This is a genomic window from Bradyrhizobium sp. BTAi1, assembly GCF_000015165.1.
Lineage (GTDB): Bacteria > Pseudomonadota > Alphaproteobacteria > Rhizobiales > Xanthobacteraceae > Bradyrhizobium > Bradyrhizobium denitrificans.
In genome coordinates this window covers 2017053-2073528 of the sequence record NC_009485.1, presented here as the reverse complement: position 1 = coordinate 2073528, position 56476 = coordinate 2017053, and the positions used below count along the sequence as shown (strand labels likewise).

The window sequence follows — 56476 nt, the reverse complement described above, 5'->3', positions numbered from 1 at the left end:
GTCATCGCCGGTCAGCAGCGGCTCGCCGCTCAGATTGGCGCTGGTGCAGACCAGCGCCCGCGCCGTCGCGCCATGCAGAGCGCGGAGCTCGTGGAAGATCAGATGGTGCAGCGGTGCGACCGGCAGCATGACGCCGACCTTGGCGAGCCCCGGTGCGACGGAGGGCGCAATGCCGCCGCGCGATGTCACCAGCACGATCGGCCGTGCGATTTGCTCCAGCAGCGCGCGTTCAGCCGGATCGATGTCGGCGATCTCGATGGCCGCAGCCACCGAGGCCAGCATCACCGCGAACGGCCGGCCGTCGCGCCGCTTGCGCGCGCGCAGACGCCGGACGGCCTGCTCATCATGGGCGTCACAGAGCAACTGATAGCCGCCGAGCCCCTTGATGGCGACGATCTGGCCGGCAGCCAGCGCTGCCGCGATGTCGTCGACGCCATGGCTCAGACGCGGCCCGCAGCGCGGGCATGAAATCGCCTCGGCATGGAAGCGGCGCCCGCCCGGAGTCTCGTAATCCGCACGGCACGCCTCGCACAGCGGAAACCGCTTCATCGCCGTGGTCGCGCGATCGTAGGGCAGACGCTCCGCAATCGTGAAGCGCGGACCGCAATGGGTGCAGTTGACGAAGGGATAGCGATGGAAGCGGCTCTCGGGATCGAACAGTTCGGCGAGGCACTGATCGCACGTGGCGGCGTCCGGCACGATCCGCGTCGTCACCCGGCCGCCGACGCTTTCCGAGATGCGGAAGTCGCGGCTGGCCTGGGCCGCAACGGGTTCGACCGCGATGTCATCGATGCGCGCCAATGGCGGGGCCTGCCGCGGCAGCGCCTCGACGAAGCGCGCCACCTCCTCGCCTTCGACCTCGATCACGACGCCCTGCGCGTCATTGGCGACGAAGCCCCCAAGATGATGGCGCCGGGCCAGACCATGGACATAGGGGCGAAAGCCCACGCCCTGCACGGCCCCGCGGACGCGGAGCCGGAGACGCCTGGGCTGCAGCGCCAATGTCGGCCCGGACGTGCTCATCCCTGAACGGTCCCGAGCGTGCCGGCCCGCATCCGGTCTGTCTGCTTCCTGATCCAGGCGTAGAACGCCGAGACGCCCTCTCCGGTCTTGGCCGAGATCGTCAGCACCTCGATCCTGGGATTGACCCGTCGGGCATATTCGATGGTCTGTGCCAGGTCGAAATCGAGCACCGGCGCCAGGTCGATCTTGTTGATCAGCATCAGCGCCGAGGCGGCGAACATGTCCGGGTATTTGAGCGGTTTGTCCTCGCCCTCAGTGGTCGAGAATACGACGATCTTGCAGGCTTCGCCGAGATCGAAGGCGGCCGGGCAGACGAGATTTCCGACATTCTCGATGAACAGGAGCCCGCCGCGCATTGACGGCAAGCGGCGATAGGCTTCGCCGACCATCGCCGCATCGAGATGACAACCCTTGCCGGTATTGATCTGGATCGCTGGCACGCCGGTGGCGCGAATGCGCTCGGCATCATTCGACGTCTGCTGATCGCCCTCGATCACCGCGACGGGACGGCTCGGCTTCAAATCGGAGACGGCGCGGACCAGCAGTGAGGTCTTGCCCGCGCCAGGGCTGGAGACGACGTTGAACGCCAGCACGTCATGCGCGGCGAAGCGCGCGCGGTTTTCCGCCGCGAGGCGGTCGTTCTTGCCGAGAATGTCGCGCTCGATCTGGATGATGCGGCCGCTGGACAGGCCGGCAATCTCCTGACCGGCGGGGTTTGCCGAACAATCGATGCGGTCGGCAGGGCCATGATCATGATGGTGGTCATGATCATGGTCATGGTCATGCGCGTGATGATGATCGTGATCATCGTGGTCATGACCATGATGATGATGACCGTGATGGTGATGATGACCAGCATGATCATGGCCATGATCGTGATGATGGTCACCGTCGTGATCATGATGATGATCACCCGCTTCGATCGAGGATTTGCCGTCGCCGCACCCACAGACAGTACACATCACTCGACCTCCAGCTCCTTGACCCGCATATCCTCGCCGCCCGTCACCTGCAGCTGATGGCTGCCGCAGGCGGGGCAAGGATCGTAACGTTGGCTGATCTCGACGCTCCGCGAGCAGGACAGACACCAGGCCGTGCCGCGTTGCTCGATGATCTCCAGCGCCGCGCCGCGCGCGATGGTATTGGCCGTCACCGCCTCGAAGCAGAAACGGAGCGCATCGGGAGCGACATGGCTGAGCGTACCGATCTCGAGCCAGACGGTCTTGACCCTGGAAAACGCGCCCTTGCGGGCTTCCTGCTCAACGATATCGACGATGCCCTCGCACAGCGCCATTTCATGCATCAGCCATCTCCCGTACCGCGAGACTGTAGCCGACGCAGGGATCGAAGGAACTGATCATCGCCTCGATCGCGGCACGATCGGCGGAGCCGCAAAGCCGAGCCCCAGTCAGGCTGCCGGCAACCGGGCCGCGGGGATGAAAATTCCATTCGGTCGGCGCGAGAAATTCGAACCGGCGGACACGGCCTTCCGCATCCAGCTCGATCGCGTGATGCAGCCGGCCGCGCGCGCATTCGACGGCCGCCGCACCGCGCCCTGGGCCGAGCGCATAGCTTGCAACGACGTCCTGGTCGGCCGCTTCATCTTCGGCCTCGCCGGCTTCGATCCAGCACAGCAGCTCGGCGAGTTCGGCCAACTTTGCCAAGAGCCGCTCGACGGACCCCGCGGATGAATGCCGATGACGCGATGCTTGCCGCGCCCAGACTCCGGTTTCCGGAACACGCCCGGCAAGTTCGGGCGCCTCGGCGAAGGCGGCCTGCGGATCGATCAGTCGAGCCACGACGGTGTCATCGTCGGCGGCCGACAGGACACCGTGCTCGGCCGGCATCTGCTTCCATCCTCCATCGGCTTCGGCCCTGCGGGCCGCATCCATGATCGACGCAAGCGGAGTTCCCCGCACCACGGGTTCCGCAACCGATCCTAAACCCAGGGCGGCCAGGGCCATCTTGATCTGCGACAAGGTTGCGCTGCGAGATTGCCGCGCGTTTCCGGCGCCCGCGGACACCTGGAGCGAGGCCACCGCCTGCAGCAGAAACTGCAGCTGCGCCAGGGCGCTGCGATCGCAAGCGAGACGGCTGACCAGAACGCCACGCAGCAACTCGGCGAACCGCTCCATGATCACGGCGGTGATGCGCCGATGCCGCGTCAGCGGCGGCGCCTGATGGCCACGTGCAGCTTCGAGCGCAGACAAAAGGGCGACCTGATGCGCGATGGCGCATAATGAGAACAGCCGCGGTAACGCCGCCAGCAGCGTCTCGGCCGGCTTGCCGGCAAACAGCCGACCGAGCGGCGGCCGCGAGCGCGGTTCGATCGTGACACCGACGATCATCTGAGCTGCAACCGACAGCGTGACATCGATGTGGTTGCGAAACGCCAGGGTCATGCGCGGCGCTCCGACAAGGTGCCGCGCAAGAAGGAGCGGCGGTCGATCGCGCTCGCGGCGGCAGATCTCGGCAATTCCTCCGCGTCGGGCGCCGTCAGCAGCGTCGCCAGCGCGGCCTCGGCCGCGGCGCGCGCCGCCGCCATGTCCTCGAACTGGAACATCGGCGAGAACAGCGAGCAACTGGCGATGCGTCCAAAGCCTTCGACATCGCCGATGGTGAACTCGAACGTCCCAGCCGGCAGCTCAATCGCGACGGAGGCTCCAGGTGCGCCATGCCGGGCCGGCGTGACCACGTTCATGAACCACGGCGTGATGACGATGCCGATCGTCATTCCTGCGAAACTGTCGAAGCCCACGGCCTCGACAGTCAGCGCATCGTGATAGATCGGCAGCTCGCGCATCGCGCGTCCGCCGATCTCGCGATAGATGCTGGCGAGATGCTCGCCCCACGCGGCCGGTGCGAGCTCCATCGTGCCCTGCCCTGCCAGGACGGCGCTCATGACTCGACCACCATAAACTTGGCCTTCGGCGCATCGCAGTTCGGGCAGCGCCAGTCGTCCGGCAACATCGCGAACGGCGTGCCCGGCGCAATCTGCGCAACCCCATCGCCCTCCGCCGGATCGTAGCGGGTCCAGCAGATGCCGCATTCCAGCAGCACATCATCGGCGAGATCGCTGCGGACGCCGAAATTCTCGAAGCCACTCATGTGAAATAGGCCTCGATGATCTGCTGCAGGCGTTCGGCGGAATCCTCGAAATCCTCACTGGCTGCAAGCGCGACCACCGGCACGCCGCCGACTTCCAGCGTGTCGAGAATGATCGTGTCCATGGCGTTGAAGAACTGCACCGACCACACATTACGGATCCCCGTCGCGAGCACCCGGCAGGTGCCATAGCCGCGCGAGACCAGCTGGATCGGCCCGTTGCCAAGCGTCTGCTGCAGAAAGACCATGTCGGCAGGACTCATCGGCAGCAGCGTGAAGTTGATGGTCTGCGATCGCTGGCCGGGCTGCCAGGCGCGCGCGCGCTCGCGAATCTCGGCCAGCACCGGCAGCGCGTTCATCGTGTCCTCCGGCGCGGGCCCGATGACGATGTCGTCGGCCGTCAGATCGACGGCCGCGCGCGCAACGATCTCGGGAACCGAGCCAATCTCGATGTAGTCGTGACTCTCATCCGCCTCCAGCCGCACCCGCCAGATGCCCGCCAGCACCGACTCCTGGATCTGCGCGAGCCGCCCGTCGGGCAACGCGACGACGCCGGCGACCTCACCTTCGCCGAGCACGTCCTCGATCAGGCGGCGCTCAAGATCATTGAGCCCGTCGAGCCGGAACAGCTGCGTTTGCGCATCAGCGGTCTGCGCGGCGATCGCCGCCGCCATGGTCGACAGCAATTCGACGGCGCGCGGGCAGCTGCGCGCCAGCGCCTCCGAATCCATGGAAGCGAGCTTGGCCAGCGCGCCCGAGGCGGTCAGGCCCTTGTATTGTGCATCAAGCGCTTCCTCACCGATCGGAAACACGCTGACGGGCTGCTCCGCGCCTTCCGGCGCAATCCAGAATCCGGGCTTCATCGGCCAGCTCCCGAGGTCTGGTGCGCTGGCACGATGCTGGCAACCACGGTCGCAGCCGCACCGACCGGCCGATCGATCAGGCGCGATATGCGATCGACATAAACCGACCAGTCCTGGATCTTGGCGATCAGGCCGATTGGTTCGGTGCCACGACACAAGATCAGGCTGGGCTGCACACGCACGCCAAAGCGCGCGCCGAGCTCGGCCTCAGCCTCGCGCGCGATCAACGCGCCCCGCAGCCGGCCCTGAAACGCGGTGATCAGCTCCGGCAGCACGATGGCGACATCGAGCGCCTCTGGAAAGCGCGCGGGATCGCCCGCTGACAGCAGCACCGCCACGGCACCAGCGCTATCCACGTCGGCGAGAAACGCATCGACTGTGCTGACATCGACCTCCGGCAAGCCGCCCTGCCTCCGCGCCGCTGCGCGCTGCTGAACATCCATCGACGTCTCTCCCCTGACCAGTTGTCGTTCCGTCTGACGCTTGATGGTTAGCAATCGATGTGCCAGTTCAAGAAGGCGATGACCACGCGCAATATACTGAAATTACGCGACTATTTTTGACGCTCGATATCGCATTGCAACAATAGTGAAGCAGCTTTCCAGGCCGGTCTGGAAACTTACATTTCGATTGGAAATTAGATTGTCAGATTTCGAACAGCTGCCCCGCGGCGATAACGGCGATGCGTCAGCGCAGATGGTCGGGCAGCTGCGGCTCGCGGCCGATCAGATCGGCAAAGAAGTCGTCGCAATTCTCGCCGTTCATCGCGGCATGCAGTCCGCGCAGCGCGTCGGCAATGAGCCGCGCCTCCTCGTCGTCGAGCAGACGGACGGCGTTGTCGAGATAGACGAGGACCTTGGCGCCGACCGGCGGATCCGACAGCAGCAGCACCGAGACGCGGCGTTCCTCACCGTCGAAGCTGCACAGCGCCGTGACGCCATCGGTCTCTACGATCGTCATCGGCAGGCCCAGGCACATGGCAGACTCCTTCACAGCCGCACGGCAATCACTCTGCCGGACGGGCGCGCATCTCGTAGCTCTGGTGATCGATGTCATTGGCGAGCAGCCGCGCATCGGCCGCGACCGGCTCGCTTCGCAGCGCGGCTGGCGCGCCCCATTCTGCCAGGAGCGCGCAGGCCAGTTCGATCGCCGGCCCGATCTGCGCGCGCACCGGCGCCGTCAATGGGCCGCCCCAATCCTCGAGATCGAGCGGCTGGCAGCCGATCAAGGCGAGCCGGCGCGGATAGCGGCCGAGCAGATCGGCTGCGCTCAGGACCTCCTGGAACCCGGTCTGGTGCAGGCTCATCTTCTTGGCACCGGTGAAGCGCGGCACCTCGTCGTCGCGGACGAGCTTGAGCTCGCCCGGCGCAAGTCCATAGTCGATCGCGTCGAACACGATCAGGCCGTCCGCCTCCTCGACATAGTTGACCAGATAGAGTCCCTGGGTGCCGCCATCGAGGATCGTGACGTTGTCGGGCACGGCGTAGCGGCGGTGGAATTCCTCCACCACCCGCACGCCGAAGCCTTCATCCGCCCACAGGATATTGCCGATGCCGAGCACCAGGATGCGATCGAGCTTCGCGTGGTCCGTCATCTCGGCCCCCTCCTCACTCGCGGAACTGCCGCTCGCCCGAGATCATCGACGAGATGATGCTCTGACGGGACATGATGTCCTCGCGGATCGCGGCGTAGACATGCACGGTCACGAACATCACCAGCGCCCACATGCCGAGGTGATGATAGGTGTGCACGTCCTGGCTGTTCGGCCAGATCGCAAACACCCATCCGAACAGTTTGTGCTGCCAGCTGTCGATGCCGGTGCCCTCCGAATAAAGCGCAAAGCCGGTGACGATCATGAAGGCGACGAACAGCGTGAAGCCGGTGAACATCGCCGTCTGCGCCAGCGGATTGTGACCGACATACATCTTCGGCTCGCGCTCCAGGAACGCATACCAGCGGATCTCGTGCAGCACCTCCTTCCAGAACTGCTTGCGATGCACCGGAATGTAGAAGATCTGCCGGGAATGGTGGTTGCCGACAAAGGCCCAGAGGATGCGGGCGAGGAAGAACACCGCCAGCACCTGCCCGGCCGCGAAATGCGCAAACCGGATATAGCCCATCACGAAGCTTGCCGACGCCTCGCCCTCGACACTCGGCAGCGGCGTCCCGATCAGATAGCCGGTGACCATCAGCACGATGATCGCAAACGCGTTCACCCAATGGCAGATGCGCACGGGCGCTTCGTAGACATAGACCGTAGGCCGGCCGACCGCATGCTCGCCGGCTGCGTCGGCCGCGATCGCGGCAAGGTTGGGCTCGGCCTCGGCGGGACGAGCAACTGCATCCATCATGGTGCGTCTCCCACTACCTGACCTTGACGGTCGCCATTTCCTGGCCGTCCGGGCTCATCACGTGGGTGGAGCACGCAAGGCACGGATCGAACGAATGAATCGTCCGCAGGATCTCCAGCGGCTTCTCCGGATCCGCCATCGGCGTATCCATCAGCGACGCCTCGAAGGCGCCGATATTGCCCTTGGGGTCACGCGGCGAGCCGTTCCAGGTGGTCGGCACAACGCACTGGTAGTTGTCGATCCTGGTCTCCTTGATCTTGATCCAGTGCGCCAGCGCGCCGCGCGGCGCCTCGGTGAAGCCATAGCCCTTGGCCTCCTTGGGCCAGCTCTCCGGCTTCCACTTCTCGATGTTCGCGGTCGAGGAATCGCCGGCCTTGATGCGCGCCACCAGCTTGTCCTGGAAGTAGCGCATCTGGGTCGCGGCCCAGTCGCATTCGAGCGCACGCGCGGCGGTGCGACCGAGCGTCGAGAACAGCGCCGTCACCGGCAGGTTCAGCGCCTTCAGGAGCTTGTCGGTCGGCTCCTTGAACTCCGGCCTGTTCTGCGCATAGCCGATGATGTAGCGCGCCAGGGGGCCGACCTCGACCGCGTTGCCGCGCCAGCGCGGCGCCTTGATCCAGGAGTACTTGCCGCCCTCGTCGAGCTCCTTGATGTCGGTCTTGGTGCCCTTGGCATTGGGGCCGAGCTGATAGTTCGGCTCGGTGACGCCGTCCCAGGGATGCAGCCCCTTGCTCTCGTCGGGATATTTGTACCAGGAGTGGGTGACGAACTCCTGGATCTGCTCGGGGTCGCCGTGATCGATCGGCAGGATCTCGTTGAGATTGCCGTTGAGGATCACGCCGCGCGGCAGCTTGAGGTTCTTGGCCGAATAGTCGTTGGCGTTCTCCGGAATGTCGCCATAGGACATCACGCTCTTGCCCGAGAGGCCACCGCCATAGAGCCAGTCCTTGTAGAACGAGCCGATGGCGACGACGTCGGGCAGATAGACCTTCTGCACGAACTCGATCGAGCGGTCGATGATGGAGGAAACGAGATTCAGCCGCTCCATATTGATGGCGCCGACCGCACCGGTCCCGTCGACATTGATGGCGCAGGGCACGCCGCCGACCAGCCAGTTCGGATGCGGATTCTTGCCGCCATAGATGGTGTGGATCTTGACGATCTCCTTCTGGAAGTCGAGCGCCTCCAGATAATGCGCGACCGCCATCAGGTTCGCTTCGGGCGGCAGCTTGTAGGCCGCGTGGCCCCAATAGGCGTTCTTGAACGGACCGAGCTGGCCGGACTCGACGAACTTCGTCAGCCGGATCTGCAGGTCCTTGAAATAGCCCGGCGACGACAGCGGCCAGTCCGAGATCGACTGCGCCAGCGCAGAGGTTGCCTTCGGATCGGCCTTGAGCGCCGAGACGACGTCGACCCAATCCAGCGCATGCAGGTGATAGAAGTGCACGAGATGGTCGTGCACCTGCAGGCAGAGCTGCATGATGTTGCGGATCGAATTGGCGTTGTCGGGGATCATGATCACCAGTGCATTCTCGACCGCGCGCACCGAGGTCAGCGCGTGGGTGCCGGTGCAGACGCCGCAGATCCGCTCGGTGAAGGCCCAGGCGTCGCGCGGATCGCGGCCGCGCAGGATAGTCTCGATGCCGCGCCACATCGTGCCGGTCGACACTGCGTTGCGGATGACATTGTTGGAGTCGACATTCACCTCGACGCGCAGATGTCCCTCGATGCGCGTGAGCGGATCGACGACGACGCGCTTGCCGGAATTGTCGAGATTGAAGCCGTTGGGAGTCTGGATGCCCATCGTTGCCTGCCTTGACTGGATTTAATGGTCTTGCTTGGCGTCGTCGCGCTTGGTCGCGAGTCGTTTGACGGCCGTCACTGCGGCATGCGCCGCGACCGCAGCTCCGACCGTGCCCGCCGCGACCATGCCGATCTGGTCGGCATTTCGCTCGATGCCGAACTGCTTGATGGTGGTGAGCCGGTCGTAGAACGAACCCTTGTCCCAGAAGCCGTCCTCGGAGCAGCCGATGCAGCCGTGCCCCGACTGGATCGGGAACGACACGCCGCCATTCCAGCGCACCGTCGAGCAGGCGTTGTAGGTGGTCGGGCCTTTGCAGCCCATCTTGTAGAGGCAGTAGCCCTTGCGCGCAGCTTCGTCGTCCCACTCCTCGACGAACTGGCCGGCATCGAAATGCGGCCGGCGATAGCATTTGTCGTGGATGCGCTGCGAGTAGAACATTTTCGGCCGGCCCTGGCGGTCGAGCTCGGGCAATTTGCCGAAGGTGGTGATGAAGGTGACGACGCCGGTCATCACCTCGGCAATCGGCGGACAGCCCGGCACCTTGATGATCGGCTTGTTGGTTATGACCTTGTCGATCGGGGTGGCCTGCGTCGGATTGGGCTTGGCGGCCTGCACGCAGCCCCAGGACGCACAGGCGCCCCAGGCGATGATGGCCATCGCATCCTCGGCCATCACCTTCAGCTTCTCGACGAACGGCTTGCCGCCGTCGATGCAGAACATGCCACCTTCGTTGAGCGGCGGATTGCCTTCGACGGCGAGGATGTACTGGCCCTTGTACTTGGCGCGCGTCTCCTCGAGGATCTCCTCGGCCTGCTGTCCGGCCGCCGCCATGATCGTGTCGTCATAGTCGAGCGAGATCATCGACAGCACGACGTCCTTCACCAGGGGATGCGCCGAGCGGATGAAGCTCTCCGAGCAGCAGGTACATTCCAGCCCGTGCATCCAGATGACCGGCGTGCGCGGCTTGGTCTCCAGCGCATTGGCGATGCGGCTGGCAGCGACCGGCCCGAGCCCGAGGCTCGTCGCGGTGAGACTGCAGAATTTATGGAAGCTGCGCCGCGTGATGCCTTGGCGCCGGATGACGCTGTAAAAGGTTTCTGTCGTCGCGCCCATGAGTCCTCCCCCTGCTATCGCGTTGGCGATCATCCGATCGCGATCTGGCAAAGAGGGACAGCAAGATGCGGGCCAGCATCATTGCTGAATTTGAATCATAATGATTCCAGATACTTGGATTCAGAGAGCCGACGCCGCAGGCGGTTCAGCGCCTGATCGCGGGTGACAATCGGAAATCAAGCGCTTTGCACCCGACAAGCTTGTTTCCGCCAAGACGCAACGCACTCAATGCGCTGTGCAGACCATGCAGGGATCGAACGATCGGACCACGTGTTGGATGCTGACGGCCCGCGCGCCGGCGTCACCGACCTCAGTTCCGACCAGCGACTGTTCAAGCGGCCCGGCAACCCCATCGGAATCGCGCGGCGAGAAGTTCCAGCTCGTCGGCGCGATGATCTGATAGCGCTCAATGCGACCACCGCCGACCGCGAGCCAATGACCAAGGCTGCCACGCGCCGCCTCGACGAGCCCGACGAAGCGGCCGTCCGTCATTTCACCGCTGGTCTCGCAGAACGGCTCGCTGAGGCGCAGCGCCTTGATCCAGCCTTCGATCGACAGCGCGAGTCGCGCCGTCTCGATCAGCCGCGCGATCACGCGGTTGCGGACGTTGCTGCCATCGGATGCAAGCAGCGCGGTGATCAGCGGCTGACCATCGACCGCCTGTCGCGCAATTGCGCCGACCTCGACCGGCTCGCCGGCGAGCCGCGGCGCTTTGCACCAGCTATAGGCGTCAGCCTTGTCGGCGTCCGGCACGGAGCGGCTCGCCGCCGGATCGCGCGATGTCTCACGCATCCAGGCATGCGAGACATCTTCCGTGATCAGGTCCGAGGGCAAGGCTGAGATCGTTCCATCGCTGGCGCGCAGGCCGGCGCGGAAGTTGGCGCCATCGGCATCGTGATAGGCACCGAAGCTCATCAGCAGCCCCGGCCCCTTGCCAAGATCCGCGAGCGCAAGCGCATCGGCCAGTCGCAGGAAGTGTGCGAAATCGCCCGCGCGTCCGTCGCGCCAGCGATCGAGCTCGGACGGCGTCGACAACGCCAGTACATTCTCAAGCGTATCGGCAAACACCACACGTTCGAGAAAGCCGCGAAACGAGCCGGCAATCGCATTCAGCCGGATACGCTCACCAAGCTCGATCGCGCGCGTGGTGCCCCCCGGCTGGAACGCCAGGCTGTGCGGCCATTTACCGGCGATCAAGCCCATGATTTCCAGGAGTCGCGCGCGCGCGGGCAAGGCTTCACGCGCCGCCGATCCCTTGGTCGCGGTGAAGCGCTCCGCCGCCGCGCCGTGCCAGGGGTGCGCGGCATAGGCCTCGCGCGCGAAGTCCGGCATGAAGAAGATGTAGAAGTGCGTCAGATGGTCGGCGGCGTTCTCGGCCGCATGGGCGATGTTGGTCGCGAGCACGCCGTTCTGCGCCGGCACGACGCCCATGGCCTGACGCAGCGCGCTGGCCGCCGCAATCGACTGCGACACCGAGCAGATGCCGCAGATGCGCGGCGCGATCACCAGCGCATCGAGCGGCGGTCGCCCCTCCAGGATCTGCTCGAAGCCGCGATAGAGCGGCGCGGTCACCTCGGCGCGTGCGACACGGCCGCTCTCGATATCCAGGCGGACCTCGAGATCGCCCTCGACGCGGTTGAACGGGCCGACCGTGATCCGGGTCATGAACTGCGCTTGTCGCCCGAGCGGCTCGGCGGCACCACGACGTGATCAGCCGTGGCATTGACGCGCACGCGGCGCGGAGTCGCCGATTTCGACAGGGCCGCGAGCGCGACGAACCACGCCTTGGGCATGTCGGTCGGAAGCCCGACGGGAATGCCGGCGAGCTTCGCGGTCTGCAGATAGTTCTGCGCGCTTTCGAAGCCAGGCGAGGTGCAGGCGATGCAGGCATAGCCGCCCTTGGTGCAGGAGCCGCCACCGTTCCAGGACCGCTGATTGCAGTCGCCGACAGCCTGCGTCGCGCGGCAGCCGAGATGCTCCATCAAACAGCCCCGCTCCGACATGGCTTCCGCGCTCGCCTTGAACTCATAGAACTCGTTGCGCGAGCAGCCATGATGAGCGAGGTGGTTGGCGATGAAGGCGGGACGCCCGACGGCGTCGAGGCCGTCGGCGGTGAGATCGCCAGTCGTGAGCGCAAGCAGGCTTTCCATGATCCAGCCGGGGTGTGGCGCGCAGCCGGCGACATTGATCACCGGCAACCCGCGCTTCGAGCGGAAACCCGCCCCTAGCGCGCCGCCGACGTCGCTCCCCTCGAACTGCAACCCGACCGCATCGGTCGGGTTGATGCCGGCCGCGGGAATGCCGCCATAAGCCGCGCAGCTGCCGACCGCGACGACATAGTCGGCCAGCGGGGCGAGATCGAGCAGCCAATGATAGATTGAGCGGTTGGTGCCCGCCAGCATGTTGAAGCGGCCGCTCAGGTTAGGGCCCCGGGCGACCGAGCCTTCGAGCACCAGCAGATCGAGCCGCTCGCGCCCGTCGCGGATGGCCTCGAGCAGTTCCGCGGCTTCCTCGCCGGTCTCCTCGCTGACGGAGGGATGCCACACCAGATCGATGCCGGACTGGCGCAGTTCGTCGAACCAGCCGGAGGCGCCGCTTTCCAGAATGGACATGGTGCAGCCGCCGCAGCTCGCGCCCTGCAGCCACAACATCCTGGTCATTCCCTCCGCGCCGACCATCGTGGGTTCCGCTGCTATTTCGCGCCGGGCATTCCGCCTGGTGGTGCTCTCGGGTTTAACGCCGCAGCGTGAGTACTGGCAAGCGCGTCGCACGGCCTGCGCTCGGAGCCACGACGACGGCCGAGCAGCACGGCGCCGGCCCAGATCAGTCCGAACAGGCCGACCGCGACGATCCCGAGATTGCCGATGTCATCGCCCAGCGCCACCGCGACATCCGTCCAGCCGCCCTGAGCGCCAAGCCGTGGCGCCAGCAACGTCACCGCCTCGACGCCGCCGATCACCAGCGCGATCGCGACCGACGTTCCGGTGATCACCAGATTGTAGCGTCGCTTGCGCGCGGGATCCGTCAGCGCCCAACGATAGGCTCCGACCATCAGCATGCTGTCGGCCGTATCGACGGTCGCCATCGCCGCAGCGAACAACGCCGGGAACACCAGCACATGGGCGAGGCTCGCGCCGCGCGCTGCTTCGGTCGCAGAAAGGCTGAGGAGACCGATCTCGCTCGCGGTATCGAAGCCGAGGCCGAACAGGAACCCGAGCGGATACATGTGCCAGGCGCGGTCCACGAGGCGCAGCACAGGACGCAGCAGACGAATGAGAACGCCCCGCCCTGCACTTGCCGTGTCTGCCATTTCGGACTGCTGCGACACTGCCGGGCGCCGCCACAGATTGACGAACAGAACGAGGTTCGCGAATGCGATCAGCAGCAGGAAGCCGGCCGAAACCGAGGTGCCGATGGCACCACCGATCGCCCGAATTGCGCTGTCCCCGCTCAACAGATCGGCGCCGGCGACCAGGCTGACGATAATGGTGGCGATGACGACGACGCTCGAATGTCCGAGCGCGAAATAGAGACCCGCAGCGCGCGGCGTGTCCCCCTCCTGCACCAGCTTGCGGACCACGTTGTCGATCGCAGCGATGTGGTCGGCGTCAACCGCATGGCGCAATCCAAGTAGCCAGGCCAGCATGGCCGTGCCGACGATGGCGGGACGGTCGGCATAGAGCGCAAACGCCCAGGCCCAGGCAAGCGCGTTGGAGAGCACGAGACCGGCCAGCAGCGCGACATTGCGGCCGCCCGCGGTCTGCAGCCAGGCCGGCGCTGCGCGCGGAGGCTGGGGATGATCAATTGGGAAAATCGTCATACTCAGGCAGGAGAGCAAGTCTCGCGCCAATTGGCAAGCCTTGCTCCGCCCGGCCCAGATCAGGCCGAATTCGCGCCGTTCACCCCCCGTCTCGCCTGGATCGGCCAGCCTCTGTGGCAATCCGCTGTCCGGTCACGCACAAACAATGACCAGCCGCTGAAGACCTTCGCCTGCCCCGCCTCACCGGACCGAGGCGCTTTGCGCCGCGATCTCGCGCCTGACAGCGGCCTCGAACCCGCTGGCCGGCGCGGCGAACATCAGCCGGGTCTCCTCATGGAACGCCGAGAAGATGCCGACGACGACCGTCTCGCCGCCGATCTCGGCCAGGATCGGCGAGCCCGAATAGCCGAAATTCGCCAAGCAATGCACCGTCAGCAGCCGAGCATCCTCAGTCATGCCGGCGCTGCAATTGCGCTGTCCGGTCGGCGAATAACGCCGCTCCTGGCCGTAGCCGATCTCCGAAATCGTCCCGGCCGCCGTCGCCGCCGCAAGTTGCTCGCGCGTGAGCGCTGTGACCGCCACCGGCCGCGACGGCAGCGCATCCTTCAGGACAATCAGGGCCCAATCGGCGCGCGAGCGGTCAAGCGACCATTTGTCGTGCTGGATCGGCGCGAAGTCCGGCGCCACGATCAGCTTGTCGGCAATCGACGAGGCTGCCGGCGTGCCCTTGTTCATGCCGGCCAGGAAGTGGACGTTGCCGGGACTGACCTGGGCGACGCCGTTGAAGACGCAATGCGCGGCCGTGAGCACCAGGCGCGGCGCCACCAGCGTGCCCGTGCACGAACCGCCCGTGCTGTATTGGGCCACGGTGACGACGCCGATCGATGATGCCGGCCACGCCGTGGGATCCACGACCTCGCCGATGTGCCGGTCGAGCCCGAGCAGTTGCTCGGGCCGCGGATTGGCAATGCCTGAATCGGCCGCTTCCGGCTTGGGCCGCCAGGCCGCGATGGCCTGCTCCGCCTGTCGCCGCTGCGCCTCACTCAACGCGACACGCTGGACCTCGCGGCCCGCGGACCGCACGCCATTTCGCCCCGCCATGACCAGCCAGGCATAGCCCTGCACGACATCCTGCGCGACCACCCGCCCGTCGAGCATCATCAGGCCGAGCATATATTGCGACTGGGCGAAGCCCTGGGCCGCGGCGCGAGAAAACCATCGGCTGGCTTCGCCATGATCGCGGGCGACGCCTTCGCCATTGTAATAGGCGACGCCGAGATAATGCTGCGCGACGGCGAGGCCCTGATCCGCCGCCTTCCGGTACCAGGCCATCGCCTCGGCAGGGTTGCGCGGCACACCCCAGCCGAACGCCTGCATGAAGCCGACATCGAACTGCGCCCGCGCATCGCCTTTGGCCGCCAGCGGCATCAGCCGCCGCATCGCCATGGCGTGCTGGCCATTGGCCGCCGCGGCCACGGCCTCCTCGAGTTCGGCGGCCGAACCGGGCACAATGGCGGCGAGCCACACGGCTAAGACGAGAGCAATTGTCCTGATCATCGCGTCCGCGGCATCCCGGTCATCATGATGGGGAGACCAGCAGACCGGATCAAGACGGCAGCCCCATGGCCGCGCGCAAAACGGCTGCCCCGCGCTTACGCCTGCTCGCTCTTGGCGAAGCGGTCGTCGAGCGCATAGCCGGCGCCGCGCACCGTGCGGATCGGATCCTGCTCGCGGCCGGGATTGAGCAGCTTGCGCAGGCGGCCGATATGGACGTCCACCGTGCGCTCGTCGATATAGATATCCCGGCCCCAGACGCTGTCGAGCAACTGCTCACGGCTGAACACGCGGCCCGGATGCTCGAGGAAGAATTCGAGCAGGCGGTATTCGGTCGGGCCGAGATCGATCGGCCGGCCCGAGCGCGCCACCCGGCGCTTCTCGCGGTCGAGCTCGATGTCCCCATAGGACAGCACCGTCGCCAGCCGCTCCGGGCTCGCCCGCCGCAGCAGACCCTTCACCCGCGCCAGCAGCTCAGGGACCGAGAACGGCTTGACGATATAGTCGTCCGCCCCGGTCGCCAGGCCGCGCACGCGCTCGCTCTCCTCGCCGCGCGCCGTCAGCATGATGATCGGCAGCTGCTTGGTCTCGGGCCGCGTCCGCAACCGGCGGCACAGTTCGATGCCGGACAGGCCCGGCAGCATCCAGTCGAGCACCACGAGATCGGGAACGCGCTCCTTCAGCCGCGTGTCGGCCTCGTCGCCCCGCCCCACGGTCTCGACCTCGTAGCCCTCGGTCTCCAGATTATAGCGCAGGAGCGTGGTCAGCGCCTCTTCATCTTCCACCACCAGGATGCGCGCAGTCATATCGAACGAGTCTCTCTCAGTTGCCGGGGACCGTGGTGGCGAAGCTCGTCATGTCGCCCTTCGGACGCTTGTCGACCATCGCCTGGCCCTCGATCATGTAGAACACCGTCTCCGCGATATTGGTCGCGTGGTCGCCCATCCGCTCGATATTCTTGGCGCAGAACATCAGATGGATGCAGAACGAGATGTTGCGCGGATCTTCCATCATGTAGGTCAGCAGTTCGCGGAACAGCGAGGTGCAGATGGCATCGACCTCCTCGTCGCCCTTCCACACCGCCATCGCAGCCGGCAGGTCATGCGCCGCATAGGCATCCAATACCGACTTGACCTGCGACTGCACGAGATCCGTCATGTGCTCAAGGCCACGGATCAGCTTGAGCGGATGGAAATCACTTTCCAGCGCAGCAACCCGCTTGCCGATGTTCTTCGCGAGGTCGCCGATGCGCTCGAGATCAGTGGCGACGCGCATCGCGCCGACGATCTCGCGCAGGTCAACCGCCATCGGCTGCCGGCGCGCGATGGTCAGCACGGCGCGCTCCTCGATGATGCGCTGCAGCTTGTCGACCTCGGCATCGGCGGCGACGACCTTCTGGCCGAGCGCGACGTCACGCCGAACCAGTGCGTCGACGGAGTCGACAATCAGCCGCTCGGCGAGACCGCCCATCTCCGACACGAGCCGGGTCAGATCCTGCAGATCGCTGTCGAACGCCTTGGCGGTATGTTCACTGGCCATGATGATCTCCTGAAGGCAATGATGCTGTCGGCGTCAGCCGAACCGGCCGGTGATGTAATCCTGGGTCCGCCGATCGCTCGGCGAGGTGAAGATCTTGCTGGTGTCGTCGAACTCGATCAACTCGCCGAGATACATGAAGGCGGTCTTGTCGGAGACACGCGCCGCCTGCTGCATGTTATGCGTGACGATCGCGATCGTATAGTTCTCCGAGAGTTCCTGGATCAGCTCCTCGACCTTGGCGGTCGAAATCGGATCGAGCGCCGAGCAAGGCTCGTCGAACAGGATCACTTCGGGCCTGACAGCCACGGTACGCGCGATGCACAGGCGCTGCTGCTGGCCGCCGGACAGCGACAGGCCGGAGGCGTTGAGCTTGTCCTTGACCTCGTTCCACAGCGCGCCGCCGCGCAGCGCCTTCTCGACCCGGTCGTCCATCTCGGACTTCGAGATCTTCTCATAGAGGCGGATGCCGAAGGCGATGTTCTCGTAGATCGTCATCGGGAACGGCGTCGGCTTCTGGAACACCATGCCGACCCGGGCGCGCAGCAGGTTCAGGTCGAGCTTGGGATCGAGGATGTTGGTGCTGTCCAGCATCAGCTGGCCGGTGGCGCGCTGGCCCGGATAGAGATCGTACATCCGGTTGAAGATGCGCAGCAAAGTCGACTTGCCGCAGCCGGACGGACCGATGAACGCGGTGACGCGGTTGGTGCCGAGCGACAGGTTGATGTTCTTCAGCGCGTGATGATCGCCGTAATAGAAGTTCAGATTTCGCGCGATCACCTTGGCCGGCGCCTCCGGCAGCGACTTGGCGGGAATGGCGGCCGTCGGGCTGCTCACGGATACGGACATGTCGGTCATTTCGAGCTCCTCTCGGCGCCCAGGATGCGCGCACCGATGTTCAGGGCCAGCACGGTCAAGGTGATCAGAAGGGCGCCGCTCCAGGCCAGCTGTTTCCAGTAGGCATAGGGGCTCTGGACGAAGTTGTTGATGGTCACCGGCAGGTTCGCCATCGTCTTGGAGAGGTTCATGCTCCAGAACTGGTTCGACAGCGCGGTGAACAGCAGCGGCGCGGTCTCGCCGGCGACACGGGCGGTTGCCAGCAGCACACCGGTGATGAGGCCGGAGCGCGCGGCGCGGTAAGCGATCCGCCGGATCACCAGCGAGCGCGGCAGGCCGAGCGCCGAGGCTGCCTCACGCAGCGGATTGGGCACCAGCAGCAGCATGTCCTCGGTGGTTCTCAGCACCACGGGGATCACGATCACCGCCAGCGCCAGCGAGCCGGCGATCGCCGAGAAGCCGCCCATCGGCACCACGACCGCACCGTAGATGAACAGGCCGATGATGATCGACGGCGCCGACAGCAGGATGTCGTTGATGAAACGGATTACCGAGGTCAGGCGGTCGTTGCGGCCATATTCGGCGAGATAGGTGCCGGCGAACAGGCCGAGCGGCGCGCCGATGCCGACGCCGATGATGGTCATCATGATCGAGCCGACGATGGCGTTGCGCAGACCGCCGTCGCTCGATCCCGGCGGCGGCGTATCAGCGGTAAAGACCTGCAGGCTGAGCCCGGCCAGACCGTTATAGAACAGCGTGAATAGGATCAGCGCCAGCCAGGTGACGCCGAACGCGGCGGCAGCAAAACAGAGGCCACGGACCACGATGTCGGTGCGGCGCCGGCGCGTGTAGATCGGATTGACGGGACTGGGCTGAGCGTCAATGGCAGTCATGAGCTATTTCCCCGCCTTGGTCTCGAGCCGCATCAGCATCAGACGGGCTGCCGCGAGCACGAAGAATGTCAGAACGAACAGCAAGAGACCGAGCAGGATCAGGCTCGACTGGTGCAGACCGTCGCTCTCCTGGAACTCGGAGGCGATCGCGGCCGAGATCGTCGTACCCGGCGCAAAGATCGATGACGAGATCCGGAACGAGTTGCCGATGATGAAGGTCACCGCCATGGTCTCGCCGAGGGCCCGGCCGAGCGCCAGCATGATGCCGCCGATCACGCCGACCCTTGTATAGGGAATGACGACGCTGCGCACGACCTCCCAGGTGGTGCAGCCGACGCCATAGGCCGCCTCCTTCAGCACAGGCGGCACCGTCTTGAACACGTCGACCGAGATGGCCGTGATGAAGGGCAGCACCATGATCGCCAGGATCAGCGAGGCATTGAACAGGCTGAGATAGGATGGCGGGCCGGCGAAGATGTCCTGCAGCACCGGAATGTTGGCGCAGAGGCTGATCATGAACGGCTGGAAATTATAGGCCAGGAACGGGCCCAGCACGAAGAAGCCCCACATGCCGTAGATGATCGAGGGAATGCCGGCCAGCAGCTCGATCGCGATGCCGATCGGGCGGCGCAGCCATTGCGGGCACAGCTCGGTGAGGAAGATCGCGATGCCGAGACCGACCGGAATGGCGATCAACATGGCGATGAAGGACGTGACCAGCGTGCCGTAGATCGGGCCGAGCGCACCCAGCACCGGCGGATCCGCCGACGGCGCCCAGCGCCGCGTCCAGAGGAATTCGAAACCGTAGGCCTTCATCGCCGGCCAGGCGCCGATGATGAGCGAGACGATAATGCCGCCGAGGATCAGCAGCACCGAGATCGCCGCGAGCCGCGTGATCCAATAGAAAGTGACGTCACCGAGCTTGAAGGCGCTCAGCGCGCGCGCCCGGTCATAGGGCCCGGCAGCAGCCGCGATATCGCTGACTTCGGTTTGAACCGCCATGTCTGCCAATTCTGCCCCCTGTTTTTTCAGCACGCTTCAACCCCGATCATGTCCCCTCTCCCGGTGACGGGAGAGGGGGTCTGGCGCGAAAGGCGTCAGCTCTTGATGTCCGAGGACCAGGTCTTCTCGATCAGCTTCACGACGTTGTCGGGCATCGGGATGTAGTCGAGCTCCTCAGCCATCTTGTCGCCCTTCTCGAACGACCACTTGAAGAACTTGATGGCTTCGGCGGAGGCCGCCTTGTCGGTCGGCTCCTTGTGCATCAGGATGAAGGTCGCGGCCGTCATCGGCCAGGACTTTTCGCCCTGCTGGTTGGCGAGAATCACATAGTAGCCGGGAGCCTTGGCCCAATCGGCGTTGGCGGCCGCGGCCTGGAAGGCCTCGACGGTCGGCTGCACGGTCTTGCCGGTCTTGTTGACCATGGCGGTGTAGGTCAGCTTGTTCTGCTTGGCATAGGCATACTCGACATAGCCGATCGAGTTCTTGGTCTGGCTGATGTTGCCCGACACGCCCTCATTGCCCTTGGCGCCGACGCCGACCGGCCATTCGACCGCGGTGTTGGAGCCGACCTTGCTCTTCCAGTCAGCGCTGACTTCGGAGAGGTAGTAGGTGAAGTTGAAGGTCGTGCCCGAACCGTCGGAGCGGCGAACCACAGCGATGGCATCGCTCGGCAGCTTGACGCTCGGGTTCAGCTTCTTGATCGCGGCGTCATCCCACTTGGTGATCTTGCCGAGATAGATGTTGGCCAGCGTCTCGCCGTCCAGCACCATCTCGCCAGGCTTCACGCCCTCGAGGTTGACGACCGGCACGATACCACCCATCACCATCGGCCACTGCACCAGGCCGTCCTTCTCGAGCTGCTCGGCCTTGAGCGGCGCGTCGGTGGCGCCGAAGGTCACGGTCTTGGCCTGGATCTGCTTGATGCCGCCGCCGGAGCCGATCGACTGGTAGTTCAGACCGTTGCCGGTCTCCTTCTTGTAGGCGTCAGCCCACTTGGAATAGATCGGGAACGGGAACGTCGCGCCCGCGCCGGTGATGTCGGCAGCGAATGCCGACGTCGATGCGGCGACCAAGCCGGCAGCGACGATAGCTTTGACGAAATTCATAGCTGGTCTCCATGCTCGGGAAGCGAAGCGCCATGTGCGCCCGATTGCGCTTCCCCGGCCGCTTTACGGGGCCTCGGTGCCGCTTTTATAAAGGTTCAATGACACTCAGATGACAGTCACAAGCCTTTGAGATCTATTGATATTTGGACCTGACCCCGATTTTTTACGGTCTCTCCGCCCCCGCGCAGCCGCCCGTCCGCTCATCCCCTTAAGAGAGCGCCGCTCAACGGGGCTCGCTCCCCGCCGGTGGGGGATGATAGCGCAGGACCTGATTGGCGCCGGCGGTCCATCCCGTGCCTTGTCGTTGCCCCCCCGCAGCCGCCCCCATAGAAGATGTCGTCCCGGGCAAGCCCGGCAACGCGAAAGCGGCGGCGGATGCTGACCCGGGACCCACACCCTGGCGGTCCTGGCTGGGCGAATGGTGCCTCGCACGTCTCCCTGGGGCTATGGGTCCCGGATCGGCGCGCGCGTTGCGCGCTTGTCCGGGACGACAGCGGGGCAAATGATCAACATCTTCGGCCTCATCATCAGGTGTGGGAGACAGGCGTCTTTCGTCCCGCGGCATGTGATGCCCGGGTGATGCAGCGATCTTGCCCTCCTGAACAATGAGAGGGCGCGGGGAAGGCCGGGCCTCGGCTGAGGCCCCGTGGCCCGCCTGCAACAAAGAAAGCAGGCGGCAGTCACCACAGGTCCAGCCGGACAGACCCGGCCTTCCCCGCGCGACGGCTTTAACGGTGTCCTTCGTGCTCTCCCTGGGGATCGGCGTTCTTGCCCCCATTTGCGACAACGCGCTTGTGGCACGTTGCGCAGACCTCAGCGTCGAGAGGCCAGGACCACACGACTTTGCCGTCCGTCACGCCTGCGCTCGTCCGGCGCAGCCGTCACGTCCATCGCAGCCCACCTCCACGTTCGTGACGACGCGTCCGTCCCTCTGCTCGAGGCGGGGCAAGTGAAGACAACCACAAATTCCGAAAAAGCGCAAGAGATTTATACTTTTCAGAAATCGACAGCGATCGGCAGCCGATCACTCCTGACCGAGTTCGACGCCCGCCAGCGCCTCGCTCAGCCTTGCCAGCGCCGTGTGGTCCTGGCCCGGCCCGAGCAGGGCCTGCGCGCTGGCGCTCAGTTCGCGGCAAAGATTGGAGAACGGCGCGGCGACGCCGCTGGCGCGCGCGACCTCAAGCGCGATCGAGAGGTCCTTCACCATGAGATCGAGCCCGAAGCCGCTGTTGAACTTGCGCGACAGGACGAACTGCTTGAACTTCTTCTGCGTCGAATTGTTCATGCCCGTCGACGCATTCAGCACGTCCGTCATCAGGCCGGGATCGATGCCGAATTGCTGGCCGATCAGCAGCGCCTCGATGCCGATCAGGAAGCCGCCGGCTGAAACGAGGTTGTTGAGCGCTTTCATCGCCTGCCCGGAGCCGAGGCCGCCGATGCGGTGGATGGTGGTGCCCATCGCGCGCAGCAACGGCTCGACGCGATCGAGTGCGGCGGCATCGCCGCCCGCCATGATCGCGAGCTCACCGGTCACCGCGCGCGACACGCCGCCGCTGACCGGCGCGTCGAGCATGGTGACGCCGAGCACATCGAGATCGGCCGCAATCGCCTGCGTCGCCGCCGGAGCCCCGGAACTCATGTCGATGACGACGTGACCCTGCTTCAGGCCGGCACGCAGCGCCGCGACGGCGTCGGCGACATGCCTGCTGGTCGGCAGCATCGTGATGACCACATCGGCCGCCGCCGCAGCGGCCGCGAGATCCACCGCTTCGACGCCGCCGACCTGCCGCACGAAATCGGCGGCGCGGCCCGGCACTGCGTCATTGACCGCGACTGCGATGCCGGCGCCGAGCAGGCGCGCGGCCATCGGCCAGCCCATATTGCCGATGCCGACGAACAGGGCGCTTTGCGGCGCGCTCATGCGCCGTCCTTCTTGGCGATGGCGCCTTCGGCGAGCAGCACCTCATGCGCGGCCTTGAAGGCCTCAAGACCCGCGGGAATGCCGCAATAGACGGTCGCGTGCAGCAGGATCTCCTTGATCTCGTCGACCGTGACCCCGTTGGTGAGCGCGCCCTTGACGTGCAGCTTCAATTCGCTCGGCTTGCTGAGCGCCGTCAGCATCGCGAGATTGATGATGCTGCGGGTGCGCCGATCGAGGCCCGGCCGGGTCCAGGCATAGCCCCAGCACATTTCGGTGGTGATGTGCTGGAACGCCATCATGAAATCGTCGGCCTTGGCGAGGCTGCCATCGACATAGGCCGCGCCGAGCACCTCGCGGCGCACCTTCAGGCCCTTCTCGAACAACTCGTTGTCGTCGCTCATTCACTCGTCTCCCTCTCTGCAGTGTCAGATGTCATGGACACATGATGTTTCGGACCATTCCGGATCGTGCCCAATTCGTCCAACCGTCTCAAGTCGGAGAAAAAGCCAAGAAAAGTCAATGGCGACCTATCCAAAGTCTCCACTCCGGAGCTGGAACTTGGGGGGGTGAGCGGATCTTCGTGATGACGTGATGCGCGGCGGGGATTGGGTGGCGGATCGAGCTTCAGTTGCTGAGCAGCTTCTGCGCGGCCTCGAGTTCGGCATAGCGGCTGAGGATGAGCGTGCGGCCGTCCGTCGTCGCGACGTGCACGCCGAGCATCTGCACCGCCGCCATCTTGTCGAGCTCCGCCCGGACGTCAGACGCGGAGCCAACGACTTCAGTCACGTGCGCAAGGTGACGTTCAGGCCGTCGGCGAGCAACGCGAAGATGTGCGCCTCGATCCGATGCTCGAACTGATGATGGATGGGCCACAGGCTCAGATCATCTTTCAGAGTCTTGAACGCAGCCTCGACTTCGGTGAGTTGAATGTAGAACCGCCCGAGGCCGACGGGATCGCGAGCGCCGAGATTGGCGCGTAGCAGATAGCGCCCTTTCTATACAGCACACACATCCCGACGCCGATCGCCACGACATCAAGCAGCCCGAAATATGCCAGCCCGCAGAATTATTGATTGCAAGAAGATATCTTGTCGATTTCGGCCGCGCGGACAGAAGTGATGACGCGAAGTCGCGCCGAAGATTGGATAGCCATTTCATTGACCTGTCCGAGAGGCCGTCCGATATTACCGCATGAAATGACGATCGAAATATTATGGTGAGGCTTTGTTTTCTGAAGTAGATCCCGAGGTCTGCGGCCTCACTCCCCGTCGCGTTCCCGTGTCGCCATCCGTTGGTTCGAAAGCGTGGATCAGGGTGCTGGCCGCAGCGTTGGCGGTGTGGACCGGGCTTCCCGCCGCATTTGCTCAGGAGCCCGTGCGCGGCGGCACTCTGGTGGCGGTGTTGGTGCCCGAGCCGGGCGTGCTAAGCACCAATTTCGACGTCGGGCAGAACGTCAGCAACCTTTCGAGCAAGATCTTCGATGGTCTTATCAAGCTGGGGCCCGACCTGACGCCGTTGCCTGAACTGGCCACTGCCTGGGAGGTCAGCGCAGATGGGCTCACTCTCACTTTCCATCTGCGGCGCGGGGTGAAATGGCATGACGGCCAGCCGTTCACGTCCGCTGATGTCAGTTTTTCGATCCAGGAGGTCTGGCGCAAGTTCCAGCCTCGGCTACGCACGGCTCTCGCCAACGTCGATGACGTGCTGACCCCGGACGACTACACCGTCGAGTTCAAGCTCTCCCGTCCAGCTCCGGTAATCCTGCTCGCGCTCAACCGCTTGCAGGCACAGATCCTGCCTCGCCATCTTTATCAAGAGACCGACATCCTGCGTAACCCGCACAACGTCAAGCCGGTCGGCACGGGTCCGTTCCGGTTCAAGGACTGGGTGCGCGGCGACCGGATCGTGCTGGAGCGCAATCCCGATTACTGGGATACTGGCAAGCCTTATCTGGACGGCGTTATTTTTCGCATCATTCCGGACGCAGCGGCGCGTTCCGCCGCCTTCGAACGTGGCGATGTTCAATACGGCTCGGTGTTTCCGGTGCCGCTCAGCGACGTCGCGCGGATATCCTCCCTGCCTGGGCTCAAGGTGATCCATACCGGCTACGAAGCCTGGGGCACGACGCTCGGACTTGAGTTCAACCTGCGAAACCCGCTTCTTCAGGACGTGCGGGTGCGTCGCGCCGTTGCCCACGCCGTCGACCGCGCGCGGGCGATCCAGACCGCCTATCACGGGCTGGGCAAGCCCTCGACAGGTCCGGTCCCTTCGGCGATGACGCCGTTCTACACGCCAGATACGCCGCAATATGCGTACAACACCGTCGTCGCCGAACAGCTGCTGGATCAGGCCGGCTATCCGCGAAAAGCCGATGGCGTCCGCTTCTCGCTGCACATCGACGGAATTCCATTCACCGACGACACCCGTCGCGTCGCGGAATTCATTCGTCAATCGCTGAAGCGGGTCGGAATCGATGTCGAGGTCCGCAATCAGGATCTGCCGCGCTTCTTCCAGAGAATTTACACGGAGCGTGATTTCGACCTCGCTCTGGTACCGATGTCGGCAACGGTCGATCCGCAGATCGGGTTGGAGCGCTACTTCGCCTCGAGCGGTATCCTCAAAGGGGTGCCCTTCAGCAACGCCAGCGGCTACCAGAACCCGGAGCTGGACCGGATCTTCGAGGCTGCGCATGTCGAACTCGACCCAGCCAAGCGGATCGAGCTCTATCGCCAGTTCCAGCGCATCATTCAGACCGACCTGCCGGCTTTGCCGTTGCTCGAGGCAGCTTTCTCCACCGTCTACTCCGACACAGTGCACGGTCTTGCGGTTGCACCGGATTCCGCCGTGGAATCGTTCGCCGGCATCTGGCTTTCGTCCCCCGACGCCAACAGCAAATCTGTCAACCGGTAACGTCGTGCTCATGACCAATCTCGCCGCCATCACTCGCGACTCGGCCGTCGGGTTGTTTCCGTCCCAGGAGACACTGGATGCCTTGCGCGTCGAGTTTGCCGCTAGGGCCGATCAATACGATCGGAGCGGCGCCTTCCCGCACGAGAATTTTCGTCGCCTGCATGAGCATGGTCTGCTGGCGCTCGCCGCGCCGCGGGCTTATGGCGGAGGCGAAGCCTCGCTTGAGACACTGGCTCGCGTGGTCGGCACGATCGCGCGCGGCGACGCCTCCACGGCGCTGGTGCTCACCATGCAGTATCTGTTTCACAGCCTCGGAGCGCGCAATCCGGCTTGGCGCGAGACGCAGCGTGCCCTGGTGTTTCGAAGCGCCGTCGAACGCGGCGCGCTCGTCAACGGCTTGCGCGTGGAGCCGGAATTGGGCACCCCGGCGCGAGGCGGTCTGCCGGCGACGATTGCGCGACGCACTCCGGACGGATGGCGGATCAGCGGCCGCAAGATCTATTCCACCGGCGCCCCCGGCCTGAGTTGGATGCTGATCTGGGCGCGCAGCGACGAACCCAAGCCGCGGGTCGGGGGCTGGCTTGTGCCAGGCGACGCTCCGGGTGTGAGCATCGTTGAAAGCTGGGACCATCTCGGCATGCGTGCCACCGGCAGTCATGACGTGACGCTGGACGATGTGCTGGTGCCGCTCGAGCACGGTCCCGAATATCAGGACGATGTGGCGGAAAACGTCAGGCTGGATACGCAGTTCGCTGCCTGGAACACCATTCTCATCGCCATCATCTATGACGCGGTGGCGCGCGAGGCCCGCGACTGGTTCGTGCGATGGCTGCAGGAACGTGCGCCGACGAATTTGGGAGCGCCGCTGGCGACGCTGCCGCGCTTCCAGGAGGCTGTCGGGCGCATCGATGGCCTGTTGCTCGCCAACCGCACCTTGCTCGACGCGGCCATCGCCGGTGCCGTGTCGCCCCAGCAGGTGGGCCTGCTCAAATACCTGACGTCCGGCAACTCCATAGCCGCCGTTGAGATCGCCGTGGAACTGAGCGGCAATCCCGGCCTGAGCCGCAGCAGTCCGCTCGGGCGTCTCTATCGCGACGTGCTGTGCAGCCGCGTTCACACCCCTCAAAACGACACCATCCTCGCAGGCGCAGGCAAGTCCGCTCTCGTCGGCGTTTGAGCTTCTCGTAACCAGCAACCGGAACAGCATCCATGCCAGTCGAATTCATCGGTGCCTTGGGCTCGCGCGAGGGGAGCGAGTCGCTGCCCCCCAGCGGTCCCGTGATCGATCCCGCCTATGTCGCCGCCATCGCCCGCGCCCATGAATATGCCGGCTTCGACAAGGCGCTGGTCGGCTATCACAGCAGCCAGCCCGACGGCTTCCAGGTCATCGCCTACGCGGCGCAGCACACCGAGCGGCTGAAGTACCTGCTCGCGCACCGTCCCGGTTTTCTGCCGCCGACGATCGCCGCCCGCAACCTCGCCTCGCTCGACCATTTCAGCAAGGGACGGCTGTCGGTCCACATCATCACCGGTGGCGACGACGCCGACCAGCAGCGCGACGGCGATTTCCTGAGCCACGACGAGCGTTACGCCCGCACCGACGAGTTCCTGGACGTGGTCAAGACGTTCTGGGCGAGCGCCGGCCCGTTCGACCATGAAGGCACCTACTTCAAGATCCGGAACAGCCTTGCGGCGCTCAAGCCGTTTGGACCATCGGGTATCCCGATCTATTTTGGCGGGTCATCCGAGGCCGCCCTCGAGGTCGGCGCCAAGCACGCGGATGTCTACGCGATGTGGGGCGAGAGTCTCGAAGAGGTGCGCGAGACGATTGCGCGTGTTCGGGCCGCCGCCGCGAAGTGGAACCGCGCCGACCGGATTCGCTTCAGCCTGTCGCTGCGTCCGGTGATCGGTCGCACGGAGGCTGAAGCATGGAGTCGCGCCGAGTACATCTATGAGACCGCCAAGTCGCTCAGCGCTCCCGCACCCGCCATTGTTCATCCCGCTCAAAGCGTCGGCATGCAGCGGCTGCGCGCTGCCGCCGGTCGTGGCGCCGTGCTCGACAAGAGGCTATGGACCAAGTTGGCTTCGCTGCCGAACGCGCGAGGCAGTACGACCGGCCTGGTAGGCACCGGCGAGCAGATCGCCGAGGCTCTGCTCGAATACCACAAGTTGGGTATTACCGCTTTCTTGATACGCGGTTTTGACCCGATTCAGGACGCGCTGGCCTACGGTCGAGAGATCCTGCCCAGGGTTCGCGAGGCGGTGGCGCAGCGCGACGAGGCCTTTGGCGTTGTAACCGCCGAGGTCGCGTGATGTCCGCCGGCTCGATGTCCGACATGGCCGATGTGGTGCGTCCAGTGCGGCAGCGGCGGATGCCGCCGCCGGGGCCATCGGCTCGACAGGGAGATCGGTCATGACCCGAGCGATCCGAGATCACGGCCCGGACGCTGCGCCCGTCCCCTCCGCGAGACGCGCGCGCGGCATCGATGCCGCCTTGCACGTCGGCCGCAGGTTGACCTGGGAAGTGCCCCCACCGCAGCCGACCGTGGAGGCGGAGCGCCTCTACCGCAAGCAGCGACTGGCTGCAGGCTTCCGCCTGTTCGCCCGCAACGGTTTCGCCTCCGGCATCGCCGGCCATATCACCGCGCGCGACCCCGAATGGACCGATCATTTTTGGGTCAATCCGCTGGCAGTGCCCTTCGCGCACATCCGCGCCTCCGATCTGTTGCTGGTGAACGACAAGGGCGAGATCGTCGAGGGCGACGGCTATCTCAACGGCGCCGCCTTCGCCATCCATTCCGAACTGCACAAAGCCAATCCGAGGATCATCGCAGCCGCGCATGCCCACTCGATGCACGGCAAGGTCTGGTCCACATTGGGACGCCTGCTCGACCCGATCACGCAGGATGCCTGCATGTTCTATGGCGATCACGCATTGTTCGACGACTACACCGGCGTGGTCGAGGAGTTGAGTGAGGGCGCACGCATTGCAAGTGTTCTCGGCGACCGCAAGGCGGTCATCCTGCGCAATCACGGACTGCTGACGGTCGGCCACACCGTCGAGACCGCCGTCTACTGGTTCATCGCGATGGAGAACGCGGCACACGCCCAGATCATGGCCGAGAACGTTGGCACGCCGCGGCTGTTGTCGCACGAGGTAGCTGCGCATACTGCGGCGCGTGTCGGAAGCGAGTTCGTAGCGTGGCTGTGCTTTCAGCAGCAATGGGACGTGGTGATCCGCGAGGAGCCGGACCTGTTGCAATGAACGCCCCCCTCGACGCCACCGCGCTGCCAACGGCTTCTGTGCGGACAGAATTGGCTCTCGCAACTCTCGAGGAATCGGCAGCCTCGTCCGATCGACCGATGCGCCGGCGAGTGATGTGGTTCCTGGTCCGTCGGATCACCCAGGCCATTCCCATCCTGATCATGGTCGGCGTGATCAACTTCACGCTGCTCAACCTGGCGCCTGGCGATTTCGCGCAGGTGCTGGTCGGCAACGCCGGCGGCGCCTCGGCCGACTATTTGGATCAGCTCCGCCAGAGCTTCGGCCTTGACCAGCCCCTCTGGATACGGCTGGTCAACTATCTCGCACGCCTGGCAAGATTTGATCTCGGCTATTCCTACAGCGCCCATGCGAGCGTGCTCGCCCTGATCGGCCAGCGGGTGACGGCCACCCTCTTGTTGACCGGGTCGGCCCTGGCGATGGCTGTGGTGCTTGGCGTCTGCGGCGGCTTCCTGTCGTCGCTGCGACCCGGCGGCGGGCTTGATCGGCTGTTGTCGGCGGTGGCGGTCATCATTTACGCCACGCCCAGTTTCCTTCTCGGGCTGGCCTTGATCATCCTGTTCAGCGTCAAGCTGCGATGGCTGCCGGCCGGGGGACTTTTCGACGCGATCCCGCCCACGACATGGTCGGGCGCGCTGGCTTCGCTGCTGGCACATCTGCTGCTGCCAGCCGTCACTCTGGCGCTATTCTTCGCCTCGATCTACCTGCGTGTCACCCGCACCGCGATGCTGGAGGTGCGGGGCCTCGACTATGTCCGCACCGCGCGCGCAGCGGGACTTCCGCCCCTGCGCGTGGCACGCCGCTACGTGCTGCGCAACGCGCTGTTGCCGGTAGTCACGATCATCGGCTTGCAGGCCGGAACGCTGCTGGGAGGCGCGATCCTCGTGGAAGTCGTGTTCGCCTGGCCCGGCCTTGGCCGGCTGGCCTTCGAGGCGGTCTTCCAGCGCGACTACAACCTGCTGAGCGGCGTGGTGCTGTGCGGGGCGGTCGCAGTGCTCGCGGTGAACATCCTGGTCGATCTCCTCTATTCCTGGCTCGACCCGCGGATCGACTTACAATGATCAGTCGGCGGATCGTGACCCGCAATCCGGCGTTGACGTTGGGTTGCCTGCTGTTGGCGGCGCTGGTGAGCGTGGCTTTGGCTGCGCCCTGGCTTTATCCCGACGATCCGCGCGACATGGTAGCGCCGGCGCTGCTGGTGGTCGGTGCGGACTTGAACTTTCCGCTGGGCACAGATGCGCTGGGCCGGGATGTCGCCGCCGGCATCGCCTACGGCGCGCGGACCTCGCTGCTGCTCGGCGCATTGGCAGCTGGCTGCGCCACTGCGATCGGAATGCTGCTTGGGTTGGTGGCGGGCTACGCGCGAGGCTGGGTCGACGGGCTGCTGATGCGACTGTGCGAGTTGTTCCAGACGATTCCGCATTTCCTGCTGGCGCTGTTCGTGGTGGCGATCCTGGGAGCCACCCTGCGCAACATCGTTCTGGCGATCACCCTGACATCCTGGCCCAGCGTGGCGCGGCTTGTCCGGTCGCAGACCCTGATGCTGCGCGAACTGGATTTCGTACGGATCGCTCCGGCGATGAATGTCGGCCGTCTTCGGGTCATCCTGACCCACCTGGTGCCGAACGTGCTGCCCACGGTGGTGACCAACGCCTCGATCCTTGCCGCGGTCGCCATCCTCGGGGAGTCCGGCCTGTCCTTCCTGGGTCTCGGTGATCCGCGCCTGGTTTCGTGGGGCGGCATGCTCGGCGAGGGCCGCGACATGATCCGCACAATCCCCTCGCTGACGCTGTTGCCGGGCGCGGCCATCGTGTTGACTGTGCTGGGTCTGAACTTGCTGGGTGACGGCTTGAACCAAGCCCTCGATCCGAGGCGTCGTTCATGACCGCAACCGTTCTCTCCGTACGGAATTTGCGCGTGGCGTTCCGGCACGGCTCTGCGCGAGCCGAGGTGGTTCGTGGGCTCGATCTGGAGGTGCTTGCCGGGGAGACCTTGGCCGTCGTCGGTGAGTCCGGCTGTGGCAAGTCGATCAGCGCATTGTCGCTGATTGGGCTGTTGCCCGAGACGGCGCAGATCGTTGCGGGGCGCATCGAACTGCTCGGACGTTCGCTGTCCGGCCTGCCGGAGCGGGAGGTTCGTGCGTTGCGCGGCGATCGGATCAGCATGGTTTTCCAGGACCCGAGCGCCGCCCTCAATCCGACGCTGACGGTCGGCGATCACCTGATCGATGCCATCCTGGCGCACCGCGCAGTTGGCCGAGCAGCGGCACGCGCCGAGGCGGCGACGCTCTTGGAGCAAGTTCGGCTGCCGTCGTCCGCGCGGATGCTGGACGAATACCCCCACCGCCTCTCGGGCGGAATGCGGCAACGGGTCATGATTGCGATGGCCATTGCCAATCAGCCCGATGTGCTGATTGCGGACGAACCTACGACAGCTCTCGACGCCACGGTGCAACACGAGATCCTGGCGTTGCTGCGCGACATACAGGATCGCAACCGGATGGCCGTGGTGCTCATTACGCACGATCTCGGCCTGGTTGCGCGATGGGCGGACCGGGTGCTCGTGATGTATGCTGGAGAAGGGGTGGAAGCACGCAGCGCTTCCGCGATACCTCATTCTCTGCTGCATCCGTACAGCCGCGCGCTGGTGGAAGCTCGCCCGCTGCGCCGCGCCGAGAGAGGCCGCCGGCAGATCCTGCGGGAGCTCGCCGGTGCACCACCGCTCCCCGGCGAGCACGGCCGAGGCTGCTCGTTCGCCCCCCGTTGCCCGCTGGTCCGCGAGCGCTGCGAGCGCGAAAGTCCGCAGATGCTTGTGGCGGCGGACGGGCATGTGGCTTGCCACGCGGTTGCCGAGCGCGGGATCAATGCGGAGCAAGCAACATGAGCGGCCTGCCACCTTTGCTCTCGGTCGACCAGCTCGACGTGACATTCGATGGACCGCGCGGACTGGTGCGGGCCGTGCGTCAGGTCTCGTTCCAACTTCAAGCGAGGGAGGTGCTGGCGATCATCGGAGAATCGGGTTCTGGCAAGTCCACCCTTGCTCGTGCCGTGATGGGCATGATCCCGAATCGTGCAGGCCGGATCGCTCTGAACGGCGAGCCGTTGGCCGCCGCGGCGGGAGCCCGCTCCCGGGCGCAGAGGCGACGGCTCGGCATGGTGCTCCAGGACAGCGGTGCCGCCTTCGATCCGCGTTTCACCGTCAGACGGATTCTGTTGGAGCCGCTGAGGTCACTGCGCGGCGAGCAAGACTCGCCTGCGCCGGAACGGCTGCTTGAGGATGTCGGCTTGTCGGCCGCCCTCCTCGATCGCTATCCCCACGAATTGTCGGGCGGTCAACGTCAACGGCTGAGTATTGCCCGTGCCCTGGCCTGCTCACCTTCGCTCCTGATTTGCGATGAGGCGGTTTCTGCCCTCGATCTATCTGTCCAGGCGCAGATTCTGAACCTGCTATCGAACCTCCAGGAACGGCGCGGCCTGGCCTTCCTGTTCATTACCCACGATGTGGCGGTGGTTGAGTATTTGGCCGACCGAATTGCCGTGATGTACCGCGGCGAGATCCTCGAATGTGCCCCGGCCGCTGACGTGCTGGACCGTCCATCGCATCCCTACACCCGCGCGCTGCTGGCGTCGGCGAAGGGCACCGCGCTGGCCGGTGACGCAACGATCGCCCTGTCAAAACACCGACGGCAGTCGCCCATGCGGTCAGCATCACGCCAGGACGACAACCTGCCGTCCTGATGGTCGCGCAACCGGCTCACGCCACGCCTTGCGGACGACAATGCTGCCGGGCGATGTTCATCGTGACGTCCGCCCGGCGGATGTTCGGAGCTGCGGTCCGGCAGCGCTAACCGTGCTTGACGATCAGGGTCTTCATCGCCGCAAGCTCGTACAGCGCCTCAAAACCCTTCTCGCGGCCGTGGCCGGAGCGCTTCATGCCGCCGAACGGCAGCTCGATGCCGCCGCCGGCGCCATAGCCATTGACGAACATCTGACCGACCCGAACCTTGCGCGCCACGCGCATGGCGCGCGAGCCGTCGCCCGACCAGACGCCGGCGACCAGGCCGAAATCGGTGGCATTGGCGAGCCTGATCGCGTCGGCCTCGTCATCGAATGGCATCGCTGCCAGCACCGGACCGAACACCTCCTCGCGTGCCAGTTCGGAGTCGCGCGCGACGTGCTGGTAAAGCGCCGGAGCAACGTAGAAGCCCTCGCTCGGGACGCCCTCGGCGATCCTGCCCGAGGCCACGCGCCTGGCGCCGCCGCTTTCCGCGCGCGCCAGCATGCTCTCGATGCGCGTCTTCTGGACCGCACTGATGACCGGGCCGAGATCGAGATCCATCTCCGGCGTGCCAGCCGTGATCTTTTCGAACCGCAGCGTGAGATCGGCCAGGAAGCGATCCCAGATCGTGCGCTCGACAAGCACGCGCGAGCCGGCCGAGCAGGTCTGCCCGGCATTCTGCACGATGGCCGCAGCAACGGAGGTCAGCGCCGCTTCGAGATCGGCGTCAGCGAACACGATCTGCGGCGACTTGCCGCCGAGTTCCAGCGTGCAGCCGATATGGTTCTTGGCGGCCGCCGTCTGTACCAGAGTGCCGACCTCCGGGCTGCCGGTGAACGAGATGAAGTCGATGCCATCATGCGCCGACAAGGCTGCGCCAGCCTCTTCGCCGAGACCCGGCACGACATTGATCGCGCCGGCCGGGAAGCCAGCCTCCGCGGCCAACTCCGCGAGCCGCAGCGGCACCAGGCAGGCCTCTTCGGCGGGCTTGATCACCGTGGCGTTGCCCATCGCCAGCGCCGGCGCAACGGTGCGGCCGAACATCTGTCCCGGATAGTTCCAGGGAATGATGTGGCCGGTGACGCCGAGCGGCTCATAGACCGTCGTGACGAAGAAGCCGTCAAGGAATGGAATGGTGTCGCCATGAACCTTGTCGGCGGCGCCGCCATAATATTCGAAGTAGCGCGCCACCGCGACCACGTCCGCTCTGGCCTGCTTCATCGGCTTGCCGGTGTCGGCGGCCTCGAGCTTCGCCAGCTCCTCCGCATGGTCCTCGACGAGCCGGCCCAGCTTCGACAGCAGCCGCCCGCGCTCGACCGCAGCAAGCCGCCCCCACGATCCTTCGAGCGCGCGGCGCGCCGCCGCGACGGCGAGATCAATGTCCGCCGCATCGCCAGCCGCGATCGAGGCAATCACCTGTCCGGTCGCCGGTGCCAGCATCGCAATGGTACGACCGGATTGCGCGGGCTGCCATTTGTTGTCGATGAAGACACCCTTTGCGGCAGGCAGTTTCACATTGGCATTCATGGCAGCTCTCCAACTTCTCTCGATTGTCGCGATGTCCCGGCGACTTCAGCTGTTCGCCCCGGCAGAGACCACGATGCGGACGACCTCACAGGCAGAGATCGGGCGCGACCTCGACCAGCCGCGACGCCCATCGGCTCTCCCCCCGCGATCGCCGCCAGCGGCTTTCGATCCATGCGCTCGATCGCTTCGACCACGCTCTCAACTCTCTCCGGAGCCGGGCCGAGGCCGGTCTCCTATCACAGGCCGCAGATTGCACATCACCGCCATGCCCGTCACCAGCATTTGCGGCCGGGCTGATCGGCGTCGCCAGCAGACCGCGGCGGCGGTGACTGGCGTGCGCGCGTACACGCCAATCACTGCCATGCAGAATGACGACAGCGCGTCTCGCGGTAGCTTGCTGCGGCGCAGGAGGTGAGGCCGGCGTGGGCCTGCTCTGGAGAGAAAGAGAAGTCACCCGATCTTGCGGGACCGCCAGACCAGGCCGTAATACGCCGATTGGGCGAGGAGCGCCGCGAGAAAGCCGGCAGAATAGCCCATCCAGACGCCATCCAACCCGGCTGTTCCGGCCAGCAGATACGCGACGGGGACCTGCACCAGCCAAATCCCGCCCAGCGAGATCAGGGTCGGCCACGCCACCGTACCTGACGCGCGCATCACGCCTGCGAGCACGTCCGAGATGCCGGTCAGGATGTAGCTCCACAGCATCATGCGCAGGGCTCGCTCCGCGACTGCCGACGTCGTGGCGTCGGTGACAAACCAGGACAGGATGCCGTCCGCGAAGCCGAGCAGCCCCGCCACGCTCACCGCGCCGATCAGGACATTCATGATCGCCGCGATTTGCGCGATGAGGTGCGGCTGGCCAAGCCGCTTTGCTCCGATCGCCTGCGCCGCCATCACGCTCGCCGCGAGCCCCACCGCCTGCATCGGCACGACCAGATATCCGATCACCTGGTTGATGGCGCCATAGGCCGCGGTGGCGTTCGATCCGAACGAATTCACCAGCGTGACGACCGCCACCTCGGCCAGCGACGCCACCGTGGCCTGGATGCCACCGGCAATGCCGATCACCAGAAACGGTCGGATCACCTCGCGATTGATCCGCAGCCGCCGGATCAGTTCGCCGTCGAGGACCAGCGGATGCTGCTTCCGGCGCAGATACAGGATCAGTCCGGGCAGCGAGATCGCGGTGGCCCCGATGCTGGCCCATGGCGCGCTGGTCACGCCGAGTTTGGGCAGACCGCCCCACCCCAGGATCAAGGCGGGCATCAGCAGCAGGGAAATGCCGAAGAAGACGGCCATCAGGATGAACGGCGTCTTCGCATCTCCCGTCCCTCTGAGCAGAAAGACATAGGAGAGCAGGATGATCTGCGCTGGCAGGGATACGAATGTGATCCGCGCATAGTCGATCGCCGACGCGAGAATGTCGGCCGGCGTCGACATGACACCAAGGAGTTCCGGGACAAATGCGTAGCCGATGATCGACATGACGAGACTGAGCGAGACGCTGGCACAGAGCGTCGTTCCGGCGACATCCTTGACCGCCAGCATGTCACCGGCGCCGTAAGCGCGCGCGACAAGAACGATGCCGCCTGAAATCAGGCCGATCAGGAACGATATCAGGAGAAAGAAGACCGGAAAGAACACCGATGCCGCGGCGAGTGCGGACACGCCGAGGAGCTGGCCGAAATAAACCGCGGTCACCGTTCCCGACAGCAGTTGCAATGCCGCACTGGCCCCTTGCGGAAGGGCGAAGCGCAGGATGGGCCACCACAGCGACGGCGGTGGCCGGTGCGATTTCGCTGGAGCTGCCGCGACCGGCTCGGGCACCCCATCGGACAGGGCCTCGGGTGTTGCTCGGGAGACTCTGGCTTGTGCCTTGGGTATCTTTATCTTGGCTATTTTTATCCTGGCTATGTGTGCCTTTACTATTTGTGCCTTGGCTATCGCGGTGCGGACCATCGACATGTTCTCATCGCGATGCCGCGCGCACAGCATCCTCCCTCGCATCAGAACGTGCTTCACGGTAGGCCGCGATGCTCACGGTCGGACCACAACTGCTCTCCCGTCGCTCGGGATCCGCAACGACGGCACGTATCAGTTCAACGACGTCGTCAAGCAGACGAGCGAGGTCGTGCGCATCGAAGCGCTGACGGCCGAAGGTCAGGCGGAGACCGAGGCCTGTCTCGCCAGCGACGGCAAGACACAACGGATCATCTGCCCCGAAACGACCGAACGAAACGACATTGATGCCGCCGCTGCGCTTCGCATCGTGCCTGTTCTTTGCATCGTGCTTTGCGGGCGCGTCCGCGGCCGGAACGTTTTCGAACACGATGACGGCATCGCGCAGCCGCTTATCCATGGGGAGGCCGAGACATCTGTGCAGACCGAGCCATCGGTGCAGATCGAGCCACTGATAGCGGTCGTGTGCCTGGCCCTCAGCCTGCAGTGACTGCGGATCCGACGGCCAATTCGCGACGGACAATTCATCGATCGGCCGGATCAGCCGCGGCAGGAGGTTCGCGCAAAATCCGACGAGGTTTTCGACATTCGGGACATTCCGGAGCCGCATCGCCTTGGTCATGCAGCCAACATCCGTGAGCGACGTCTTCGCCAACATCGAGCTTGCCCGTCGAACCGGATGCAACGAGACCGTTGTTGTATTTCGACCTATACACGACCATCTTACCTCCAGCAATGCCGCGAGAAATCAATTCTCTACTTATGGTTGCATTGTTGGTCTAACTTTTTTTTGATCAATCACCGTCCCGTTTTCTAACGTCCGCGACGCAACCAACTACTATAGGGTGATCTCTCAGCCCGCAGAAATCATCTCAGGAAATATGCAATGTCGATGCTGGGCGTACCGTCTGCGCCGACCTCTCACACTGGTTCCGTCAAAGAGCCGCTTCATCTGTATTGCTTGCCCTATGCTGGAGGAAGCGGACGTGTGTTCGCCAATTGGCAGAAGCTGTTTCCTCCTGAGATAAAGGTTTGCTGCATCGACTATCCCGGTCATGGCGCACGACGAAGCGAACCATTGTTGGATCGGATTGATCGGATTGCCGATGGGCTTGCCCGGGAGATCGCCTCCAGAAGCCACGCCCGTTACGTTCTGTTCGGACACAGCATGGGCAGCCTGGTCGGATTTGAAGCGTGTCATCAACTCGCGCGATATGGCGCGCAGCTCCCGGAATTGCTGGCAGTGTCCGGTCATGGCGGGCCAAGAGTGCCGCGCTCGTCTCCGCCGATGCATGCCGTTCCGGACGACCAGTTTATCGCGCATCTTCGGGAACTCGGCGCTACCCCTCCCGAAATCCTCGCCACCCGCGAATTGATGGAGCTTCTGCTGCCGCTGCTCCGCGCCGACTTCCGTGCGTGCGAAACATATGAGCCGTCTTGGAACCGGAAGCTCGCGGTGCCCATTGCCGTTTATGGTGGTGTGGATGATGAAGACGCCGATATCGCGGCCCTTCGTGGATGGCAGTCCGAGACGAGCGGCACATGCGTGGTTAGAATGTTCCCAGGCGACCACTTTTTCATCGCCGACCAGGCGGAGGCGGTCGCGTCGAGCCTGCTGCACGACTTGCGCGAGACAGGCTTGCGGTCCTGAGGCGCAGCTTGACCGCGATGGCTTGACGGTAGCGCGACGACCAGTCGAAGGCCGCGCTTGCATCCGCTCCCGATCGGAAGGAATAGATATCGGTGGCGGCCGATCCGCCCCCGCAGGAGCATTTTTCGTCTCCCGGCAACACGAAATATCGTCGAACGTGACGCATGGCTGGCCGCACATATTGTGATCGAGATCGTCCTTTGACCCGCACCGCACCGGTTGTTTGTCGCGCCCATGGCCTTTGACCACGCCAGTCCCGAACCGATTGCCGCCGCATTCGCGACGAGGCGGCGCGCCTCGTGAGCCAAGCTGCCGAACGATTTGCGCAGGCCCTGCGCCTGTCGGCTCTCGGGTCCGGCCTGGTGCTTTTTGCCGTTGCGCTGGTCGAGCTCGGCACCGACGCCGTCGGAGTGGTATCGCTCGAGGCGATGGGCCGCATTGCGGATTGGCGCGACGCTCTCCTGCACTCAGCCGCTGGCCTCGCGATCCTGGCCTTGGCGCTGGCGTGCCACATCGGCGCGACGTTGGCCCTGACGGCCCGCCGCGCGACCGTGCGGATGTCGTGGTCGGATGCTGCGGAAATCCTGAGCGGCATTCTCGTCCCCCTCCTGCTGCTGCCCGCGCTGGTCGATACGGCCGGCGCCGCCATGCTGTTCGGTGTCACCGATGACACGCTGTACCGGCTGGCGAAGCTGTGGCCGGAGCGCGCCCCTTTCTACGTTGCGCTGATCGTGCTGCTGTGGGCCCATGGCTGTCTCGGGGTGCACCAATGGCTCCGGCCGCGCGCCGGCTACGCGCGGTTCGCGCCGCTGCTCGGAGTCATCGCCCTCGCCTTGCCGATCGCGGCCATCGCCGGACTGATCGCCTCGGCGCGCGTTGCCGGCGTGCTGATGGCGGACGACTCGGTCGCGGCCCAGATCCGCAGCCTGGGTCACTGGCCGTCGGGCGATGCCGAGAGCACGTTGGGGCGCGTCCGGTGGATCGTCCTGGCGGGCTACGGCATCGTGCTGTTGGCGGCCGTCGCCGCGCTTGTCGCGCGGCTGCTTCGCCTCGTCGTCGCGCCGAAGATCGAGGTGACCTATGTCAACGGACCGACGCTCAAGACGGCGATCGGACCAACCTTGCTCGAGATCAGCCATGGCAACGGCGTCGCCCATGGCGATGGCTGCGGCGGCCGCGGACGCTGCACCGCTTGCAGTGTCCGGATCGAGCAGAGCGCGGCCACCTTGCCCCCCGCCAATGCAGCAGAGCGCGCCCTCTTGGGATCCGACGACAGCCGGATTCGTCTGGCCTGCCAGATCAGGCCGAGCGCCTCGCTCACCATCACCCGCCTCGCGACCCGCAGCGATGCCGCCGTCGCCGAGCCCGACATCGACGCCGCCGGCATCGAGCGCCAGATCGCCGCACTCCGCATCCAGCTGCAGGATCACGCCGTGCTGACGCGGAGCCGCGCGGCCTATGACGCGATCTTCCTGCTCAACGCATTTCTCGACGCAGCGCATGATGCGGTCTCCAGTCATGGCGGCTGGATCGCGGGCATGACCGGCGGCGGCATCATCGCGGTGTTCGGCCGCGACGGCGAGTTGGCCGCCGCCTGCCGCGCTGCCGTCGCGGCGAGCGCGGCGATGGATGTGGCGCTCGACCGGTTGAACGAGCGCTTCGCCGCGGAGCTCGGCGGTCCCGTCAAAGCCGCGATGGGTCTGGCCTGCGGACCCGCTTATATCGGCCGGATTGGCGCCGGCCCGGCCAAGCCGCTGACGGCGGTCGGCGTCGCCATCGACGCGGCCTCGGATCTGGCGGCACAGGCCGAGCGTCGCGGCAAGCAGCTGCTGGCGGATCCGACGATCTTCCGCCACGCCAGCGTCGACGCATCATCCTGCGAGGTGCTCGCGTTGAGCGAAGGGGCTGCATCGCAGGATGTGTTCGCCGTCTCTCAGGCCCGCGGGCTCGCTTTCGCGCAAGCCTGAGCGATCGGTGGCGGGAGGGGCCGCGCACGCGGATGATCGTCGCGTGATCCATGTCACAGTCACCGCCGCAGAGCCGGACGATCTTCCCGGCAGCTGAGCGGGAGATGCAGAATGAGCAAGATCTGGATGATGAGCAGCGTCGCAAGCATCGCAGCGGTCGCCGCGATGGCCTGGGGGGCGCAGCCGGCGCGCTCGTCGCAGGACTGGCTGGCCAAGGCCCAGTCCGAATTCGCGACCAAGGCCCGCGATGCCGTGATCCAGCGCCGGCTCTCCCAGGAGTCCGGCGCAGTGCCCCCGGCCGCAGCTCAAACAGCGCCGTCGATCGTGGCGACCGACCAGTCGCCGGCTGAGCAGCACAGCGTGGCGGGCGCGCAGCCGACGACGGTGCGGCCGGTTTCGGTCGGAAAAGACGCAGCACCCGCAGAGCGCGATGCCAGTGTCGCCGCGGTGCTGGCGTCGGCGCCGATCGAGACGGTGCCGCCATCGCTTCCGGTCAAGCCCGCTGCCGAAGAGCCGGTTCAGGCGTCAACCGTTGTCGCCGCCGCCCAGCGTATGCAGGAGCGCGACGAGCCGAAACCGACCGAACCCGCGTCCAAGCAGCCGCCACAGCCCGTCGTACCGAACCTTGCACCGCTAGCGCCCACCCCCATCGCCGCCACGCCCACCGCGAAGGTGACGCCGCCGGCGCGTCATGAGGCCCCGCAGAAGACGCGCGGGGGCAGCAAGCCAGCGGTCTCCGCTCATGCCAGCCGCCGATCCGGCCATGCGATGTCGATGGAAGAGCGCGGCCTGCAGGCCCTGCGGCAGCACGCTCCGGACATCGCGGCCATGGTGGCTCGCTACATGTAACTGATGCAGGCAAGGACGCCGCCGCACCTGATTTCGTCTTGTCGGACCTCTCGTTTTCGTTTCTAATCCGTCTCGCAGCACAGCTGCCTTCTGCACGCTCCGAGGTCGCAGCGTGTTCCCACGGCAATGATCGCCACATCTCCTTCACGGAGAACGGCGGTGCTTGGCCGGTCTCCGCGAAGGACGCGGAGATTAGCATGATCCTCGACTCCTATCGCATCGCCACGGAACCTTACTACCAGCCGCAAGGTCAGGAGATCGCGACCTTCTTGGCCGCGTATCACGAGCGGCTGCCTATCATGTTGAAAGGGCCGACCGGCTGCGGCAAGACGCGCTTCATCGAGCATATGGCCTGGCGGCTCGGAAAGCCTTTGATCACGGTCGCAGCGCATGAGGACATGACGGCGGCGGATCTCGCCGGCCGCTATCTTCTCGAGCCCTCCGGCACCGTCTGGCACGATGGTCCGCTGACGCTCGCGGTGCGGCACGGCGCGATCTGCTATCTCGACGAGATCGTCGAGGCGCGGCAGGACACCACCGTCGTGATCCATCCATTGACCGACGCCCGCCGTATCCTGCCGCTCGACAAGCACAACGAGATCGTGCCGGCGCATTCGGATTTCCAGCTCACGATCTCCTACAATCCGGGCTATCAGAGCGCGGTCAAGGACCTCAAGGAATCGACCAAGCAGCGCTTCATCGCCATCGATTTCGGCTATCCGCCGCCGGCCACCGAGAGCGCGATCGTGGCGCGCGAGAGCGGCGCCGATGCCGATCTCGCACGTCTGCTCGTCACCATCGCCGAGCGCTCGCGCAACCTGCAGGGCCACGGACTCGACGAAGGTGCCTCGACGCGGATGCTGATCCACACCGGCCGCATGGTGCGCGCCGGGCTGCCGCTGCCGGTCGCGGTGCAGTCCGGAATCGTGCTGCCGATCACCGACAATCCCGACATCCGCGCCGCGCTGTCGGACGCGATCGAGGCGTGCCTGCCGTGAGCGCGGCGCAACTGCAATTGGTCAGCGGTGTGGAGGGGCCGACCCGGACGTTGCATCTGTGGATGCGCCAGCGCGACAGGCTGCGGCCACTCTTCACCGCCACGTGGGAGATCTTGTCGCAACGATTCGATGCCGCCGAGATGGACGCCTGGGCCGGCGCAGTGCTCGATCTCGCCAATGTCAATGCTGGACCATCCTGCCTGATCGCCTATTGGGACGCGAGCACGAGCGACGGCGCGACGGAGATCGCACCGCTGCTCGGCGCCGCGCGATCCGGCGCTGAGATCTGCCGTCACGCCGGCGCGCAGGCCGCGACCGACGCATTCAAGGCGCTGTCCGCGGCGCGGCGCATGCTCGGCTCCGGCGCCGCTCTGTCGCGCTGGTGGCGCACGATGGAAAAGCTGGCGACACAGGCCCCGGAGTCACTCGCAGCGACCGCGCACCACATGGCCGAGATCCTGCGGCCGGGCACGATCGCCGCCTTCGAGAGTTTCGTCGCCGCCGGGTTGCGCACCGCGGCCGGTGACCGACGCAAACGGCTTGCCTTCTTCTCGCTGCAGGATGAGCTGGCGCAACGGATGGTCGCCCGCGATCCCGGTGCGGTGACGTTCAGCGACGTGGAGACCGAGCTGAAGGCGTTCCTCACCGCGCTTTATGGCGAGGTGCCACTGCTGCGGAGCATTTCGACCGACGAGAGCGCACAGACACCGCAGCGGCGCGCGGCGATCGCAGGCCCCCTCATCCGGCTGCCGGAGATCTATCGTGGTGTGCAGGACGATGCGGCGCGCGCGCTGTTCCGTGCCGCGGCCGCCCATGCTCAGGCGCATCTTGCGCTCGGACGTGCCCGCTTTGCCATCGGCCAGCTTAAACCGCTCCAGGTCGCGCTGGTCAATCTGATCGAAGATGCCCGCGTCGAGACGCTGGCGATGCGCCGCCTGCCCGGGCTGCGGCGGCTATGGGCGCCCTATCATGTCGCGACTCCGACCGGTGTCGCCACTGCGCCGATGCTGCTGGCGCGGCTGGCGCGAGCGCTGTTCGACCCGGACTACGTCGACGCTGACGGCTTCGTCGGCAAGGGCCGCGCACTGTTTGCCGCGGCGCTGCCGCGGCTCGACGAGCACGCCATCAGCCGCGAGATCGGCATGCTGCTCGGCAATGATCTCGGCCAGATGCGGGTGCAGTTCAACGCCAAGACCTATGTGGTCGAGCCGCTGTATCGCGACGACGGCCTGGGGCTATGGGACCTTGGCGACGACACGACGTCTTCCGCAGAGACCTTGGAGCTGTTCATCGAGGCGCTCAGGCCGGAGCAGCAGGAGAGCAGCGACGGCCCACCACGTGAACAGGATGCCGCGAACGCGGCCGCCGAGCCCGGCAAGGCGCGGCCGGCGGGGCCCGACGAGCGTGGCGTAGTCATCGCCCGCTATCCGGAATGGGACCGCGTCGATGCGATCGAGCGCGCCGACTGGACCACCGTGCGCGAGGTTGCCGCCAGCCTGGGCGATGCCGGCAGCATCGACCAGGCGCTGGAGCAGGCAAGCGTGCTGCGTGGCCGCGTGGCGCGGCTGGTGCGCAGCGTGCGCCTCGGCCGCACCGTCAGGCTCAAGCGCCAGCAGGATGGTCACGACCTCGATCTCGATGCCATGCTCGACGCCGGCATCGCCTTGCGCAGCGGCGAGACGCCCGATCTGCGCGTGTTCCGCTCGGCCAAGGCGCTGCATCGCGACCTGTCGGCGCTGCTGTTGATCGATACCTCGGAATCCACCCGTGACCGTCTCGCGTCCGGCGCCACCGTGCTCGATGTCGAACGCTTGGCGGTCGCGCTGCTGGCTGAAGCGATGGAGGAGCTCGGCGACACCTTTGGTCTTCTCGCCTTCTCCTCGGACGGGCGCGACGATGTGCGGATGACCAGCATCAAGCGCTTCAGCGAGGCCTATGACCGCGATTGCCGCGCGCGACTCGCCGGCCTGTCTGCGGGTCTGTCCACCCGGCTCGGCACCGCACTGCGTCACGCTGGTGGCGTCCTCGGCAAGGCATCGACCAGCCGCAAGCTGCTCATCGTCCTGACCGACGGCGAACCGTCCGATATCGACGTCCCGGATCCCTTCGACCTGATCGAGGATGCCCGCCGCGCCGCAATTGGGCTGCATGCGCAGGGCATCGATGCTTATGGTGTCGTGCTCGGACGCGCCGGCGTCGAGGCAGCAACGCGCATCTTCGGCCGCCGCAACACCATGCTGGTGCACCGTGTCGAGGATCTGCCGGCGCGGCTGTCGGAGCTGTATTTCAGGCTGGCGCGACGATGAGGCTATTTGCGCCGGCGCGCCAGCGCAACACCGAGCGCGCCCGCCGCGGCGACATGGAATGCAGCCTCCATCGCGCACGACAAGGTGCCTCCGTCGGAAGCCAGGACGCGCAGCACGAGACCGGACTCGTTCGGCGCCGCTGAGGCGCCGGCAAGCGCGCCGCAGCGATCGGCGGCCTGCTGGAGTTCCTTGACCGGCGGCAGCCGATCCGGCGGCGCAATGAGGACGAGATTGGCCGCCGCCGCAAACCGCCCCAGCGCGCCTTGCAGATCCTCGCCGCTGATGCGACCGGCATCCTGCAGCAGGAGCCGGCCGTCGGGGCGGCGGATCCGCAGGCGGCTGGAAAACTCGGTGAAGCTGCGGCCGCGCGCGTGCGGATCATGCACGGCAAAGCCGTCCGCCATGCAGAGCACCGCGTCGTCGGCGACGGTCGCTTCACTTGCGAGGGCCAGCTCCGCGCCGGGAAACAGCACGTAGGGATCGGAGGTCACGGCGCAGAATGCGCCGGCCTCGACATTCACTGCCAGGCGCTGCACGGCGCCGCGGCCGCGGCCGTCGCGAACGACAGTCGCCGATTGTGTCGTCAGGTGAAAAGCCGCGCCGCGCGCGACGCTCAGATCGAGCCCGATCCGATCGCCGGCATACAGCCCGCCGGAGGCCGATTGCAGGTAGAGCGTCAGCAGGTCGGGCCTTGCGGCATCAAGATAGAATCCGCGCGTGACATGCAGCGGATAGCCGACATGCTGGCGGCGCAGCATGCTGCGGCCGCCAGCATGCTCGACGGACAGCGCGGCCTCGACCGCGCGGCCCTCAGATGCGGAACAGGACAGCTGCGGAGATCGCATCGGCGACCGCCTCCACGCCAGTGCCGGCCTTCAAGTTGGTAGCAATCACCGGCTTGCCGCCGCGCACCTGCCGTGCGTCGGCGAGCATGCGATCGAGATCGACGCCGACATGCGGCGCGAGATCGATCTTGTTGACGACCAGGAGATCACAGCGCAGCAGACCCGGCCCGCGCTTGCGCGGAATGTCATCGCCGCCGGCGACATCGATGACGAAGATCCACCAGTCGACGAGATCGAGCGAGAAGGTCGAAGCGAGATTGTCGCCACCGGATTCGAACAGGATCAGCTCGACACCCGGAAAGCGCGCCTCGAGCTCATCGCCGGCGGCGATGTTGAGCGTCGGATCCTCGCGGATCACCGTGTGCGGACAGGCGCCCGCCTCGACCGCCGACACCCTGTCGGGATCGATCAGTCCGGACCGCCGCAGCCGCTCGGCATCCTCCTTGGTGACGAGATCGTTGGTGACGACGGCGAAGTCGACGCCGCGACGCTGCAGCACTGGAATCAGCGCCTCGATCAGCGCGGTCTTGCCCGAGCCGACCGGACCGCCAATGCCGACCCGCGCCGCCACCGTCGCCGTCGCCTGCGCTTTGGCCTGCCTCAACGCATGAAGCATGATGTCACCTCAGCATATAGCGGCGCGCCAGCGGCAGCTCGCGGGCCGGCTCGCAGGTTGCGAGCTCGCCATTGACGAAAACGTCGAAGGTCTCGGGATCGACCCGGATGGTGGGACAGGTGTCGTTCCACACCATGTCCCGCTTGGTCAGCCCACGTGTGCCCTTCACGGGCAGGAGCTGCTTCGACAGGCCGAGCTCGGCCGCCAGCCCGCGCGCGATCGCGAGCGGATGCACGAAGCAGGCGGACAATGCCGCTGGCGCGCGGCCGAAGGCGCCCCATTGCGGCCGCAGCAGCATCGGCTCGCAGGTCATCAGCGACGCCGCGCTGTCGCCCATCGCGCCCCAGGCGATGAAGCCGCTCTTGATGACGAGCTCCGGCTTGATGCCGAAAAACGCCGGGCGCCACACCACGATGTCGGCGATCTTGCCGTCCTCGAGCGAGCCGATGTGATCGGCGATGCCGAAGGTCTTAGCGGCATTGATCGTGTACTTGGCAATGTAGCGGCGGATGCGGGCATTGTCGCCGAAGCCGGGTCTGTCTTCCGGCAACGCGCCGCGCTGGTCCTTCATCTTCGACGCCAGCTGCCAGGTCCGGCAGATCACCTCGTGGATGCGGCCCATGCCCTGGCTGTCGGAGCCGAGCATCGAGATCGCGCCGATGTCGTGCAGCACGTCCTCGGCCGCAATGGTCTGGGCGCGGATGCGGCTCTCGGCGAAAGCGACGTCCTCCGGAATCGCCGGATTGAGATGGTGGCACACCATCGTCATGTCGAGATGCTCGTCGAAGGTGTTGACCGTGTAAGGATTGGTCGGATTGGTCGAGGACGGCAGGCAATGCATCTCGCCGGCCACGCGGATGATGTCGGGCGCGTGGCCGCCGCCCGCGCCTTCGGTGTGATACATATGGATGGTGCGGCCGCCGATCGCCTCCAGCGTGTTCTCGACGAAGCCGGACTCGTTCAGCGTATCGGTGTGGATCTGGACCTGGAAATCCTGTGCATCGGCCACCCTGAGACAGGTGTCGATCGCCGCCGGCATCGTGCCCCAATCCTCGTGCAGCTTGAGGCCCATCACACCGGTCTGCAGCTGCTCGATCAGCGGCGCCTCACGATGCGAGTTGCCGCGACCGAGAAAGCCGAAATTCATCGGCCATGCTTCGGCCGCCTGCAGCATCTTGCCGGTGTTGAAGGGACCACCGGAGTCGATGCCCACGGTAATCGGGCCGAGCGAGCCGCCGATCATCGTGGTGATGCCGCTCGCCAGCGCGTGCTCGACCAGGCCGGCGCTGTCGAAATGGACGTGGACATCGATCGCGCCAGGTGTCGCGATCAGTCCCTCGCAATCGCGCACCGTGGTGCCGGTCGAGACGATCAGGCGCGGATCGACGCCGTCCATGATCGCCGGATTGCCGGCCTTGCCGATGCCGACGATGCGCCCGTTGCGGATGCCGAGATCGCCCTTGACGATGCCGATGACGGGATCGATCACGGTGACGTTGCAGAGCAGGAAATCCAGCGCGCCTTCCGCGCTGGTGAGGCCGGCCATGCCGATGCCGTCCCGCAAGGTCTTGCCGCCGCCATGCAGACATTCGTCGCCATAGACGGCGTGGTCCTTCTCGACCACGGCGAACAGCGAGGTGTCGCCGAGCCGGACCGCATCGCCGATGGTCGGGCCGTAGAGTGCGGCGTAGTCACGCCGGTCGATCGTCACCACGTGGTGTCTCCCTTGAAGCTGTCAGGCGCCGCGGAAGCCGCGCGCCTTGGCGCGCGCCAGCGCGGCGTTGCGCACCGCAGGATCTGCAGCCGCGCCATCGGTGAGATTGTTGAGGCCGGACAGATGCTGCCGGCCGCCGAACTCCACCAACGAGACCTGCTTGGACGCGCCCGGCTCGAAGCGCACCGCGGTGCCGGCGGGAATGTCGAGCCGCATGTTGAAGGCGGCGGCACGATCGAATTCGAGCGCCTTGTTGACCTCGAAGAAGTGGAAGTGCGAGCCGATCTGGATCGGCCGGTCGCCGGTGTTGACGGCGGTGAGCGTGATGCTGCGGCGGCCGGCATTGAGCGCAAGCTGGCCCGCCTGCGCCTTGATCTCGCCCGGGCGCTCGGGATCGGCAGCCGAACCTGCAGCCGGCCGGATCGGCTCATGCACGGTCACGAGCTTGGTGCCGTCCGGGAAGACGCATTCGACCTGGATGATGTCCATCATCGCGGCGATGCCCGGCAGCACGTCATCGGTGGTCAGGATGGTGGAGCCGTGACTGATCAGGTCGGCGACGCTGCGGCCGTCGCGCGCGCCTTCGAGGATCTCGTCGGTGATGATGGCCACCGCTTCCGGATAGTTCAGCTTGAGCCCGCGGGCGCGGCGGCGGCGCGACAGCTCGGCGGCGTTGAAGATGGTGAGGCGCTCGAGTTCGGTTGGCGTCAGCAGCATGCGATCTCACTCTCAATTGGCGAACAGCCGCAATTCGGCGTGGACATGGCGCGCGGCCGCAATGTCGAGGATGGGGATGAAGCTTTCGAGCTCGGCGTCGTCGTCGAGCGGAGTTGCGACCAGGGCATCGATCAGCGGCAGCAGCGCCTGCAGCACGCTTTGCCCCTGCAGGGCGCCGACGGCGCCGAGCCGCACCGCCGCGGTGATGAGGCCGGACGCCACCGTGTAGGCCGAGCACAAGGCGGCGTGCTGCTCATCGAGCTGCAGCGCCGCCCATATGGCGCCCTGCATCACGGCGATATGCCCCAGGCAGTCACCGGCCTTCACCTGCGCGCGCAGCTTGAGCGCAAGCGGCTGTCCGAGCCGCGCATGCGCCGCCAGAAATGACGCGCCATTGCGGCGCGAACCGGCGCGCAGCGCCTCGATCATGGTGGAGGCCTCGATCTCCCGATCCACCGCGGCCAACGCATCGAGATCCCTGCCGGCGCGAAACGCCCGTTGCAGCGCGATCCGATCATAGCTTGCCCAGCGCTGCTGCAGCACCGCGGCGCAGAGACGTTCGAACTCGCCCAGGCTCATGTCGGGGCGCAACGCCAGCGCTCCTTCGATGCCGTAGGAGAAGGCAAAGGCACCGCTTGGAAACGCCGCATCGGCCTGCCAGATCGCGCGCAACAACGGGAGCATGGGTCAGTGGTCGCGGTGGTGATGAGGGTGGGAATCATGGCTCGCACCGTGACTGTGAGACGGCGCGGCCTCGTGGGAAGGCGGTGAATCAACGGCCTCCTCGTCGAGCACGGTGACGGCCACCCGCCGCGCCGCGATCAGGTTCTCGATCCGGGCGGTGTAGTCCTCGGGCCGGCCCTCCAGGGCCACCAGCAACACCTCGCCGCCGAATCTGACACGCCAGTGTAGGTTTCCGACCTGGTAGCCGAGTTCGACGGCATCCGAAATCGAGCGCGGCTCGAGCCGCAACCATCGTTCGGTCGCAGCCCGCACCACGATCGCGCGGTCGCGCTCCAGGAGCAGCACGGCACCATCAAACAACTTCTCGGTCCGAGGCAACGCGATCGCGAGTTCCTCGCCGCTGCGCGTCGAGATCAACAGCCGGCGGCGGGCGAGATCGGCCGCCGGCACGGCGACGATATCGACTGCCCCCCGATGTTCGAGACGATGCAGCGCTTCGGACATGTCCGGCTCCAGCCTGCTCCCCAGCACGTGCTCGATACGTCGCATCGCAGAGGCCTCCGTTCACTCGATGGCAAGAGGGGGCGCGGCGGCGGCAAGGCCCGCCGCCGGCCAGCATTCGGATCAGCGGTGGGCAACCTTCTTGTTGGGAATGCCCTCGATCGGACATTCCTCGGTGCCGACCGTGGACCGGGTGAACGACTCGACCATTTCGCGGGTCCCTTCAGGATCGGCCACCCACTTGGCGTAGAAGTCGTAGGGACAGGCCGCCACGCCGCGATCGCCATCGCCGGAATTGATCAGGCCGGTGTAGCCGCGATGCACGAGCTTGAAGAGATGGTTCTGCGATTGGCCGTTCTTGCGCGCGTCCCGGATCAGCGACTTCGACAGCTGGGCATATTGCACGCCATAATCCTCCTCGCCGCATTCGCCGAGCGTCCGGCCGTCGAAGCCGATGATCGCGGAATGGCCGAAATAGGAGTACACGCCGTCAAAGCCGGAAGCGTTGGCGACCGCGACATAGACGTTGTTGGCCCAGGCCATCGCCTTCGCCATGATCACCTGCTGGTCCTTGGCCGGATACATGTAGCCCTGGCAGCGCACGATCAGCTCGGCGCCCTTCATGGCGCAATCGCGCCAGATCTCGGGATAGTTGCCGTCGTCGCAGATGATCAGCGAGATCTTCAGCCCCTTCGGGCCTTCCGAGACATAGGTGCAGTTGCCGGGATACCAGCCCTCGATCGGTACCCAGGGCATGATCTTGCGATATTTCTGCACGATCTCGCCCTTGTCGTTCATCAGGATCAGAGTGTTGTAGGGCGCCTTCTTCGGGTGCTCCTCGTGCCGCTCGCCGGTCAGCGAGAACACGCCCCACACCTTGGCTTTGCGGCAGGCCTCGGCGAAGATCTCCGTCTCGTCGCCCGGGACGGTCGAGGCCGTCTCGTACATCTCCTTGGAGTCGTACATGATGCCGTGCGTCGAGTATTCCGGGAAGATCACGAGATCCATGCCCGGCAGGCCGGTCTTCATCCCGACGATCATGTCGGCGATCTTGCGGGCATTGTCGAGCACCTCCGCCTTGGTGTGAAGGCGCGGCATCTTGTAGTTCACGACGGCGACGCCGATCGTGTCGTTGCTCGAAGTGATATCACCATGCAGCATCTTGCTCTCCTTGCTACCAACCCGTCAAAAACCTGCCATTCGCGTTCCGGCGCGCTGGCTTGCGCACCAGCTTTCTCCACGACGTCGGATCGTCACACCGCCATGTGGCGATGGACCATCGCGTCGGTGAGTTCCGAAATTTCGCCTGCTGCGACGATGCGTCCCTTCTCCATCATGGCGAAGCGATGCGCCGCATTGCGGGCGAACGAGACGTTCTGCTCGACCAGGATCACGGTCAGCCCGATCTCGCGGTTGAGCCGGATGATGACCTGCTCGATCTCCTCGACGATCGATGGCTGGATGCCTTCATTGGGCTCGTCGAGCAGGATGATCCTGGGGTTTGCAGCCAGCGCGCGCGCGATCGCCAACTGCTGCTGCTGACCGCCGGACAGCACGCCGCCATTGCGATCGAGATTGTTCATCAGATACGGAAACAGCTCGGCCACCAAAGGCGGGATCTCGCGCTTGCCATCGGCGCGCGCGAACGAGCCCATCAGGATGTTCTCGCGAATGGTGAAGTCGGGAATGATCTCGCGGCCCTGCGGCACATAGGCGATGCCGGCGCGTGCACGCCTGAACGTCGGCTCCCGCCCGATCTCCTGATCGCCCAGCCGGATCTGCCCATCCATGCGGTCGGTCAGTCCCATCAGCGTCTTGAGCAGGGTGGTCTTGCCGGTGCCGTTGCGGCCGAGCACCGCCGTCACCTGGCCATCGGGCACATCCAGCGACACGTCGTGCAGGATATGGCTGCGATCGTAGAAGCTGTCGACATGAGACAGAGCGAGCATCAGGTGATCCCCTTCGACCCGAGATAGGCCGCGCGCACCTTGGGATCGTTCTCGATCTCGGCGACGCTGCCTTCCGCCAGCACCTGGCCGAGATGCAGCACCGTGATGCGCTCGGCGATCTCGCGCACGAAGGCCATGTCGTGCTCGACCACGATGATGGTGTGGCGGCCCTTGAGATTGTTGACGATCAGTGAGGTCTTGTGCGTCTCGGCCTGCGTCATGCCCGCGGTCGGTTCGTCGAGAAGGATGATCTTCGGATCCTGGGTGATCAGCAGGCCAAGCTCGAGCCACTGCGTCTGGCCATGGCTGAGATAGGCGGCGACCTGGCCCGCCTCCTCGGTCAGCCCGATCAGCTCCAGCACCTCGTCGATCTTGGCCTTGGCCGAGAAGCCGAAACCGAGATTGGCGAACACGCCGGGATTCTTGCAGCTCGCGACCTCCAGATTGCGGCGGACCGTGAGCTCCTTGAAAACGCTGGGGATCTGGAACTTGCGGCCGATGCCGGCGCGGGCGATCTTGTGCTCCTCCCAATTGGTGATCTCGGTGTCGTGCACGAAGACGCGGCCGCCGGTCGACTTGGTCTTGCCGGAGATGAGATCCATCAAGGTCGTCTTGCCGGCGCCGTTGGCGCCGAGCAGCACGCGCAATTCGCCGTCCTCGACGATCATCGAGACGCCGTTGACAGCCTTAAAGCCTTCGAAATCGACACTGAGACCGTCGATGGTGAGCGCTGCCTGGGCCATGGGCTACTCCGCCGGCTGCGAGGATGGATCGTTGACGCGCACCGCCGGCGCCGGCGTCGACGGCCTCCGGGTGATGAACCGATCGATCAGGTCATGAGCGAGACCGGCGATGCCGCGCGGCATGTAGAGCACGACCAGCACGAAGATCAGGCCGATGATCGCCTTCCACGCTTCCGCGAAGCCTTCGGTTTCGCTGACGGTTGCCGAGATCATGTTGATCAGGATCGCACCGATACAGGCGCCCAGGATCGAGGCGCGGCCGCCGACCGCCGCCCATACCACCATGGTGATCGAGAAGCTCAGATCCATGAAGGTCGGCGAAGCGAACTCCGAGACGATGACATAGAGCATGCCCGCGAAGCCCGCGATCAGCGCCGACACCGCGAAGAAGAAGGTCTGGTAGGCCGGTACATCGAAGCCGAGATAGCGCGCGCGGTTCTGATCGTCGCGGATCGCCTGCAGGATGACCCCTGCCCTGGTCTCGACCAGCAGCCGCGCTGCGATCAGCACGACGCTGAGCGAGACGGCGATCAGGTAATAAGTCGGCACCACATAGGGATCGAACTCGAAGCCGCCGAGCTTGAACCAGCCGAGATCGGTGAGGCCGTTGAAGCCGTTGGTCACCGGCTGGGCGTCGATCATCACGAGCCGGACCAGCAGCACCAGCGCCAGCGTGATGATCGAGACGAAGACGCCGGCGATGCGCTTGCGGAACACGATCGAGCCGAGCACGAAGGCGATGGCGACCGGCAGGATCAGCCCCATGGCGACGCCGAACCATTGACTCTGGAACGGCAACCAGAGAAACGACGCCTTGTTGATGCAGCACAGCTCGGTCTTGGCGCCGGGCTCCGCGTTCCACAGCATGAAGTCCGGCACGGGCTTGTCCGAGCCCTGCTGCAGGCTGGTGGAGCTCGCGAGCTTCAGCGACATCGCCAGCATGTAGGCGCCGGCGCCGAAGAACAGGCCCTGCCCCAGGTTGAGAATGCCCGCATAGCCCCAGGACAGCGCCACGGCGATGCCCAGCATCCCGAACACGAGATATTTGGCGAGACGGTTGAGCCAGAACGAGTCCATGATCAGCGGCACGAGCATGATCAGGACGATGAAGGCGGCGTAGATCGCCCAGTCGATGCGGCGCTTCGACATCATGGTCAGCGTCCCTTCAGGGCGAACAGGCCCTTCGGCTTGAGCACGATGATGGCGATGACGACGCCGAACACGACGGCGCGGGCGAGGATGTCGTTGGTCGCGGCGGCGACCAGGCCGTTGATCTCGCCGAGAATGCCGGCCGACAGCACCGAACCGAGCAGGCTGCCGACGCCGCCCATGACGACCACGAGGAAGCCGTCGACCACCATCGAGGTCCCCATGTCGGGGAACACGGTCTTGAAGCCGGACATCATCACGCCGGCGACACCCGCAAGACCCGAACCGAACGCAAAGGTCAGCGCATTGACGCGGGTGACGTCGATGCCGCAGGCGGCGGCCATCTTCGGGTTGCGGATGATGGCGCGAACCTGCGTGCCGGCCACGGTGCGATAGATCACGAACCAGGTGGCGATGGCGAGCATGGCGGTCACCAGGATGATGAAGGCGCGATAGCGGTTGATGTCGGCGCCGGCGAAACGAAACGTGCCCTGCAGGATGTCGGGGACGCTGACGTTCTGCAGGCCGGGCCCGAGGCCCTGAATGTGGATGCCGAGGAACGACAGCCCGAACTCGAGCCGCACCGCCTGCTGGATCAGGATCGCAATGCCCCAGGTCGCGAGCAGCGTGTCGAGCAGCCGGCCGTAGAGCTTGCGGACCACGACGCGCTCGATCAGCAGCCCGAGCAGCGCTGTCACGATGAAGGCGAGCGGGATGGCAATGAAGATGTCGGTGCCGAACCACAGGCCCGACAGCACGGTCACATAGGCGCCGACCATGACCATCTCGCCATGCGCCATGTTGATGACGCCCATCGCGCCATAAGTAATGGCGAGGCCGAGCGCGACCAGCAGCAGGATCGATCCCAGGCTGAGACCGATGAACAGAACCTCGAGCATGACAGTGCCTCCCGCCATCCACCGCGCGAGGGAGGCGCGCGGTGGATGAGGTTTCCCAAACGTCAGGTTTTCAGCTTGGCCGCGTCGAGACCCTTCCCGGTGCAGAAAAGGTTCGTCGGCGTCTCGCCATAGGCGACGTAGGGAAGCGGCATGACCGGCTCCTTGTAGGCGTCGATGATCTTGCCCTGCCCGTCCGGAAGCCACTGCGCGATGCGCGGCGTCAGGTAGGTGTGCAGGTTCTCGGCCTCGATCTTGACGTGGCCGTTGGGCGCGTCGAACTCCTGGCCCTTGACGGCCTCGCGGATCGCCGCCGGCGAGATCTCGGCCGCCTTTTCCACCGCCTGCTTCCACAGGAACACCTGGAAGTAGGACGATTCCAGCGCGTGATGCGTCACCGCCTTCGGGTCCTTGACGAATTTGCGGTAGCGCTCGATGAACGCCTTGTTGCGATCGGTGTCGATCGCCTGGAAATACGGGAACGAGGTGAAGGAACCGACCGCATATTCCGCGCCCATCGCCGCAATCTCAATCTCCGAGGTGACGGTCGCGCAGATCGGCAGCTTGTCGTGGGTGAGGCCCTGGTTCTTGTACTCGCGATAGAACGCGATCACGGAGTCGCCGACCACGTTGGACAGCACGACATCGCAGCCCGAGCTCTTGATCTTGTTGACCATCGAGCCCCATTCGGAATGGCCGAGCTCGAGATATTCGTCGGCGATCCATTCGCCGCCGTTCTTTTCGATCAGGATCTTCGAGACCTTGGCCATCTCGCGTGGATAAATGTAGTTCGATCCGACGATAAAGAACTTCTTCTTGCCGAGCGTCTTGATGATCCAAGGGATGAAATTCGACAGCTGCTGGTTCGGAACGGCGCCGGTATAGACGACGTTCTTCGAGCACTCGAAGCCTTCATAATAGGTCGGATAGAAATAGAGATTGTTGCGCTTCTCGAACACCGGCAGCACCGCCTTGCGGCTCGCCGAGGTATAGGAGCCGAACACGGTCGGAACGCGATCCTGGATGACGAGCTTGGAGGCCTTCTCATTGTAGGTCTTGGGATCGGAGGCGCCGTCCTCGGCGATCGCCGAGATTTTCATGCCCTTGACGCCGCCGGCCGCGTTGATCTCGCTGATCGCCATCATCGTGGCGTCGTGCAGCGACTTCTCCACGATCGAGAGGCCACCCGTCAGCGAAAACAGCACGCCCACCTTGATCTCGCCAGCGGCCTGCGCGCCGGTCGAGAACACCCATGGCGAGGTAATCAATGCGCCGCCCGCCAGGGCGCCGCTCTTCAAGAATTTGCGTCGATCGACTGCCATACCGCACACTCCCCGTTGTCCAGGCACACGTCCTCGTTCGCGCCGAAGCACGTTGCTTGCTGCCAAAATTCGCCCAGAGCGGATCGAGCTCCGACGACGCGCTGTGCGCCGGCGGCTGTCCTCGGTCCAAAAAACAAAAAAGCCCGACGAACCCTTCACGGGTTCTTCGGGCTACCTAGCCGATGCCAGACCAGCATCATCGATGGTCCGGCTGCGTTGAGAAGGATCTTCTCCCTTCAACTAATAAAAGCTAATCACCTTTCGCGCGGTATTGCAAGAGCTCGTTGGCATGAATGATCGCCGCGGCCATGTCGTCCATGGACAGGCGCTTCGACATCGCCTGCTTGCGGATGCTCTCATAAGCATCAGCCTCGCTCAATCCCTGGCCATCCATCAGGATCGCCTTGGCTTTCTGTATCCGCTGGATGCCGGCGAGCTTGCGCTCCAATTTGCGCACGCGCTTCTCGGATTCCCGCCGCTCCAACCACAGGCTGCGCGCGATCGTCAAATTCGTAAGCAATCCGAATGGCCGGATCGGCCGCTCGATGACAGCGACCGCACCCGCCTCAAGCACCAGTTGCAGCGTCGATGGGTCCTCGTAGGAGACGACGGCGATCAGGGTCGGCCGATGGTCTGCATCCGATTTCAGCAGCCGCTGGATTTCCAACCGCACATCATGTTCGATCGCGAGCAGCACCACGTCGGCGCCTTCAGCCCAGCAATCCGGCACCGGCCATTGCATCTCGACCATGCAGCCGATACGGCGCAGATGCTCGACGAGCTTGGTCCGCTCGCTGTCCGGCGGATGCACGACATGGACCCGCAGGCCGCGCAGATCACGAAGAATTTGGATGGCCACGCCCGGATCTCCGTCCCGCCACGCTACCCCTGGACCTCAGGACCGAATGAGCTGCTGCTCGTCGACCGACCAGTCGTCGAGGCTCTGGACCACACAATAGGGATCGGGCTTCACGCGCACGCCCGGATTCCAGACGATCTGGAAGCGCCCCTGGCCGTCGACCCGCGCGATCCGCGGCCATAGGTAAGTGTGATTGTTCTCGGGATCGACACGGACCCGCCCCTGCGGCGCGTCGAACTCGAAATCGCGCATGTTGCCGAGCACCTGCTCCGGATCATCCGTGCCGCATTTGGCCACCGCGCGCATCGCCAGATGGACCTGAAAATAGGCCGCTTCGGCGCAGGCCGTCACCGGCGCATCGTCGCCATATTGCGCCTTGAAACTTG

At 65.3% G+C, this 56476-nt stretch carries 56 protein-coding genes (2 of these 56 only partly in view); 14 read left to right on the top strand and 42 right to left on the bottom strand.

The window, feature by feature from the left end:
- The 25 genes from hypF to BBTA_RS09225 form a co-directional block, all read right to left on the bottom strand.
- On the bottom strand, positions 1-1023 hold the beginning of the coding sequence (gene hypF / locus BBTA_RS09345; RefSeq protein ID WP_012042229.1) for a carbamoyltransferase HypF. The gene continues 1236 nt to the left of window position 1, outside the view; 1023 of the gene's 2259 nt are visible here — the first part of the coding sequence; its start codon is at positions 1021-1023; its stop codon lies beyond the left edge, outside the window.
- Positions 1020-1985: a hydrogenase nickel incorporation protein HypB gene (gene hypB, locus BBTA_RS09340; protein ID WP_012042228.1), complete on the bottom strand. Its 966-nt coding sequence runs from the start codon at positions 1983-1985 to the stop codon at positions 1020-1022. Before hypB ends, hypF begins: the two co-directional genes overlap by 4 nt.
- Positions 1985-2326, bottom strand: a complete 342-nt coding sequence (gene hypA, locus BBTA_RS09335; RefSeq protein ID WP_041750511.1) for a hydrogenase maturation nickel metallochaperone HypA — start codon at positions 2324-2326, stop codon at positions 1985-1987. Before hypA ends, hypB begins: the two co-directional genes overlap by 1 nt.
- Positions 2319-3158, bottom strand: coding sequence for a nickel-dependent hydrogenase large subunit (locus BBTA_RS09330; RefSeq protein ID WP_244424394.1), 840 nt, complete (start codon positions 3156-3158; stop codon positions 2319-2321). The genes hypA and BBTA_RS09330 overlap by 8 nt, the downstream gene beginning before the upstream one ends.
- Before the next feature lie 263 nt (positions 3159-3421).
- The gene (hybE, locus tag BBTA_RS09325) at positions 3422-3925 is read right to left on the bottom strand and encodes a [NiFe]-hydrogenase assembly chaperone HybE (RefSeq protein ID WP_012042225.1); all 504 of its coding nucleotides are present in this window, start codon (positions 3923-3925) and stop codon (positions 3422-3424) included.
- The gene (locus BBTA_RS09320) at positions 3922-4131 is read right to left on the bottom strand and encodes a rubredoxin (protein ID WP_012042224.1); all 210 of its coding nucleotides are present in this window, start codon (positions 4129-4131) and stop codon (positions 3922-3924) included. The genes hybE and BBTA_RS09320 overlap by 4 nt, the downstream gene beginning before the upstream one ends.
- Positions 4128-4991, bottom strand: coding sequence for a hydrogenase expression/formation protein (locus BBTA_RS09315; protein ID WP_012042223.1), 864 nt, complete (start codon positions 4989-4991; stop codon positions 4128-4130). Before BBTA_RS09315 ends, BBTA_RS09320 begins: the two co-directional genes overlap by 4 nt.
- Positions 4988-5434, bottom strand: coding sequence for a hydrogenase accessory protein (locus BBTA_RS09310; protein WP_012042222.1), 447 nt, complete (start codon positions 5432-5434; stop codon positions 4988-4990). The genes BBTA_RS09315 and BBTA_RS09310 overlap by 4 nt, the downstream gene beginning before the upstream one ends.
- A gap of 244 nt (positions 5435-5678) precedes the next feature.
- Positions 5679-5969 (bottom strand): HypC/HybG/HupF family hydrogenase formation chaperone, encoded by a 291-nt coding sequence (locus BBTA_RS09305; RefSeq protein WP_012042221.1) that lies wholly within the window; start codon positions 5967-5969, stop codon positions 5679-5681.
- A gap of 28 nt (positions 5970-5997) precedes the next feature.
- Entirely contained in the window at positions 5998-6585 is a 588-nt protein-coding gene (locus BBTA_RS09300; RefSeq protein ID WP_012042220.1) for a HyaD/HybD family hydrogenase maturation endopeptidase, read from the bottom strand.
- 13 nt (positions 6586-6598) lie between these two features.
- The gene (cybH, locus tag BBTA_RS09295) at positions 6599-7342 is read right to left on the bottom strand and encodes a Ni/Fe-hydrogenase, b-type cytochrome subunit (protein WP_012042219.1); all 744 of its coding nucleotides are present in this window, start codon (positions 7340-7342) and stop codon (positions 6599-6601) included.
- 13 nt (positions 7343-7355) lie between these two features.
- Complete coding sequence (locus BBTA_RS09290; protein ID WP_012042218.1) at positions 7356-9146, bottom strand: nickel-dependent hydrogenase large subunit; 1791 nt, start codon at positions 9144-9146, stop codon at positions 7356-7358.
- A gap of 21 nt (positions 9147-9167) precedes the next feature.
- Complete coding sequence (locus BBTA_RS09285) at positions 9168-10259, bottom strand: hydrogenase small subunit (protein WP_012042217.1); 1092 nt, start codon at positions 10257-10259, stop codon at positions 9168-9170.
- Positions 10260-10484: 225 nt separating this feature from the next.
- Positions 10485-11924, bottom strand: a complete 1440-nt coding sequence (locus BBTA_RS09280) for a nickel-dependent hydrogenase large subunit (protein ID WP_012042216.1) — start codon at positions 11922-11924, stop codon at positions 10485-10487.
- Entirely contained in the window at positions 11921-12937 is a 1017-nt protein-coding gene (locus tag BBTA_RS09275; protein ID WP_012042215.1) for an uptake hydrogenase accessory, read from the bottom strand. Before BBTA_RS09275 ends, BBTA_RS09280 begins: the two co-directional genes overlap by 4 nt.
- A gap of 14 nt (positions 12938-12951) precedes the next feature.
- Positions 12952-14079, bottom strand: a complete 1128-nt coding sequence (locus BBTA_RS09270; RefSeq protein ID WP_012042214.1) for a HoxN/HupN/NixA family nickel/cobalt transporter — start codon at positions 14077-14079, stop codon at positions 12952-12954.
- Between the two features lie 180 nt (positions 14080-14259).
- Positions 14260-15576, bottom strand: a complete 1317-nt coding sequence (locus BBTA_RS09265; protein WP_012042213.1) for a trypsin-like serine protease — start codon at positions 15574-15576, stop codon at positions 14260-14262.
- Positions 15577-15671: 95 nt separating this feature from the next.
- Positions 15672-16379, bottom strand: coding sequence for a phosphate regulon transcriptional regulator PhoB (gene phoB / locus BBTA_RS09260; RefSeq protein WP_012042212.1), 708 nt, complete (start codon positions 16377-16379; stop codon positions 15672-15674).
- Between the two features lie 16 nt (positions 16380-16395).
- Positions 16396-17112 (bottom strand): phosphate signaling complex protein PhoU, encoded by a 717-nt coding sequence (gene phoU / locus BBTA_RS09255; RefSeq protein WP_012042211.1) that lies wholly within the window; start codon positions 17110-17112, stop codon positions 16396-16398.
- A 33-nt stretch (positions 17113-17145) separates the two neighbouring features.
- Positions 17146-17967 (bottom strand): phosphate ABC transporter ATP-binding protein PstB, encoded by an 822-nt coding sequence (gene pstB / locus BBTA_RS09250; protein WP_041750510.1) that lies wholly within the window; start codon positions 17965-17967, stop codon positions 17146-17148.
- On the bottom strand, positions 17964-18839 hold the full coding sequence (gene pstA, locus BBTA_RS09245; protein ID WP_012042209.1) for a phosphate ABC transporter permease PstA: 876 nt from the start codon (positions 18837-18839) through the stop codon (positions 17964-17966). The genes pstB and pstA overlap by 4 nt, the downstream gene beginning before the upstream one ends.
- Before the next feature lie 3 nt (positions 18840-18842).
- The gene (gene pstC / locus BBTA_RS09240) at positions 18843-19841 is read right to left on the bottom strand and encodes a phosphate ABC transporter permease subunit PstC (RefSeq protein WP_012042208.1); all 999 of its coding nucleotides are present in this window, start codon (positions 19839-19841) and stop codon (positions 18843-18845) included.
- A gap of 95 nt (positions 19842-19936) precedes the next feature.
- The gene (pstS, locus tag BBTA_RS09235; protein ID WP_012042207.1) at positions 19937-20947 is read right to left on the bottom strand and encodes a phosphate ABC transporter substrate-binding protein PstS; all 1011 of its coding nucleotides are present in this window, start codon (positions 20945-20947) and stop codon (positions 19937-19939) included.
- A 1024-nt stretch (positions 20948-21971) separates the two neighbouring features.
- A complete protein-coding gene (locus tag BBTA_RS09230) occupies positions 21972-22868 on the bottom strand; it encodes an NAD(P)-dependent oxidoreductase (protein ID WP_012042206.1) in 897 nt (298 codons plus the stop codon).
- The gene (locus tag BBTA_RS09225) at positions 22865-23269 is read right to left on the bottom strand and encodes a carboxymuconolactone decarboxylase family protein (protein WP_012042205.1); all 405 of its coding nucleotides are present in this window, start codon (positions 23267-23269) and stop codon (positions 22865-22867) included. The genes BBTA_RS09230 and BBTA_RS09225 overlap by 4 nt, the downstream gene beginning before the upstream one ends.
- Positions 23270-23698: 429 nt before the next feature.
- Between BBTA_RS09225 and BBTA_RS40690 the strand changes: the two genes are divergently transcribed.
- From BBTA_RS40690 to BBTA_RS09185, 9 genes are all read left to right on the top strand, one after another.
- Complete coding sequence (locus tag BBTA_RS40690; protein WP_168167880.1) at positions 23699-23848, top strand: hypothetical protein; 150 nt, start codon at positions 23699-23701, stop codon at positions 23846-23848.
- 334 nt (positions 23849-24182) lie between these two features.
- On the top strand, positions 24183-25778 hold the full coding sequence (locus BBTA_RS09220; protein WP_201767754.1) for an ABC transporter substrate-binding protein: 1596 nt from the start codon (positions 24183-24185) through the stop codon (positions 25776-25778).
- A gap of 10 nt (positions 25779-25788) precedes the next feature.
- Complete coding sequence (locus BBTA_RS09215; protein WP_012042202.1) at positions 25789-26955, top strand: acyl-CoA dehydrogenase family protein; 1167 nt, start codon at positions 25789-25791, stop codon at positions 26953-26955.
- A 32-nt stretch (positions 26956-26987) separates the two neighbouring features.
- Positions 26988-28091: an LLM class flavin-dependent oxidoreductase gene (locus BBTA_RS09210; protein WP_012042201.1), complete on the top strand. Its 1104-nt coding sequence runs from the start codon at positions 26988-26990 to the stop codon at positions 28089-28091.
- Between the two features lie 100 nt (positions 28092-28191).
- Positions 28192-29043 carry a class II aldolase/adducin family protein gene (locus BBTA_RS09205; protein WP_012042200.1) on the top strand — a complete coding sequence of 284 codons (852 nt, stop codon included), beginning with the start codon at positions 28192-28194 and terminating at the stop codon, positions 29041-29043.
- Positions 29044-29141: 98 nt separating this feature from the next.
- Entirely contained in the window at positions 29142-30122 is a 981-nt protein-coding gene (locus tag BBTA_RS09200) for an ABC transporter permease (RefSeq protein WP_041750509.1), read from the top strand.
- A complete protein-coding gene (locus BBTA_RS09195; RefSeq protein WP_049795338.1) occupies positions 30119-30946 on the top strand; it encodes an ABC transporter permease in 828 nt (275 codons plus the stop codon). Before BBTA_RS09200 ends, BBTA_RS09195 begins: the two co-directional genes overlap by 4 nt.
- The gene (locus BBTA_RS09190; protein ID WP_012042197.1) at positions 30943-31944 is read left to right on the top strand and encodes an ABC transporter ATP-binding protein; all 1002 of its coding nucleotides are present in this window, start codon (positions 30943-30945) and stop codon (positions 31942-31944) included. The genes BBTA_RS09195 and BBTA_RS09190 overlap by 4 nt, the downstream gene beginning before the upstream one ends.
- Complete coding sequence (locus BBTA_RS09185) at positions 31941-32798, top strand: ABC transporter ATP-binding protein (RefSeq protein WP_012042196.1); 858 nt, start codon at positions 31941-31943, stop codon at positions 32796-32798. The genes BBTA_RS09190 and BBTA_RS09185 overlap by 4 nt, the downstream gene beginning before the upstream one ends.
- A gap of 106 nt (positions 32799-32904) precedes the next feature.
- On the opposite strand, the gene BBTA_RS09180 is transcribed toward BBTA_RS09185, so the two are convergent.
- The 3 genes from BBTA_RS09180 to BBTA_RS09170 form a co-directional block, all read right to left on the bottom strand.
- A complete protein-coding gene (locus BBTA_RS09180; RefSeq protein WP_012042195.1) occupies positions 32905-34365 on the bottom strand; it encodes an aldehyde dehydrogenase family protein in 1461 nt (486 codons plus the stop codon).
- A 450-nt stretch (positions 34366-34815) separates the two neighbouring features.
- The gene (locus tag BBTA_RS09175) at positions 34816-36324 is read right to left on the bottom strand and encodes an MATE family efflux transporter (protein ID WP_083780772.1); all 1509 of its coding nucleotides are present in this window, start codon (positions 36322-36324) and stop codon (positions 34816-34818) included.
- Between the two features lie 10 nt (positions 36325-36334).
- The gene (locus tag BBTA_RS09170; protein ID WP_168167879.1) at positions 36335-36946 is read right to left on the bottom strand and encodes a hypothetical protein; all 612 of its coding nucleotides are present in this window, start codon (positions 36944-36946) and stop codon (positions 36335-36337) included.
- A 264-nt stretch (positions 36947-37210) separates the two neighbouring features.
- On the opposite strand from BBTA_RS09170, the gene BBTA_RS09165 reads away from it, so the two are divergent.
- From BBTA_RS09165 to BBTA_RS09145, 5 genes are all read left to right on the top strand, one after another.
- Positions 37211-37975 carry a thioesterase II family protein gene (locus tag BBTA_RS09165; RefSeq protein ID WP_012042192.1) on the top strand — a complete coding sequence of 255 codons (765 nt, stop codon included), beginning with the start codon at positions 37211-37213 and terminating at the stop codon, positions 37973-37975.
- A 299-nt stretch (positions 37976-38274) separates the two neighbouring features.
- A complete protein-coding gene (locus BBTA_RS09160) occupies positions 38275-39942 on the top strand; it encodes a 2Fe-2S iron-sulfur cluster-binding protein (RefSeq protein WP_012042191.1) in 1668 nt (555 codons plus the stop codon).
- A gap of 111 nt (positions 39943-40053) precedes the next feature.
- Positions 40054-40791, top strand: coding sequence for a hypothetical protein (locus tag BBTA_RS09155; protein WP_012042190.1), 738 nt, complete (start codon positions 40054-40056; stop codon positions 40789-40791).
- Between the two features lie 197 nt (positions 40792-40988).
- Positions 40989-41789, top strand: coding sequence for a CbbQ/NirQ/NorQ/GpvN family protein (locus tag BBTA_RS09150; protein WP_012042189.1), 801 nt, complete (start codon positions 40989-40991; stop codon positions 41787-41789).
- Complete coding sequence (locus BBTA_RS09145) at positions 41786-44095, top strand: nitric oxide reductase activation protein NorD (RefSeq protein ID WP_012042188.1); 2310 nt, start codon at positions 41786-41788, stop codon at positions 44093-44095. The genes BBTA_RS09150 and BBTA_RS09145 overlap by 4 nt, the downstream gene beginning before the upstream one ends.
- Positions 44096-44097: 2 nt before the next feature.
- Here the strand turns inward: BBTA_RS09145 and BBTA_RS09140 are convergent, their stop codons facing one another.
- The 14 genes from BBTA_RS09140 to BBTA_RS09075 all read right to left on the bottom strand — a co-directional run.
- A complete protein-coding gene (locus BBTA_RS09140; protein WP_012042187.1) occupies positions 44098-44940 on the bottom strand; it encodes an urease accessory protein UreD in 843 nt (280 codons plus the stop codon).
- On the bottom strand, positions 44906-45556 hold the full coding sequence (gene ureG / locus BBTA_RS09135; RefSeq protein WP_012042186.1) for an urease accessory protein UreG: 651 nt from the start codon (positions 45554-45556) through the stop codon (positions 44906-44908). The genes BBTA_RS09140 and ureG overlap by 35 nt, the downstream gene beginning before the upstream one ends.
- Before the next feature lie 4 nt (positions 45557-45560).
- Positions 45561-47270: an urease subunit alpha gene (gene ureC / locus BBTA_RS09130; protein ID WP_012042185.1), complete on the bottom strand. Its 1710-nt coding sequence runs from the start codon at positions 47268-47270 to the stop codon at positions 45561-45563.
- Positions 47271-47291: 21 nt separating this feature from the next.
- Positions 47292-47987 (bottom strand): urease subunit gamma, encoded by a 696-nt coding sequence (locus tag BBTA_RS09125; RefSeq protein ID WP_012042184.1) that lies wholly within the window; start codon positions 47985-47987, stop codon positions 47292-47294.
- Between the two features lie 12 nt (positions 47988-47999).
- Complete coding sequence (locus tag BBTA_RS09120; RefSeq protein ID WP_012042183.1) at positions 48000-48671, bottom strand: urease accessory protein UreF; 672 nt, start codon at positions 48669-48671, stop codon at positions 48000-48002.
- 3 nt (positions 48672-48674) lie between these two features.
- Entirely contained in the window at positions 48675-49220 is a 546-nt protein-coding gene (gene ureE / locus BBTA_RS09115) for an urease accessory protein UreE (protein ID WP_012042182.1), read from the bottom strand.
- 75 nt (positions 49221-49295) lie between these two features.
- A complete protein-coding gene (locus tag BBTA_RS09110) occupies positions 49296-50333 on the bottom strand; it encodes an aliphatic amidase (protein WP_012042181.1) in 1038 nt (345 codons plus the stop codon).
- A gap of 92 nt (positions 50334-50425) precedes the next feature.
- The gene (gene urtE / locus BBTA_RS09105; protein ID WP_012042180.1) at positions 50426-51121 is read right to left on the bottom strand and encodes an urea ABC transporter ATP-binding subunit UrtE; all 696 of its coding nucleotides are present in this window, start codon (positions 51119-51121) and stop codon (positions 50426-50428) included.
- Positions 51121-51864 carry an urea ABC transporter ATP-binding protein UrtD gene (urtD, locus tag BBTA_RS09100; RefSeq protein ID WP_012042179.1) on the bottom strand — a complete coding sequence of 248 codons (744 nt, stop codon included), beginning with the start codon at positions 51862-51864 and terminating at the stop codon, positions 51121-51123. The genes urtE and urtD overlap by 1 nt, the downstream gene beginning before the upstream one ends.
- 3 nt (positions 51865-51867) lie before the next feature.
- Positions 51868-53016, bottom strand: coding sequence for an urea ABC transporter permease subunit UrtC (gene urtC / locus BBTA_RS09095; protein ID WP_012042178.1), 1149 nt, complete (start codon positions 53014-53016; stop codon positions 51868-51870).
- 2 nt (positions 53017-53018) lie between these two features.
- On the bottom strand, positions 53019-53912 hold the full coding sequence (gene urtB / locus BBTA_RS09090; RefSeq protein ID WP_012042177.1) for an urea ABC transporter permease subunit UrtB: 894 nt from the start codon (positions 53910-53912) through the stop codon (positions 53019-53021).
- Positions 53913-53974: 62 nt separating this feature from the next.
- The gene (locus BBTA_RS09085; RefSeq protein ID WP_041750507.1) at positions 53975-55231 is read right to left on the bottom strand and encodes an ABC transporter substrate-binding protein; all 1257 of its coding nucleotides are present in this window, start codon (positions 55229-55231) and stop codon (positions 53975-53977) included.
- 250 nt (positions 55232-55481) lie between these two features.
- Positions 55482-56090: an ANTAR domain-containing response regulator gene (locus BBTA_RS09080; protein WP_041750506.1), complete on the bottom strand. Its 609-nt coding sequence runs from the start codon at positions 56088-56090 to the stop codon at positions 55482-55484.
- A 36-nt stretch (positions 56091-56126) separates the two neighbouring features.
- On the bottom strand, positions 56127-56476 hold the end of the coding sequence (locus tag BBTA_RS09075) for a transporter substrate-binding domain-containing protein (protein ID WP_012042174.1). 817 nt of this gene lie beyond the right edge of the window; the window shows 350 of its 1167 coding nt (coding positions 818-1167); its start codon lies beyond the right edge, outside the window; it ends in the stop codon at positions 56127-56129.

What these genes read in the sequence shown, in the direction of transcription:
- hypB (WP_012042228.1), bottom strand. Translation starts at nt 1,985, where the DNA reads ATGTGTACTGTCTGTGGGTGCGGCGACGGCAAATCCTCGATCGAAGCG.
- hypA (WP_041750511.1), bottom strand. Translation starts at nt 2,326, where the DNA reads ATGCATGAAATGGCGCTGTGCGAGGGCATCGTCGATATCGTTGAGCAG.
- BBTA_RS09330 (WP_244424394.1), bottom strand. Translation starts at nt 3,158, where the DNA reads ATGGAGCGGTTCGCCGAGTTGCTGCGTGGCGTTCTGGTCAGCCGTCTC.
- hybE (WP_012042225.1), bottom strand. Translation starts at nt 3,925, where the DNA reads ATGAGCGCCGTCCTGGCAGGGCAGGGCACGATGGAGCTCGCACCGGCC.
- BBTA_RS09320 (WP_012042224.1), bottom strand. Translation starts at nt 4,131, where the DNA reads ATGAGTGGCTTCGAGAATTTCGGCGTCCGCAGCGATCTCGCCGATGAT.
- BBTA_RS09315 (WP_012042223.1), bottom strand. Translation starts at nt 4,991, where the DNA reads ATGAAGCCCGGATTCTGGATTGCGCCGGAAGGCGCGGAGCAGCCCGTC.
- BBTA_RS09310 (WP_012042222.1), bottom strand. Translation starts at nt 5,434, where the DNA reads ATGGATGTTCAGCAGCGCGCAGCGGCGCGGAGGCAGGGCGGCTTGCCG.
- BBTA_RS09305 (WP_012042221.1), bottom strand. Translation starts at nt 5,969, where the DNA reads ATGTGCCTGGGCCTGCCGATGACGATCGTAGAGACCGATGGCGTCACG.
- BBTA_RS09300 (WP_012042220.1), bottom strand. Translation starts at nt 6,585, where the DNA reads ATGACGGACCACGCGAAGCTCGATCGCATCCTGGTGCTCGGCATCGGC.
- cybH (WP_012042219.1), bottom strand. Translation starts at nt 7,342, where the DNA reads ATGATGGATGCAGTTGCTCGTCCCGCCGAGGCCGAGCCCAACCTTGCC.
- BBTA_RS09290 (WP_012042218.1), bottom strand. Translation starts at nt 9,146, where the DNA reads ATGGGCATCCAGACTCCCAACGGCTTCAATCTCGACAATTCCGGCAAG.
- BBTA_RS09285 (WP_012042217.1), bottom strand. Translation starts at nt 10,259, where the DNA reads ATGGGCGCGACGACAGAAACCTTTTACAGCGTCATCCGGCGCCAAGGC.
- BBTA_RS09280 (WP_012042216.1), bottom strand. Translation starts at nt 11,924, where the DNA reads ATGACCCGGATCACGGTCGGCCCGTTCAACCGCGTCGAGGGCGATCTC.
- BBTA_RS09275 (WP_012042215.1), bottom strand. Translation starts at nt 12,937, where the DNA reads ATGGTCGGCGCGGAGGGAATGACCAGGATGTTGTGGCTGCAGGGCGCG.
- BBTA_RS09270 (WP_012042214.1), bottom strand. Translation starts at nt 14,079, where the DNA reads ATGACGATTTTCCCAATTGATCATCCCCAGCCTCCGCGCGCAGCGCCG.
- BBTA_RS09265 (WP_012042213.1), bottom strand. Translation starts at nt 15,576, where the DNA reads ATGATCAGGACAATTGCTCTCGTCTTAGCCGTGTGGCTCGCCGCCATT.
- phoB (WP_012042212.1), bottom strand. Translation starts at nt 16,379, where the DNA reads ATGACTGCGCGCATCCTGGTGGTGGAAGATGAAGAGGCGCTGACCACG.
- phoU (WP_012042211.1), bottom strand. Translation starts at nt 17,112, where the DNA reads ATGGCCAGTGAACATACCGCCAAGGCGTTCGACAGCGATCTGCAGGAT.
- pstB (WP_041750510.1), bottom strand. Translation starts at nt 17,967, where the DNA reads ATGACCGACATGTCCGTATCCGTGAGCAGCCCGACGGCCGCCATTCCC.
- pstA (WP_012042209.1), bottom strand. Translation starts at nt 18,839, where the DNA reads ATGACTGCCATTGACGCTCAGCCCAGTCCCGTCAATCCGATCTACACG.
- pstC (WP_012042208.1), bottom strand. Translation starts at nt 19,841, where the DNA reads ATGGCGGTTCAAACCGAAGTCAGCGATATCGCGGCTGCTGCCGGGCCC.
- pstS (WP_012042207.1), bottom strand. Translation starts at nt 20,947, where the DNA reads ATGAATTTCGTCAAAGCTATCGTCGCTGCCGGCTTGGTCGCCGCATCG.
- BBTA_RS09230 (WP_012042206.1), bottom strand. Translation starts at nt 22,868, where the DNA reads ATGAGCGCGCCGCAAAGCGCCCTGTTCGTCGGCATCGGCAATATGGGC.
- BBTA_RS09225 (WP_012042205.1), bottom strand. Translation starts at nt 23,269, where the DNA reads ATGAGCGACGACAACGAGTTGTTCGAGAAGGGCCTGAAGGTGCGCCGC.
- BBTA_RS09215 (WP_012042202.1), top strand. Translation starts at nt 25,789, where the DNA reads ATGACCAATCTCGCCGCCATCACTCGCGACTCGGCCGTCGGGTTGTTT.
- BBTA_RS09210 (WP_012042201.1), top strand. Translation starts at nt 26,988, where the DNA reads ATGCCAGTCGAATTCATCGGTGCCTTGGGCTCGCGCGAGGGGAGCGAG.
- BBTA_RS09205 (WP_012042200.1), top strand. Translation starts at nt 28,192, where the DNA reads ATGACCCGAGCGATCCGAGATCACGGCCCGGACGCTGCGCCCGTCCCC.
- BBTA_RS09200 (WP_041750509.1), top strand. Translation starts at nt 29,142, where the DNA reads ATGCGCCGGCGAGTGATGTGGTTCCTGGTCCGTCGGATCACCCAGGCC.
- BBTA_RS09195 (WP_049795338.1), top strand. Translation starts at nt 30,119, where the DNA reads ATGATCAGTCGGCGGATCGTGACCCGCAATCCGGCGTTGACGTTGGGT.
- BBTA_RS09190 (WP_012042197.1), top strand. Translation starts at nt 30,943, where the DNA reads ATGACCGCAACCGTTCTCTCCGTACGGAATTTGCGCGTGGCGTTCCGG.
- BBTA_RS09185 (WP_012042196.1), top strand. Translation starts at nt 31,941, where the DNA reads ATGAGCGGCCTGCCACCTTTGCTCTCGGTCGACCAGCTCGACGTGACA.
- BBTA_RS09180 (WP_012042195.1), bottom strand. Translation starts at nt 34,365, where the DNA reads ATGAATGCCAATGTGAAACTGCCTGCCGCAAAGGGTGTCTTCATCGAC.
- BBTA_RS09175 (WP_083780772.1), bottom strand. Translation starts at nt 36,324, where the DNA reads ATGGTCCGCACCGCGATAGCCAAGGCACAAATAGTAAAGGCACACATA.
- BBTA_RS09170 (WP_168167879.1), bottom strand. Translation starts at nt 36,946, where the DNA reads ATGACCAAGGCGATGCGGCTCCGGAATGTCCCGAATGTCGAAAACCTC.
- BBTA_RS09165 (WP_012042192.1), top strand. Translation starts at nt 37,211, where the DNA reads ATGTCGATGCTGGGCGTACCGTCTGCGCCGACCTCTCACACTGGTTCC.
- BBTA_RS09155 (WP_012042190.1), top strand. Translation starts at nt 40,054, where the DNA reads ATGAGCAAGATCTGGATGATGAGCAGCGTCGCAAGCATCGCAGCGGTC.
- BBTA_RS09150 (WP_012042189.1), top strand. Translation starts at nt 40,989, where the DNA reads ATGATCCTCGACTCCTATCGCATCGCCACGGAACCTTACTACCAGCCG.
- BBTA_RS09140 (WP_012042187.1), bottom strand. Translation starts at nt 44,940, where the DNA reads ATGCGATCTCCGCAGCTGTCCTGTTCCGCATCTGAGGGCCGCGCGGTC.
- ureG (WP_012042186.1), bottom strand. Translation starts at nt 45,556, where the DNA reads ATGCTTCATGCGTTGAGGCAGGCCAAAGCGCAGGCGACGGCGACGGTG.
- BBTA_RS09125 (WP_012042184.1), bottom strand. Translation starts at nt 47,987, where the DNA reads ATGCTGCTGACGCCAACCGAACTCGAGCGCCTCACCATCTTCAACGCC.
- BBTA_RS09120 (WP_012042183.1), bottom strand. Translation starts at nt 48,671, where the DNA reads ATGCTCCCGTTGTTGCGCGCGATCTGGCAGGCCGATGCGGCGTTTCCA.
- ureE (WP_012042182.1), bottom strand. Translation starts at nt 49,220, where the DNA reads ATGCGACGTATCGAGCACGTGCTGGGGAGCAGGCTGGAGCCGGACATG.
- BBTA_RS09110 (WP_012042181.1), bottom strand. Translation starts at nt 50,333, where the DNA reads ATGCTGCATGGTGATATCACTTCGAGCAACGACACGATCGGCGTCGCC.
- urtE (WP_012042180.1), bottom strand. Translation starts at nt 51,121, where the DNA reads ATGCTCGCTCTGTCTCATGTCGACAGCTTCTACGATCGCAGCCATATC.
- urtD (WP_012042179.1), bottom strand. Translation starts at nt 51,864, where the DNA reads ATGGCCCAGGCAGCGCTCACCATCGACGGTCTCAGTGTCGATTTCGAA.
- urtC (WP_012042178.1), bottom strand. Translation starts at nt 53,016, where the DNA reads ATGATGTCGAAGCGCCGCATCGACTGGGCGATCTACGCCGCCTTCATC.
- urtB (WP_012042177.1), bottom strand. Translation starts at nt 53,912, where the DNA reads ATGCTCGAGGTTCTGTTCATCGGTCTCAGCCTGGGATCGATCCTGCTG.
- BBTA_RS09085 (WP_041750507.1), bottom strand. Translation starts at nt 55,231, where the DNA reads ATGGCAGTCGATCGACGCAAATTCTTGAAGAGCGGCGCCCTGGCGGGC.